This is a genomic window from Bacillus sp. B1-b2 (genome assembly GCF_009183415.1).
Lineage (GTDB): Bacteria > Bacillota > Bacilli > Bacillales > Cytobacillaceae > Niallia.
Window position 1 is genome coordinate 1 of record NZ_WEHU01000026.1, and the last position, 57,228, is coordinate 57,228.

The 57,228-nt window shown below is 35.3% G+C and carries 67 protein-coding genes and 2 pseudogenes; 16 read left to right on the forward strand and 53 right to left on the reverse strand.

From position 1 onward, the window contains the following. Window positions 1–153: 153 nt before the first annotated feature. The 7 genes from F9279_RS19485 to F9279_RS19515 form a co-directional block, all read right to left on the reverse strand. On the reverse strand, window positions 154–399 hold the full coding sequence (locus F9279_RS19485; RefSeq protein WP_026675560.1) for a hypothetical protein: 246 nt from the start codon (window positions 397–399) through the stop codon (window positions 154–156). Next, entirely contained in the window at window positions 392–814 is a 423-nt protein-coding gene (locus tag F9279_RS19490; RefSeq protein WP_031536980.1) for a recombinase family protein, read from the reverse strand. The genes F9279_RS19485 and F9279_RS19490 overlap by 8 nt, the downstream gene beginning before the upstream one ends. 55 nt (window positions 815–869) lie before the next feature. Next, window positions 870–1,256, reverse strand: coding sequence for a hypothetical protein (locus F9279_RS19495; protein ID WP_031536981.1), 387 nt, complete (start codon window positions 1,254–1,256; stop codon window positions 870–872). A 1,066-nt stretch (window positions 1,257–2,322) separates the two neighbouring features. Beyond that, window positions 2,323–3,144, reverse strand: a complete 822-nt coding sequence (locus F9279_RS19500; protein ID WP_026675557.1) for a tyrosine-type recombinase/integrase — start codon at window positions 3,142–3,144, stop codon at window positions 2,323–2,325. A 186-nt stretch (window positions 3,145–3,330) separates the two neighbouring features. Further along, a complete protein-coding gene (locus tag F9279_RS19505) occupies window positions 3,331–3,588 on the reverse strand; it encodes a hypothetical protein (RefSeq protein WP_031536982.1) in 258 nt (85 codons plus the stop codon). 179 nt (window positions 3,589–3,767) lie between these two features. Next, entirely contained in the window at window positions 3,768–6,719 is a 2,952-nt protein-coding gene (locus F9279_RS19510) for a Tn3 family transposase (protein WP_031536983.1), read from the reverse strand. 1 nt (window position 6,720) lies between these two features. Continuing rightward, window positions 6,721–7,290, reverse strand: a complete 570-nt coding sequence (locus tag F9279_RS19515; RefSeq protein ID WP_031536984.1) for a recombinase family protein — start codon at window positions 7,288–7,290, stop codon at window positions 6,721–6,723. 248 nt (window positions 7,291–7,538) lie between these two features. Here F9279_RS19515 and merR1 point away from each other — a divergent pair, with 248 nt between their 5' ends. Genes merR1 through merA form a run of 5 tightly spaced genes read left to right on the forward strand, consistent with a single transcriptional unit; the run spans window position 7,539 to window position 10,531 of the window. Beyond that, window positions 7,539–7,937 carry a mercury resistance transcriptional regulator MerR1 gene (merR1, locus tag F9279_RS19520; RefSeq protein ID WP_031536985.1) on the forward strand — a complete coding sequence of 133 codons (399 nt, stop codon included), beginning with the start codon at window positions 7,539–7,541 and terminating at the stop codon, window positions 7,935–7,937. A 13-nt stretch (window positions 7,938–7,950) separates the two neighbouring features. Next, window positions 7,951–8,220, forward strand: coding sequence for a hypothetical protein (locus tag F9279_RS19525; protein WP_035416349.1), 270 nt, complete (start codon window positions 7,951–7,953; stop codon window positions 8,218–8,220). Next, window positions 8,217–8,519, forward strand: a complete 303-nt coding sequence (gene merT, locus F9279_RS19530) for a mercuric transport protein MerT (RefSeq protein ID WP_031536987.1) — start codon at window positions 8,217–8,219, stop codon at window positions 8,517–8,519. Before F9279_RS19525 ends, merT begins: the two co-directional genes overlap by 4 nt. A 17-nt stretch (window positions 8,520–8,536) precedes the next feature. Then, on the forward strand, window positions 8,537–8,875 hold the full coding sequence (gene merP / locus F9279_RS19535; protein WP_031536988.1) for a mercury resistance system substrate-binding protein MerP: 339 nt from the start codon (window positions 8,537–8,539) through the stop codon (window positions 8,873–8,875). 15 nt (window positions 8,876–8,890) lie between these two features. Beyond that, window positions 8,891–10,531, forward strand: coding sequence for a mercury(II) reductase (gene merA / locus F9279_RS19540; protein ID WP_031536989.1), 1,641 nt, complete (start codon window positions 8,891–8,893; stop codon window positions 10,529–10,531). Between the two features lie 399 nt (window positions 10,532–10,930). On the opposite strand, the gene F9279_RS19545 is transcribed toward merA, so the two are convergent. The 16 genes from F9279_RS19545 to F9279_RS19620 all read right to left on the reverse strand — a co-directional run bounded on the left by F9279_RS19545 (window position 10,931) and on the right by F9279_RS19620 (window position 24,493). Then, on the reverse strand, window positions 10,931–11,413 hold the full coding sequence (locus F9279_RS19545; RefSeq protein ID WP_031536990.1) for a hypothetical protein: 483 nt from the start codon (window positions 11,411–11,413) through the stop codon (window positions 10,931–10,933). Between the two features lie 74 nt (window positions 11,414–11,487). Continuing rightward, on the reverse strand, window positions 11,488–11,889 hold the full coding sequence (locus F9279_RS19550; protein WP_031536991.1) for a hypothetical protein: 402 nt from the start codon (window positions 11,887–11,889) through the stop codon (window positions 11,488–11,490). A gap of 273 nt (window positions 11,890–12,162) precedes the next feature. Next, window positions 12,163–12,375, reverse strand: a complete 213-nt coding sequence (locus F9279_RS19555; protein ID WP_031536992.1) for a hypothetical protein — start codon at window positions 12,373–12,375, stop codon at window positions 12,163–12,165. 395 nt (window positions 12,376–12,770) lie between these two features. Continuing rightward, window positions 12,771–14,351, reverse strand: coding sequence for a phage/plasmid primase, P4 family (locus F9279_RS19560; protein ID WP_048716341.1), 1,581 nt, complete (start codon window positions 14,349–14,351; stop codon window positions 12,771–12,773). Window positions 14,352–14,475: 124 nt separating this feature from the next. Then, window positions 14,476–14,760, reverse strand: a complete 285-nt coding sequence (locus F9279_RS19565) for a hypothetical protein (RefSeq protein WP_026675551.1) — start codon at window positions 14,758–14,760, stop codon at window positions 14,476–14,478. 1,041 nt (window positions 14,761–15,801) lie between these two features. Next, window positions 15,802–16,599: a tyrosine-protein phosphatase gene (locus F9279_RS19570; RefSeq protein ID WP_031536994.1), complete on the reverse strand. Its 798-nt coding sequence runs from the start codon at window positions 16,597–16,599 to the stop codon at window positions 15,802–15,804. 196 nt (window positions 16,600–16,795) lie between these two features. Then, the gene (locus tag F9279_RS19575) at window positions 16,796–17,386 is read right to left on the reverse strand and encodes a GNAT family N-acetyltransferase (protein WP_047944577.1); all 591 of its coding nucleotides are present in this window, start codon (window positions 17,384–17,386) and stop codon (window positions 16,796–16,798) included. Between the two features lie 68 nt (window positions 17,387–17,454). Beyond that, on the reverse strand, window positions 17,455–18,474 hold the full coding sequence (locus F9279_RS19580) for an alpha/beta fold hydrolase (RefSeq protein WP_031536996.1): 1,020 nt from the start codon (window positions 18,472–18,474) through the stop codon (window positions 17,455–17,457). Between the two features lie 308 nt (window positions 18,475–18,782). Further along, entirely contained in the window at window positions 18,783–18,950 is a 168-nt protein-coding gene (locus F9279_RS26335; protein WP_160314233.1) for a type II CAAX prenyl endopeptidase Rce1 family protein, read from the reverse strand. Between the two features lie 132 nt (window positions 18,951–19,082). Further along, window positions 19,083–19,307, reverse strand: a complete 225-nt coding sequence (locus F9279_RS19590; RefSeq protein ID WP_031536997.1) for a hypothetical protein — start codon at window positions 19,305–19,307, stop codon at window positions 19,083–19,085. Then, window positions 19,304–19,876 (reverse strand): hypothetical protein, encoded by a 573-nt coding sequence (locus F9279_RS19595; RefSeq protein WP_031536998.1) that lies wholly within the window; start codon window positions 19,874–19,876, stop codon window positions 19,304–19,306. The genes F9279_RS19590 and F9279_RS19595 overlap by 4 nt, the downstream gene beginning before the upstream one ends. Window positions 19,877–19,912: 36 nt before the next feature. Then, window positions 19,913–20,233: a YrdB family protein gene (locus tag F9279_RS19600; RefSeq protein WP_031536999.1), complete on the reverse strand. Its 321-nt coding sequence runs from the start codon at window positions 20,231–20,233 to the stop codon at window positions 19,913–19,915. Window positions 20,234–20,623: 390 nt separating this feature from the next. After that, window positions 20,624–20,827: a hypothetical protein gene (locus tag F9279_RS19605; protein ID WP_031537000.1), complete on the reverse strand. Its 204-nt coding sequence runs from the start codon at window positions 20,825–20,827 to the stop codon at window positions 20,624–20,626. Window positions 20,828–20,865: 38 nt separating this feature from the next. Further along, window positions 20,866–21,741, reverse strand: a complete 876-nt coding sequence (locus F9279_RS19610) for a GNAT family N-acetyltransferase (RefSeq protein WP_031537001.1) — start codon at window positions 21,739–21,741, stop codon at window positions 20,866–20,868. Window positions 21,742–21,766: 25 nt separating this feature from the next. Next, window positions 21,767–22,294, reverse strand: a complete 528-nt coding sequence (locus F9279_RS19615; protein ID WP_047944578.1) for a DUF2306 domain-containing protein — start codon at window positions 22,292–22,294, stop codon at window positions 21,767–21,769. A 786-nt stretch (window positions 22,295–23,080) separates the two neighbouring features. Beyond that, window positions 23,081–24,493: an MFS transporter gene (locus tag F9279_RS19620; protein WP_109768769.1), complete on the reverse strand. Its 1,413-nt coding sequence runs from the start codon at window positions 24,491–24,493 to the stop codon at window positions 23,081–23,083. Here F9279_RS19620 and F9279_RS19625 point away from each other — a divergent pair. After that, window positions 24,459–26,231 (forward strand): ABC transporter substrate-binding protein, encoded by a 1,773-nt coding sequence (locus F9279_RS19625; RefSeq protein ID WP_226793725.1) that lies wholly within the window; start codon window positions 24,459–24,461, stop codon window positions 26,229–26,231. The genes F9279_RS19620 and F9279_RS19625 overlap by 35 nt on opposite strands. Before the next feature lie 631 nt (window positions 26,232–26,862). Here the strand turns inward: F9279_RS19625 and F9279_RS19630 are convergent. Beyond that, the gene (locus F9279_RS19630) at window positions 26,863–27,555 is read right to left on the reverse strand and encodes a hypothetical protein (RefSeq protein WP_031537005.1); all 693 of its coding nucleotides are present in this window, start codon (window positions 27,553–27,555) and stop codon (window positions 26,863–26,865) included. Window positions 27,556–27,831: 276 nt separating this feature from the next. Here F9279_RS19630 and F9279_RS19635 point away from each other — a divergent pair, with 276 nt between their 5' ends. Together F9279_RS19635 and F9279_RS19640 are read left to right on the forward strand one after the other, a co-directional pair. Continuing rightward, on the forward strand, window positions 27,832–28,095 hold the full coding sequence (locus F9279_RS19635) for a hypothetical protein (protein WP_031537006.1): 264 nt from the start codon (window positions 27,832–27,834) through the stop codon (window positions 28,093–28,095). Next, on the forward strand, window positions 28,055–28,564 hold the full coding sequence (locus tag F9279_RS19640; RefSeq protein ID WP_035416352.1) for a ComEC/Rec2 family competence protein: 510 nt from the start codon (window positions 28,055–28,057) through the stop codon (window positions 28,562–28,564). Before F9279_RS19635 ends, F9279_RS19640 begins: the two co-directional genes overlap by 41 nt. Window positions 28,565–29,046: 482 nt before the next feature. Here the strand turns inward: F9279_RS19640 and F9279_RS19645 are convergent, their stop codons facing one another. The 4 genes and pseudogenes from F9279_RS19645 to F9279_RS19655 all read right to left on the reverse strand — a co-directional run. Further along, window positions 29,047–30,195, reverse strand: coding sequence for a zinc-dependent alcohol dehydrogenase (locus F9279_RS19645; RefSeq protein WP_031537008.1), 1,149 nt, complete (start codon window positions 30,193–30,195; stop codon window positions 29,047–29,049). Between the two features lie 114 nt (window positions 30,196–30,309). After that, window positions 30,310–30,519, reverse strand: a complete 210-nt coding sequence (locus F9279_RS19650; protein ID WP_047944579.1) for a DUF559 domain-containing protein — start codon at window positions 30,517–30,519, stop codon at window positions 30,310–30,312. A 141-nt stretch (window positions 30,520–30,660) separates the two neighbouring features. Beyond that, window positions 30,661–30,813 carry a hypothetical protein gene (locus F9279_RS25295; protein WP_155986740.1) on the reverse strand — a complete coding sequence of 51 codons (153 nt, stop codon included), beginning with the start codon at window positions 30,811–30,813 and terminating at the stop codon, window positions 30,661–30,663. A gap of 310 nt (window positions 30,814–31,123) precedes the next feature. Continuing rightward, window positions 31,124–31,459, reverse strand: a pseudogene (locus F9279_RS19655) (DUF4317 family protein); the annotation flags it as partial. Window positions 31,460–31,803: 344 nt separating this feature from the next. Between F9279_RS19655 and F9279_RS19660 the strand changes: the two are divergent. Genes F9279_RS19660 through F9279_RS19670 form a run of 3 tightly spaced genes read left to right on the forward strand, consistent with a single transcriptional unit; the run spans window position 31,804 to window position 35,507 of the window. Next, entirely contained in the window at window positions 31,804–33,279 is a 1,476-nt protein-coding gene (locus F9279_RS19660; protein ID WP_031537010.1) for a spore germination protein, read from the forward strand. A gap of 4 nt (window positions 33,280–33,283) precedes the next feature. Next, window positions 33,284–34,417, forward strand: coding sequence for a GerAB/ArcD/ProY family transporter (locus tag F9279_RS19665; RefSeq protein WP_081836610.1), 1,134 nt, complete (start codon window positions 33,284–33,286; stop codon window positions 34,415–34,417). A 31-nt stretch (window positions 34,418–34,448) separates the two neighbouring features. Then, window positions 34,449–35,507, forward strand: a complete 1,059-nt coding sequence (locus F9279_RS19670) for a Ger(x)C family spore germination protein (RefSeq protein ID WP_047944582.1) — start codon at window positions 34,449–34,451, stop codon at window positions 35,505–35,507. Between the two features lie 81 nt (window positions 35,508–35,588). Here F9279_RS19670 and F9279_RS19675 read toward each other — a convergent pair whose 3' ends face one another. From F9279_RS19675 to spxA, 5 genes are all read right to left on the reverse strand, one after another. Then, entirely contained in the window at window positions 35,589–35,837 is a 249-nt protein-coding gene (locus F9279_RS19675) for a transposase (protein WP_193224633.1), read from the reverse strand. Window positions 35,838–36,777: 940 nt separating this feature from the next. Next, window positions 36,778–37,113, reverse strand: a complete 336-nt coding sequence (locus tag F9279_RS19685; RefSeq protein ID WP_031537014.1) for an IDEAL domain-containing protein — start codon at window positions 37,111–37,113, stop codon at window positions 36,778–36,780. A 147-nt stretch (window positions 37,114–37,260) separates the two neighbouring features. Further along, window positions 37,261–37,689 carry an RrF2 family transcriptional regulator gene (locus F9279_RS19690; RefSeq protein WP_031537015.1) on the reverse strand — a complete coding sequence of 143 codons (429 nt, stop codon included), beginning with the start codon at window positions 37,687–37,689 and terminating at the stop codon, window positions 37,261–37,263. Between the two features lie 262 nt (window positions 37,690–37,951). Continuing rightward, window positions 37,952–38,086 (reverse strand): BA3454 family stress response protein, encoded by a 135-nt coding sequence (locus tag F9279_RS19695; protein ID WP_031537016.1) that lies wholly within the window; start codon window positions 38,084–38,086, stop codon window positions 37,952–37,954. A gap of 27 nt (window positions 38,087–38,113) precedes the next feature. After that, window positions 38,114–38,509, reverse strand: a complete 396-nt coding sequence (gene spxA / locus F9279_RS19700) for a transcriptional regulator SpxA (protein WP_031537017.1) — start codon at window positions 38,507–38,509, stop codon at window positions 38,114–38,116. Between the two features lie 186 nt (window positions 38,510–38,695). Here spxA and F9279_RS19705 point away from each other — a divergent pair, with 186 nt between their 5' ends. Beyond that, window positions 38,696–38,917 carry a hypothetical protein gene (locus F9279_RS19705; protein ID WP_031537018.1) on the forward strand — a complete coding sequence of 74 codons (222 nt, stop codon included), beginning with the start codon at window positions 38,696–38,698 and terminating at the stop codon, window positions 38,915–38,917. Between the two features lie 94 nt (window positions 38,918–39,011). Here F9279_RS19705 and F9279_RS19710 read toward each other — a convergent pair whose 3' ends face one another. From F9279_RS19710 to F9279_RS25995, 7 genes are all read right to left on the reverse strand, one after another. Beyond that, window positions 39,012–39,911 carry an aldo/keto reductase gene (locus tag F9279_RS19710; protein ID WP_031537019.1) on the reverse strand — a complete coding sequence of 300 codons (900 nt, stop codon included), beginning with the start codon at window positions 39,909–39,911 and terminating at the stop codon, window positions 39,012–39,014. Between the two features lie 150 nt (window positions 39,912–40,061). Beyond that, entirely contained in the window at window positions 40,062–40,778 is a 717-nt protein-coding gene (locus F9279_RS19715) for an SDR family oxidoreductase (RefSeq protein ID WP_031537021.1), read from the reverse strand. A gap of 91 nt (window positions 40,779–40,869) precedes the next feature. Continuing rightward, window positions 40,870–41,382, reverse strand: a complete 513-nt coding sequence (locus F9279_RS19720; protein ID WP_031537022.1) for a type 1 glutamine amidotransferase domain-containing protein — start codon at window positions 41,380–41,382, stop codon at window positions 40,870–40,872. 290 nt (window positions 41,383–41,672) lie between these two features. Beyond that, entirely contained in the window at window positions 41,673–42,695 is a 1,023-nt protein-coding gene (locus F9279_RS19725) for an LLM class flavin-dependent oxidoreductase (protein ID WP_031537023.1), read from the reverse strand. A gap of 34 nt (window positions 42,696–42,729) precedes the next feature. Continuing rightward, on the reverse strand, window positions 42,730–43,695 hold the full coding sequence (locus F9279_RS19730) for a TIGR03571 family LLM class oxidoreductase (RefSeq protein WP_031537024.1): 966 nt from the start codon (window positions 43,693–43,695) through the stop codon (window positions 42,730–42,732). 11 nt (window positions 43,696–43,706) lie between these two features. Next, window positions 43,707–43,958 carry an ArsR/SmtB family transcription factor gene (locus F9279_RS19735; protein ID WP_371472758.1) on the reverse strand — a complete coding sequence of 84 codons (252 nt, stop codon included), beginning with the start codon at window positions 43,956–43,958 and terminating at the stop codon, window positions 43,707–43,709. Between the two features lie 258 nt (window positions 43,959–44,216). Beyond that, on the reverse strand, window positions 44,217–44,342 hold the full coding sequence (locus F9279_RS25995) for a hypothetical protein (protein WP_264298268.1): 126 nt from the start codon (window positions 44,340–44,342) through the stop codon (window positions 44,217–44,219). Between the two features lie 164 nt (window positions 44,343–44,506). Between F9279_RS25995 and F9279_RS25300 the strand changes: the two genes are divergently transcribed. Then, window positions 44,507–44,680 carry a hypothetical protein gene (locus F9279_RS25300; RefSeq protein WP_193224634.1) on the forward strand — a complete coding sequence of 58 codons (174 nt, stop codon included), beginning with the start codon at window positions 44,507–44,509 and terminating at the stop codon, window positions 44,678–44,680. Between the two features lie 40 nt (window positions 44,681–44,720). Here the strand turns inward: F9279_RS25300 and F9279_RS19740 are convergent, their stop codons facing one another. Then, window positions 44,721–45,239, reverse strand: a complete 519-nt coding sequence (locus F9279_RS19740; protein ID WP_031537026.1) for a DJ-1/PfpI family protein — start codon at window positions 45,237–45,239, stop codon at window positions 44,721–44,723. A gap of 148 nt (window positions 45,240–45,387) precedes the next feature. Here F9279_RS19740 and F9279_RS19745 point away from each other — a divergent pair, with 148 nt between their 5' ends. Then, on the forward strand, window positions 45,388–45,777 hold the full coding sequence (locus F9279_RS19745) for a winged helix-turn-helix transcriptional regulator (protein WP_031537027.1): 390 nt from the start codon (window positions 45,388–45,390) through the stop codon (window positions 45,775–45,777). Between the two features lie 524 nt (window positions 45,778–46,301). Here F9279_RS19745 and F9279_RS25305 read toward each other — a convergent pair. The 12 genes and pseudogenes from F9279_RS25305 to ltrA form a co-directional block, all read right to left on the reverse strand. Continuing rightward, window positions 46,302–46,475, reverse strand: a complete 174-nt coding sequence (locus F9279_RS25305; RefSeq protein WP_155986741.1) for a hypothetical protein — start codon at window positions 46,473–46,475, stop codon at window positions 46,302–46,304. A 601-nt stretch (window positions 46,476–47,076) separates the two neighbouring features. Beyond that, window positions 47,077–47,749, reverse strand: a pseudogene (locus F9279_RS25770) (DUF421 domain-containing protein). Window positions 47,750–48,006: 257 nt separating this feature from the next. Further along, window positions 48,007–48,867, reverse strand: coding sequence for a DUF421 domain-containing protein (locus F9279_RS19755; RefSeq protein ID WP_031537030.1), 861 nt, complete (start codon window positions 48,865–48,867; stop codon window positions 48,007–48,009). Between the two features lie 31 nt (window positions 48,868–48,898). After that, window positions 48,899–49,105, reverse strand: coding sequence for a DUF1657 domain-containing protein (locus tag F9279_RS19760; RefSeq protein ID WP_031537031.1), 207 nt, complete (start codon window positions 49,103–49,105; stop codon window positions 48,899–48,901). A 12-nt stretch (window positions 49,106–49,117) separates the two neighbouring features. Further along, complete coding sequence (gene spoVAE, locus F9279_RS19765) at window positions 49,118–49,468, reverse strand: stage V sporulation protein AE (RefSeq protein ID WP_031537032.1); 351 nt, start codon at window positions 49,466–49,468, stop codon at window positions 49,118–49,120. Further along, window positions 49,465–50,484: a stage V sporulation protein AD gene (gene spoVAD / locus F9279_RS19770; RefSeq protein WP_031537033.1), complete on the reverse strand. Its 1,020-nt coding sequence runs from the start codon at window positions 50,482–50,484 to the stop codon at window positions 49,465–49,467. Before spoVAD ends, spoVAE begins: the two co-directional genes overlap by 4 nt. After that, window positions 50,484–50,963, reverse strand: coding sequence for a stage V sporulation protein AC (gene spoVAC, locus F9279_RS19775; protein WP_031537034.1), 480 nt, complete (start codon window positions 50,961–50,963; stop codon window positions 50,484–50,486). Before spoVAC ends, spoVAD begins: the two co-directional genes overlap by 1 nt. A gap of 17 nt (window positions 50,964–50,980) precedes the next feature. Beyond that, the gene (locus F9279_RS19780; protein WP_031537035.1) at window positions 50,981–51,454 is read right to left on the reverse strand and encodes a YhcN/YlaJ family sporulation lipoprotein; all 474 of its coding nucleotides are present in this window, start codon (window positions 51,452–51,454) and stop codon (window positions 50,981–50,983) included. 79 nt (window positions 51,455–51,533) lie between these two features. Next, a complete protein-coding gene (locus F9279_RS19785; protein WP_031537037.1) occupies window positions 51,534–51,740 on the reverse strand; it encodes a DUF1657 domain-containing protein in 207 nt (68 codons plus the stop codon). Between the two features lie 91 nt (window positions 51,741–51,831). After that, window positions 51,832–51,954: a hypothetical protein gene (locus F9279_RS26000; protein WP_264298269.1), complete on the reverse strand. Its 123-nt coding sequence runs from the start codon at window positions 51,952–51,954 to the stop codon at window positions 51,832–51,834. Then, window positions 51,951–52,169, reverse strand: a complete 219-nt coding sequence (locus tag F9279_RS19790; protein WP_035416354.1) for a hypothetical protein — start codon at window positions 52,167–52,169, stop codon at window positions 51,951–51,953. Before F9279_RS19790 ends, F9279_RS26000 begins: the two co-directional genes overlap by 4 nt. A 1,134-nt stretch (window positions 52,170–53,303) precedes the next feature. Further along, window positions 53,304–54,566, reverse strand: coding sequence for a group II intron reverse transcriptase/maturase (ltrA, locus tag F9279_RS19800; RefSeq protein ID WP_031537038.1), 1,263 nt, complete (start codon window positions 54,564–54,566; stop codon window positions 53,304–53,306). 1,083 nt (window positions 54,567–55,649) lie between these two features. Between ltrA and F9279_RS19805 the strand changes: the two genes are divergently transcribed. Both F9279_RS19805 and F9279_RS19810 read left to right on the forward strand, forming a co-directional pair. Then, complete coding sequence (locus F9279_RS19805; protein WP_031537039.1) at window positions 55,650–56,219, forward strand: YitT family protein; 570 nt, start codon at window positions 55,650–55,652, stop codon at window positions 56,217–56,219. A 163-nt stretch (window positions 56,220–56,382) separates the two neighbouring features. Beyond that, window positions 56,383–57,132, forward strand: a complete 750-nt coding sequence (locus F9279_RS19810; RefSeq protein ID WP_081836613.1) for a polysaccharide deacetylase family protein — start codon at window positions 56,383–56,385, stop codon at window positions 57,130–57,132. Window positions 57,133–57,228 lie beyond the last annotated feature (96 nt).

Below are 57,228 nucleotides of genomic sequence, written 5' to 3' on the forward strand. Positions count from 1 at the left end.
TTTCCAGTAAATGGTTTAATATCTTACTGGGTTTCTTAAGTATTGTCTTTTTTAGGTATTGGTTGGCTTACAATTTCCAATTCCTTAGATTTTGGTACTTGACATATTACCGCAGGACTTTTCTTATACTTGTATGTGAAGCCATAGTTCATTCTAATGTGGAAATCGAGGAACATTCTCTAGGAACATTAAATCGACAAATTCTGAGTTAATCCTTAATGAATCCTTACTTAAAGGTTTTAATACTACATACCACATAATGCATTCTGGATTTTCTTTATCATAAATTTCAGCAAGGATATAAACTACCTCACCTTCTTTAAAGCAAACATCAGCACCCGCTATTTGAATCCCGAAACTTGAATTAATTACTCCAACATGAAATTTATCGTTATTCATATAAATAACCTCTTTCTAGTCTAGGTAGTTGAAAATCTCTATCTGCGAAATCTTTAAAAAGGTTTTCAAAATAACTTCTTTCAATATTTATTGATGAAAGTACAATCAACTCAATCCCTTTTTCCTTCAATAATTTTAAGAAATGATAAAGTTCTTCATTGTCTCTACTCAATTCATGCAAATATGAGAGTATGATATAGTCAATTTCTCCACTATCGACGTAATCGATTAGTTTACAACCACCATTACGCGTTACTAATGGAGAATATCCACTTTCTCGATCATCAAGAATCTTTTCGACTAGAATTCCTTTATTGGTGCAATAATTTACAATTGCATTACTTCGTTGCAAACCTCCATCTTCTAATGAAGCAAACCTTACATATCCTACTGCTGTTTTTAACTGTTCCAACATAAAAACTCCTCCTTTTTTAAATCTATATTTTTATTCAAAATCCATCTTGAATCTCTTAGAAAGGTATTCCATCAAATTCGTATGCTTCCTCAGGAATCTCTGGACTATTTACATAAAACATTGAGATTTTTCCAAAGTGAGGAACTTCCAATAAATCATCATATCCATCATCATAATAACTCTCTGAAAGTACTGGTAATAGAACATGGTCAATCCTTCTGTCTTCTGATACTCTTCTTTTAAAATCCTTGAAAGTTGGTCTATATGCAGCGTTGAGTAATTGATATTCAGTTAATTCTTCACTAATATCGTGATACACAGCATGTAACGAGTAGTTCTTATTATTGCAATATTCGTAAAGCGCTTTGTACATATCACTTATAACTTGCCAGTTTGATTCATTTAAATTAACCATAAAGTAACCTACTGCTATTTTTTTCACTAAAATTCCCCCTTTTCATTAAGGAGATTCCGTGGTAATATATAATTACCATAAATAGAATCACCTATATAACACCAAATAATAGTTTTGCTTAGAGTTGCCCACGCCAATGACGCAACAATAAGTAACGGTTAGTAGCAATCATGTTTTACTTTTATTAACCACCTCCTTTAAAGTGCAATTACCTTACTTTTAGGTAGTATAGCACCTTTATCAAAAGACCAAATCGGTATGTCATAAGATATCTGTGACGAATTTATTTGGGCTATCGTCTCCTATTACTGATGGTTACATACTCTTCTATAATATCGAGTCCACCTTCATATATTTCTCCCTCACTTATAATAATGTTTTCTACCGCGCTAGCAACATTATTATATAATTCAACTGTTTTATCTCATTGATCTCCCATATGTTGTAACATCTTAGTTGCCTTAATTGTTATACCTAGAAGCGTTTTTGAATTTTGATCATCAAAATTCATATAAATTGTTGGTTTTCCCATTAAAACTTCCCCCTTTTTAAATCCCTAAATTTTTCTCATATAACAAATCCCCTTGCAAAAAAATTGTTAATAGATAATTTTCTAACTTGATTTTGATTATAAAAGACCCTTGATACGCTTGTAAACCCACTTCTCTATGATTTGAATTGGCGGCAAAATCGTAGATAAATATTTAATTATATTAAAATAATATACAAGTTAGATTAAAAATGCATTATCTGCATAACCCTGCCTTTTTATCTATGAAATGATATTATTGTTCGTTCATAGATAACCTTTCACAAAATTGTCACATTTTGATATTTAATAAAAATGGTCAAACAGCAAAAATTACTGTTTGACCATTTTATGTCCTAGAAAGGGCTAGCAAAAGAAATTTGTCTAAGTTACACCTTGGAGAGGAACACATTCAGGATTTTAAAGGGGAATAATTGTCCTGATATACCTACACTTCTATATGAAATAGCATAACCCTTTATTTATGGCAAAGTATTATAGTAATTTTATTAGCCATTATAATAATTGATCTCAAATATTAATGATTAATAAAACTAGTAAAGGTCACCTAGTCCAAATTTCTTCTACTGCAATCTGTTTGTCCTCAGGAGTAGGAGCAGAATATCTAAGTATCATGTCAGCGCTTGAATGTCCACTTAAAGATTGGATTACGCTGATATCCTGTCCACTTCGAACTAATCCTGTTATAAAAGTATGTCTTAAAGCATGAACATTGAAACCCTGCTTTTCTATTAAATATTGCACTGTTCTAACACTTATTCTTTTACCTCTATTTGATAGAAATAGTGCTTCTTCATTGTCAGACCTTTCTTCAAGATATTTAACTAATGCTCTTCGTGCTTCTTTATTAAGTGGAACTGTTCTCTGTTTGTTTCCTTTTCCTTTAATTACAGTAACCTGACCTTTTCTCTCACTTACTTCGATATCTGATATATCTAAGGCAACCAATTCAGAAAGCCGTAAACCTGTATTTAACAATACTTGTAGAATAGCCATATCTCTTTTATTCTCAGTTCTATCAATTTCTCGTATCAACCTATTCAATTCTAACCTGTCTAGTGCTTTAGGGGCCTCATTTTTATAGTTAGTAGGTTTAACAACCGAAATATCTTCTATTGTATTCACTTGTTGAGACCATTTGCTATACTTCTTAATCGCATTCCAAATTTTATTTACTGTTGCTGGGCTCTTGCGTCTACTCACTAAATAATCAATGTATTGTTGAACGTCGCTTCTCGCGTAATTTGATAAATCTGCTCCAGCCCCTTCCAACCAATCACTAAATTGCTTAATTGAGTGAACATAAGTCTTAATTGTCTGTTCTGATTTTCCTCTCAGTGCTTCTTCTACAAATTGGTTAATCATATTCTCTCCTCCAGATTTTTTGGCATAAATAATTCTATGCAATATTTTTTTACTGTTATTTGCCATAATTCATTTCCTTTTTACTGTTATTTTGTTAACTAATTGCATGGAATACCTATTCTATGCAAATATTCTACGAAATTGCTATAGAAAAAATAATGTCCATATACAAACTGAAGCACAGCTTCAGTTTGTATATGCAAAAAATGAAATAACAAAACTACCAAATATCCACATTGAGCAAAAACCAATTAACATACCAAACGTGATTTCTCCAACCATCTTATTCTTTTGAAGAAGCCATTTGATAATTACACAGCCAATCAATAAAATAATCACAGAAAAGAATGACCAGCGGAAAGCAATTTCTAACCAACTGATAAATTCTCCAAATAGTTCTTTAGCTTCTAAAATATCTTGCTGAAGATCAACCCAATTTTTCATTTGTAAGCACACTCCTTTTTTGAATTATATAGTTCATCTTGTTTGTTTCTTTTCTAAAACCTTCTATAATAAGTTTTACTTGGGGTCCTACCAACAAAACGCGGAAAACATACGCTAAGAGAAATTCCGAGGTAAAAAGGCCGATTTTTCCTACGCTAAGGAATCATCGGCCTTTAATATTATTGAAGAAGAGGGCGTAGGGAATGTAGACTTGTTACTTTTCTTGCATCAAAGTTGTATTCACCAAGAAAATTAATGTGTTCCCATCCTAATGGAGAAATATGTTTAAGTAAGTCTTCTCTCAAATTCCCTTTTTCCTTCAATAGTTTTGTTGCTTCTGTAAGATAAACGGTATTCCATACACTAATGGCATTAATTAGAATGTTTAAAGCACTTGCACGTTGTAGCTGGTCTTGTATTCCTCGTTCCCGCAACTCACCTCGTTTTCCAAAGAATAAGGCTCTCGCTAACCCATTCATCGCTTCTCCTTTATTTAGTCCCCGTTGAATTCGACGGCGTAGTGTTTCGTTAGATATGTAATCCAAAATAAAAATGGTCTTTTCGATTCTCCCCATTTCTCGCAAAGTAGTTGCAAGTTTATTTTGTCTCGCATACGACCCTAATTTCCCCATCATAAGTGAACCGGACACTTTTCCTTCTCGAATAGAATGAGCTACACGTAATACGTCATCGAAATTCTCTTGAATAATTTTTGTATTAATACGACCACGGAGTATATTTTCTAATTTATGGAATTCACTTGGCGTTTGGATCGTGAATAGCTTAGAGTCAGCTAAATCACGTAGCCTTGGTGCAAAACGAAATCCTAGTAAATGACTCAATCCAAATACTGAGTCGGCGTAGCCAGCTGTATCTGTAAAATGCTCTTCAATATTTAAATCTGTCTCATGATGAAGTAATCCATCAATAACGTGGACAGCATCACGAGCATTAGTATTAATGACTTTCGTATAAAAACTTGAAAATTGATCACTGGTAAATCGATAAATGGTTGCCCCTTTTCCAGACCCATAGTGTGGATTGGCATCGGCATGTAACGATGAAACACCAACCTGTACGCGCATTCCATCAGAAGAAGAGGTACTTCCATCTCCCCAATAGGAAGCTAGTTTAAGCTTATGTTGAAAATTTACTAATGTCGCTTGTGCACGACTTATAGCATCATCAAATAAACGCCATTGTGCTGCATTAGCCATTTGATGATAAGTAACTCCTGGTGTCGCTTCTGCCATTTTAGTAAGTCCTATGTTAGTTCCCATCGCCATGAGAGCAGCCATGAGAACAACTTTTTCCTCTCCCTTTGGCGGGCGATTGGTTGAGGCATGTATCAACATTTCGTCAAATCCTGTCCAGTGTGCTACCTCCATTAAAAGATCAGTGAGCTTTATTCTTGGCAACATATTATATAAAGACAGGCTAAAAGCTCTCGCTTCTTCGGGTGTATTCTTCTCCAAACGGTCCAATCGGATCTTAGCCTTTTCGATAGTTACTCCTTCTAAAGAATCAAGATTATTTGAAACCCATGTAAGGCGTTGAGCTAGTGACTTTCTTCTTTCCTCAAGATATTCATCTGCCGATGAACGAACGGCTAGTTTAGTATCCGTAAGACGAGTTGTTGTCCAATCTTCTTTAGGAACAAGATACTCTTCAAAATCTTTATGAAGTCTACTACCGACTACGGATATGTCGCCTGAACGAATATGATTTTTCAACTCTGTTAGTGCAGCCATCTCGTAATAGTGTCGGTTAATTATTCCATCATCACCATAAACATGCTTCTTCCAACGTTTAGGAATAAAATCTACCGGGGCATCATTTGGAATTTTTCTTTTACCAGATTCATTCATTTCATTTAGCGTCTTTAAGGCTTGCAATAGTGGCTCTGTACCTTGTGTAGAACGAAATTCAAAAGACTTAAGAAAAGTAGGAGTATATTTTCTTAGATAAGAAAAACGATTTTCTAACAAATCTAGATAATCGTAATCCATCGGTCGGGCTAATTTTTGAGCTTCTTCGACGGAAGAAACAATTTTATCCCACGGCATAATCTTTTCAATAGCATTAAATGGATCAAGCCCTTCATTTCGTGCTTGGATAAGTGCTGAACCAATATCTGCAAAATGTACGACTTTTTCATTCACTGCTTTTCCATTTTCTTTTTGCATTTCTTCTTGTGTTTTACGTCCTTTTGATTGCAAGATCATCATTTGTCGATCATGAATTTCAATTGCTTGGTCAATTAAATCCTGACTATGAGTCACAAGATATGCCACGAGAATTGCATATTTCTTTTTTTCTTTAAACCTTCGAAATGAGTGTGGTTCATACCTTGCTCCAATACGAGATAATTGAAGTAAACGATTGGGATGGATATGTTCTGAATTTATTTCTAATTTTAAATCTCGAATATATTCTAAGCGCTTTATTACTTTTAAAAAGGCTTCAGGTGAAGAGTGTCCGGGAAGTTCTCTAAGCCATGCTAAGGGGGTTTTTCTATTGTCTACAAATGGATCTATAAGTTTATCTAACTTTTGTTTTTGCCATTTAGATAGAGTACAAGTTAATGATTTAAAAATTCTTTCCTCTGCTCGTTGACGAGTTTCCCAAACAAGTCTTTCTATAGTAGTCATACCAGGGAGAATAATTTTCTGATTCCGTAGTTCTTCTTGTGCTGTACGAAGAAGATACATTGAATTTCCATTTTGAAGGGCATGATTCAACAGAAACTGAGCTACCTTGCGGTAGTTCCCTAGGGAAAAATTTTGATAACCATAAACTTGACGGATTTCTTCCATATGCTCATGTTTAGTTGGCTCTCGTTGGGCATATAAAGAAAATGAATTAGGATTAACATTTATTTGTCCAGCTATGTATTGGATTATGTAATCTGGTATAGGTCCAACATCTGAAAGGGACCATCCTGGGTAGCGTAGAACACATAATTGAACAGCAAAGCCTAAACGATTATGATCTCTTCTGTGTCGTTTAATAATTTCAAGGTCATATTGTGAAAAAGTATAATAAGTTTCTAGTTCACTTTCGCTCATATCAGCTGGAATTCGTACAAATTCCGTTCTTTGATCTTCTGTTAGTAATTCTTTCCCTCTCATGCTACAACTCCTTGCTAGATATCTTTTTCTTTTCTAGATAACGATATAAGGTTGTCGCTCCAATCCCTGTTGCCGTCTTAATTTGAGATAAAGAGTAATCTTTGCTTTCGTACATTTTTATAGCAAGTTCTATTTTCTTTAAATCAACCTTCGGTCTGCCTCCGTTTCTTCCTCTAGCTCTAGCAGCCGTCAATCCATCTTTCGTTCGTTCACTAATAATATCTCGTTCTAATTCTGCTATGCTGGCCAACATTCTAAAAAAGAATCGTCCCATAGCAGTTGTCGTGTCAATCTTGTCTTGTATGGAGACAAAATGAATACCCTTTGATTCAAAATGTTCCATAAGCTCAATTAAATGTTTGGTACTACGACTGATACGGTCTAATTTATAGACAACTACCGTGTCGCCTTTACGCAAAACTTTAAGAAGCTCGTCAAGCTGCGGACGGTTTTTTCTCTTGCCTGACTCCTTTTCTTCAAAAGTCTGGTCCACTCCGTAGTGAGTCAATGCATCGAGTTGTAACGATAATGACTGATCTTGTGTACTGACACGTGCATATCCAAATTTCAACAAGAATTCCCCCTTTTTTAATGTCCTAACTATACCAAAAAGGGGTTTGTAATAGATATATTGGTATTTAGATTTTGGTCATATTTTTGGTTATGCATTTTAAGTAGTTTTTGAGGTTTTAGAGAAGTTCTCTGTTTTTAACCAAAAACGGTCGTTTTCGGCATTGGAATCATTTAATTGAAGGGAGTAATATATATATTGACTATGTACTATGGTACAGGGTTTATACTTTATATGAGGTGAGATAAATGCAATTTCGTATTGGAGAACTGGCTGAAAAGTGCGGCGTTAATAAAGAGACCATTCGATATTATGAACGTTTAGGGTTAATTCCAGAGCCTAATCGTACCGAAAAGGGATACCGAATGTATTCACAACAAACGGTCGATCGATTGAATTTCATAAAGAGGATGCAGGAACTAGGCTTTACGCTAAATGAAATTGATAAGTTGCTAGGAGTCGTTGATCGCGATGAAGCAAAGTGCCGTGATATGTATGATTTCACCGTTCTTAAGATAGAGGACATCCAGCGTAAAATTGAAGATCTCAAAAGAATTGAACAAATGCTGATGGATCTTAAAGAAAGATGTCCCGAAAACAAAGATATTTACGAATGTCCCATTATTGAAACACTGATGAAGAAATAAGAGGTGAAACAGGATGAAAAACACAATAAAAAGTTCAGGTTGGTTTCTTGTCGCACTAATCACATGTCCGTGCCATTTGTTTTTACTGCTTCCGTTGTTTGCGGGAACGGCACTGGGCTCATACTTCACGGAATTTAAAGATGTTATTTTCATCGTGATGGGTCTGTTATTTGTTTTCACCCTTTTCAAAGGATGGAGAAAACTGAACCCAGAAATTAAAAATGAAACAACGAAAGAAACAACAACGCATGATTGTTGCAGTATGAAGAGGTTTAAATCATGAAGGAAAAAGTGTCACAGTTAGCCACTATATTTTCAGCTTTTGGTATGGCTGCATGCTGCTTGGGTCCACTGATTTTTATTCCTCTTGGATTAACTGGATTTGCAGGAGCAATCGCCTTCTACTCATTGAAGTATCGGTTATTGTTCAGCATCGTTACCATCATCCTTCTTGCATACTCCTTTTACATGGTTTACGGGAGAAAAGGCAAAAGGAAGAGTTCTATCATCGGCTTATGGATCACGACGTTTTTCGTTTTCTGCATGTTTCTTTTTTTATTTCTAGTTGAAGGTGGACTATAAAAAATGAGGTGCTTTATATGAGCGTAAAAATAATTAGGATTATGATGCTATTATCCCTTCTGTTAGTGGTTAGTGCGTGTAGCAACGAAAAAGAAGCACAAAATACTATAGATGCTAAGAAGGAAGTAAAAGCTACCATTGAAACAACTAAAACAGGGACATTCACGGTTTTGGGGATGGATTGTTGTCCGCCGTCTGTTGTAGAAAGCGTCCTGGAAGAGATAGATGGCGTTAGCAAAACAGCCATTAAAGTCAGTGGAAGCAAGGGCGAAGTAACGGTTTCCTTTAATGATAAGAAAACGGATTTACAGGCAATTAAGACGGCAGTTTCGGATTTCGGGCTTGGAGTCGAATAAAAGGAGGGAGTTAACATGAAAAAATATCGAGTGAACGTTCAAGGAATGACTTGTACGGGTTGTGAAGAGCATGTAGCTGTTGCTCTTGAAAACATGGGTGCAAGAGGGATTGAAGTAGATTTTCGCCGTGGCGAAGCTGTATTTGAGCTACCAAATGGCTTAGAGGTTGAAACAGCGAAAAAAGCGATTGCTGAAGCGAAATATCAACCAGGCGAAGCAGAAGAAGTACAATCGCAAGAAATGATGCAGTTAGGTGATGAAGGTGATTATGACTACATCATCATCGGTTCTGGTGGGGCTGCCTTTTCATCTGCCATCGAAGCCGTGAAATACGGAGCAAAAGTGGCAATCATTGAACGTGGTACGGTTGGTGGAACATGCGTGAACATCGGCTGTGTTCCTTCAAAGACTTTGCTTCGGGCTGGCGAAATCAATCATCTGGCAAAAAATAATCCATTCATCGGATTGCACACGTCAGCTGGTGACGTTGATTTGGCACCATTGATCAAGCAGAAAAATGAACTGGTGACGGATCTTCGAAACTCAAAATATGTGGATTTGATTGATGACTACGGCTTTGAATTAATCAAAGGCGAAGCGAAATTCGTAGATGAAAAAACCGTTGAAGTCAATAGCATTCAGTTGTCAGCCAAACGATTCTTAATCGCGACAGGTGCTTCACCAGCAGTGCCAAACATTCCTGGACTGGATGAAGTCGATTATTTAACAAGCACAACTCTGCTTGAATTAAAGAAGGTTCCTAAGCGTCTTACGGTCATCGGTTCTGGCTATATCGGGATGGAATTGGGACAACTCTTCCATAATCTAGGCTCAGAAGTCACATTGATGCAAAGAAGCCCGCGTTTGTTAAAGGAATACGATCCTGAGGTTTCAGAAGCAATCACGCAAGCCTTGACAGAACAAGGGGTCAACTTAGTGACGGGAGCATCTTTTGAACGAATCGAACAAGATGGAGACATTAAAAAGGTCCATGTTGAGGTAAATGGCAAGAAGCGAATCATTGAGGCAGATCAATTACTGGTTGCCACAGGAAGAACACCAAACACGGCAACCTTGAATTTACAGGATGCAGGCGTTGAAGTAGGCCCCCGTGGTGAAATCGTAATCGATGAGTATTCAAAAACAACGAATTCACGCATCTATGCAGCAGGAGATGTCACGCTTGGTCCTCAATTTGTATATGTAGCAGCTTATCAAGGTGGAGTTGCGGCAGGAAATGCTATCGGTGGACTGAACAAAAAGCTGAATTTAGAAGTGGTTCCGGGGGTTACATTTACAGCTCCAGCAATTGCAACGGTTGGTTTAACGGAGCAACAGGCGAAAGAGAAAGGATATGAAGTGAAAACATCCGTTTTGCCGTTAGATGCCGTTCCAAGAGCACTGGTTAATCGGGAAACAACAGGTGTGTTTAAACTGGTCGCGGACGCGAAAACGTTAAAAATATTAGGGGCTCATGTGGTTGCAGAAAACGCAGGAGACGTGATTTATGCAGCGACATTAGCTGTCAAATTCGGTTTAACCGTAGAGGATCTTCGCGAAACCCTTGCACCATATTTGACAATGGCAGAAGGACTGAAGCTGGCTGCTCTAACGTTTGACAAAGATGTATCCAAACTATCTTGTTGTGCAGGATAACTATCTTTTAATATCAAGCCGATGATTCCTTAGCGTAGGAAAAATCGGCTTTTTTCATGTCGAAATTTGCTTAGCGTATGTTTTCCGCGTTTTGTTGGTAGGACCCCTACTTTAGTTATTTATTTTTTTCGTCTCGTTCAATTAATTATTTGTTGTTATTTCTTCATTTCCCCCAAAATCGGTCAGTTGATTTTTTTTATCTGCAAAATGATTAAATGTTAAGCGATTTCTTGCACGACCTATTTTTTTCATTTTTTTCCTTATCAATATCGCTCATTTTTACTCTGTAGCATTTTTTTCGGTTGAATTTTTTTTTCACCATTAGCAAAGCAATAAGGGACATATTATAAATAAAAAAGTATGTCTACTTCCAACAATACTGTTAGGAGACATACTTTTTTAAACTTTAAACCACATACGCTTATGACCATTTTCATCAATAAACACTTTATTATATTTCTGTTCTCTTTCTTTTAGCAATTTTTTTATGTCAAGCATTGGCAAACACCAAGTATATACTCCACTAAGACAAACAAAGAATGTCACAATACCATAAGCCAGAATACCTGATAATAAATAAACGATTATGCCAAAGATTAATACAATTATACTAAATATAACAATCGATAATGTATCCCAAAATCTTTCCTTTTTCTCACTAGGATTTTCGGCACTTCCAAAAATAATTACAGAATAAAATATGTGATAAAATATTCCACTGCTTACAAATGCTAATATGAATAAGGAATAATAGAAAACTATATCAATTTTTAATGTGAAATGATTAATAGGATACAACATGACAGAACTAATTCCACCAATTAGCAGCGTCCAGAATATAAGAAATGCCAAATATCTTATTCTCGAATTAATCTCTTTCAATTTTAGGTCACCCCCAATTACTAATTACATACATTATAGCGCGTCTTAAAGATAATATCAGGGCCAACTATAAACTAACCTATCAAAAAATTGAATAAATAATCTCTTTCTTCTTTCGAACACATAAAAACAAAAATATCATTAATAGATCGAATAAAAGTAAACTGATAAAAACCTGTTTTATCGTTTCTAGCAAGTGAAAATGTACAATCTTGTAACAGTAACCTCTTCGCCTCTTTTAAATCATAATTATAGAAACCATTCAAAATGTTTGTATATTCTATATCTGATAGGAGATAAACATTCGGCTCTTCGCCTAGGCTTCTTCGCTCCTCTATAAGTACTCCTTCCAACTCCTCATCCCTATCGTTATATATGTAACCCTTTACTTTCAAACCGTATCTTGCATGAAATAAGTTTAACTCCACTAACTTCTCAACAACTATATTTCTTCTAATTTCTACTTTTTGATTCATCAAAATCCTCCCCTTTCATTTTTAAATTGATTGTTAAAAACTGACCAGACCTTAACGGAATTTTCATATACCTTTCTATTAGACATAACTTATAACAACCCTTGTTTAAAAATAAAAAAACAGCAGGGACTAGTCCCTACTGACATGGATGTAACTTTCGCGCTAACTTGATTAATTTGTATCGAACATCTGGCTCTAGTATATACTCTTCCAAAATCGGACAAAGCAGCAAAATCATTTGGTTAAAATCTTTAAAATCTTGGTTAAAACACATTACATTATACTTTTCAATTTTTGTCTTTCCCTTTTTTTGCCTGCCACTCTGTAATCCTCTTTAAGTACATATATGAAATAGAAGAATGGTTCAGTTTCATCTGGCAATAAAAAGCATTTCTTAAATCTTGCAATGAAGAAATTGTACTGAAAATGGTTAAACGTTATTAGTTCATAATCAGCCTTCTTACGAAGTATATCCTTGTTTTTCAAGAGAATCCCTCCAAGTATCTTTAGTGTAATCTTTCTACTTATACACTTAAACAAACACTTGTTCTTACCTTTATTTTGGAAGGAATCACAAGAAGCATTGAACCACTTTTGGATGTTTTGTTGAACTAGTTTTAAGCCTTGCGATTCTATTAGTATCAATACTTGAGCCGTTTGAACTACTATTTACCTAAATGACCATTTTGAAAAGCATTACAAAACTACAAGAGATTATTTGTATACACCTCACATATACTACTGTTTTAATAATTAAACTGGTTCATTTGGCTCAACCCTTTTCTCGCTTGCAAACACTTGGTTCATTATTGGCTCAAGATTGGTTCAACTTGGGTTCTATTTTTACAAAATTAAAGACGGGTTTAATACCCGTCTGCAATTTAAATTTCATCAAAATCAAGTAGTTTTAAACCCTTCCAAGACTTAGTCCTTCTACTGTTATTCATTTGGCTACGTTTAACCAGATTACCATATATACTTTCAATTTTTTTATTAAACTTTGTTTGACTTCCCGCAATGTGTCCATTTTGTTCACAGAAATTTTGCCATGCTGTAAACAGATTAATACGCGCTGTCTCAGCATCTGGATTAAATTCGCAATGTTCATTCATGAATTTCATTACAGCATTATTCTCTTCTCTGTATCTTTGGACTAGTTCACTAGATTCCCTACTTTCTGTAAACTTAAAATTATTTTCATGTATCAATCTTCTTAGTCCGTCTAGAATCCAAAGCAGGATAGCGTCCTTCTCTTTGTATAATTTTTCCTTCAGGTGAGGGTCTTTTTTTGCAGGTACATGCTTAAAAGGGATAATACTTAACCTGTTGTAAAAAGCATCACTAGTATCTTTACTGTAATTATCCGGTAGACCATTTGTGGAGAAAACAAACTTTGCTTTATTATAAAACTCAAATACTTGTCCATATGGTCTTCGTGCAGATATCCTATCATTCCCGGTAGCCGCTTTTAAATAGCCATTATCTTTAATTCCTTTAGCGGGTAGATCAGCAAATATATTGACAACCTTCCCAAACAATTCTGCTTGTTTGTACTCATTATCAGACAAGTCTTGTAATGGAATGTGTGATTTAGCATTATCGGTTAAGAGATTCTCTAGAGTTGCTGTGATAAAAGTACTTTTCCCTGCATCTCCCGGTCCATCAAATATGAAAATCATCTTTTTGGAATCTGTTAATGGAGTTAAACAATACCCTACCATTTCCTGCAGCAGCATTTGAAGTTCTTTATCCGGTACTGCACTATTAATAAACTTATTGAAGTTTTCTCCATTAGCGTTCGGATCATAGTTTGCTTGTATTTGAATTGTAGAATAGTTATCTATTGAGTGACCTTTAGTAAACTCCCAAGTTTGTAAATCAAATGTTCCATTTAGAAGATTTAACTTAAAGGGATACTTATTTATTTCGTGCGGAAACTTATTAATTCGACTATCTATCTTCCACAATTGAACAACATCATTTATAACCTGGGACTTAGCATATTCAGGTGTTAATAACTCTTTTACTATCCCCTTATCCTCATTCTCATTCGCTGGTCTATACACCCCATTATCAAAAAAATATAACTTTCCCGTTGAATTGATGACAGGAACATTTTTTATGAGGTATTCCGACAAAAAACCTCGATGTATATAACTAAAGCCTTTATCTGATTTCCTTAAAAATGGGCCAACAAGTCGAACTTCATTATCTATGTATTCTACCTTAAATCCTTTCGGTCCAATATATTCATTTCCGTCTTCGTCGTATAAGACACTCTTCCAGATAGGGAGATTTTCTGTGTCTTTTATTGAGACTTGTTTTAAATCCTTTTTTTCATATTCTTCAACTTTTTTATTTAGTTCCTCAGTAGAAACTGTTATTTCTTGATTGTTTTCTCCATCAATATTACTCCAATTTGGTGGTGTAACTTTGTTTTTAAATTCTTTAGATGTAGCCATATTACATCACTCCCCTTTCCTCATTACACAGGGTTTAGGAGTGTATATTGTGTTTTATATGTATGCTTTTTATTGTGTTGTGAAGACCTGTTAGATGGCTTAAAAATACATGCATGTTGGTAGTTTAATCTCTTCTAAGTTCAACTCCTTCAGGAGCCTTAACAATTGTCCAACCTTTAATTAGAAATAAAGGTAATTTATTTGTGGTACCATATCTGCTAACCTTTTCAAATTGATAATAATCCCCCACTTTTTTTCTTAATATGAAATACTCTTGACCATTATATTGATTAGATTTAAAGAAATTAACTAGATACCCTTCCTTATACAAATCAATTTTATTCTTTCCCCATAATTTTTTTGCTTCCACTACTTCTCCGGTTTTAAAATTTGGATAATACTTTGGCAATGCTCTCACCTCCTTTTTACTTTACAACGTTTCTATTAAACAAAGATAGATGCTCACCTGCTAATTCTTCATATAAAAATTTATTTCTTTAATATTTAAATTAACTTTATGGATATATTGATACTAAGGGTATTTTACTGAGGGGGACTATTTGATAGCTATTTTGTACGGAAATAAAGGGAAATTTCGAAGCCTTTTATAATAATTCTGTAGATTCTTGTTTTTCTCAAATACCACACCAACCTGAAGTACTTATGTTAAAACCGAAAGCAAATACAGTCACAGAAAGAGATCATATACATATAGCAAAACTTGTAGATTACTCCCAATTAGAAATTACTAACAATAACCAGATAACTAGAGGCAAAAACATTGAATTTGTTTGGATTATCTGACTTCCATCATGGTTATATGGATGTTGGGGTTATTAGCGACTTTCTGTCTATACTTGAGGAAATTACATAAAAAATTCCAACAAAATTTAGAAATCAATTGTGTAAATGTAAATGTCTGTATCAAAATGTACATTTTTGCTTATATAAGCATGTACACTTTTGACCGTTATACGGCTCTCTATACAAGTGAGTGCATAATTACAACTTGACACGGAGCCTCTGCGGGCATGATTATGCCGCTAAAAAGCCAGCAGTAACAAGGGCTGGCAAGCCAACCAAGGCTATCATACCCGCCACTCCATGTAAAGTTGTAATATACAGGGAAAATCAAAAATGTACATCTTTAAACGAGCGTTTTTGTACATGCTTAATTCAGCATTTGTAGTGTAAAAAAACATAACACCTTTTGTTTATAGAGACAATCTACCCTAAATAACCTTTAAGTACATTTTTTACAGATTTTCACTGCGCAGTATCGTTGTACTGCGCAGTAAGAACAGTTATAAAGACAGATATTACTGAAGCATCTAAAAGTGAATGATGATTTAAGTGAGTTCCCTACTAGGCAAAAAAAAACAGAAGAGTTTGCCGTTTTTTTTACAATCGTTTCAAAATATTTCTTGAATTCATCAGTTATCACTCATTTCTATTCTATACTTTTAAGGACTAGATTCTGCTTCAGTCTATCCAAAATCTCTACCTCTAGTTGGCAAGCCTCCATAAGATAGGTTTCAACGGTTCCATATCGCTCGTTAATATTGGCATATAGTTGCTCGAGCACTTCGGGATGCGCCTTTAATATGAATTCTATACGCTCTGAGGACACTTGGAAAAGTGTCATCCATCTCATAACTTTTATAAATTTATCTAATCGATGTTTGAAGTAATCGTTGGTTAAGAGATATTCTTCCAATACCCTTTGATATGGAACCCCAACTAAGGACTGAATGATTGATGCAATAATCCCTGTTCGATCCTTTCCAGCTGAACAATGGATGAGCACCGGCCAATTTTTATCATCAGAGATTAAGGTAAATACCTTTTTTATTTGTGGAGTTTGATAGAATGCAATACTATGATAATACTCCCTAGTAAAGTTTTTAAAATCGTCTGCTCCTGTCTTTCGAAACAAAAAGCTAAGAAACTTTCGGAAATTAGCATCTTGAGTCTCTATGGGAAGTAGAGGAATGTTCACAGAATTAATCTCTTCTGCAGTCAGTAATAAGGGCATATTCTTGTTGTATTCTTTTTCTGATCGAAGGTCTAAGATTGTTTTAATCTTATATTTCTTCATTCTTTCCAGATCACATGGAGTCATGTTAGATAATTTACCAGAGCGATAGAGTACACCTTGTCTTAAGGTAGATCCTTGCTCTGTTTTTACCCCTCCGATGTCACGAAAATTATATATTTTTTCAAAGTGTATTAATTGGTTGTTACTCATAATTCTCTCCCGCTTATCATTACTTATTTATGGTGTTCTTCAATATAGTTTTTCAGAGTTAACTAATCCATCCTGCCCTTCTAAATTTAAAGAAAAATTTTAATTCAAATACTATATCCTTCCCTATTCTTCAGGTGTAATGTGTCTAACATGTAAATAGAATATCCTTGATTGATGGTATTTAAGTGGACGGTGCTTATATCCGATCATTAGCTCTAATTCTTTTGTACATCTGAAAATCCCACTCGGTTTTTAAAAGAGAATAACAATATTGATCTGCATACTCCCCATTAATCAAGGAGTAGCCACGTAAAACCCCTTCCTGATAAAAACCAAACTTACGTAAAATTTCTTTTGACGGTGTTGCATCTATGTTGGTAAATGCCTCGATGCGATGCAAATTCATTTCATGAAAGCCAAAACCGATGACATGAGTTAATATTTCAGTCATGTATCCTTTTCGCCAATATTGCTTTCCTAAATCATAAGCAACCTCACCCCTAGACCCGCGTTGGACCTCCCAACCATTGAATCCGCACGTTCCTATAAGAGTATTCGTATCTTTTTTAATAATCCCCCACCTAAGTGCTTGATTTAAATCAAATAGTTTGTTCATAAATGAAATTACACCTTCTGCTTCCTCTACACTTGTTAAAGGGCGAATCCCCATATCTTTTGTAACATCTTTATCCGATAGTACCTCTAGGACACCTGGAGCATCAGCTAATGACATTTGTCGAAGTAAAAAACGATCCGTGTTAATAATCGGAAACTCTTTAAATTCCATTCTCTTCTCTCTCCTCCTCACCTTTTGTAGTGGTTTGCTTCTCTAATAAATAGTTAGAACCTTTTAAATTAAAGCAGGTATTGGATTAACCTCTGCTCATTTTCCCTTGCATCATCCAAATGAAAGGCATGGGAAGATTTATCCGACCATAATAACCTTTTTCCTTCTGGAGCATCTAGATTCTCATAGTATCTTTTAATTAGTTCAGGCATAACATGCTTTTCTTTACTTCCATGAATAAACATGACAGGTATTTGTAATGAGGGAACCTCTGTAAAGAAGTCGAAGGTATTAATATCGTTGAGCAATTCTTCCGTATACGAGAGTTTAAAGCCGCGTATAAGGGAATTGTATACGTCGATAAGAGAGTAATCCGGTGACTGCAACATAATTTTAAGTCCCGAAAAAAATGTCGCTGACTTTTTATCACCTGCATCATGGAACATCGAATTGTATTTAAATTGCCATTTACGAATTGCAGCCCACTGTTTAAATCCATCTAAATAAGGTGGCTCCCCAACGGCAAGCAAATCCTTTATCGCTTTTTGATGATTCTTCACCTTCGATATTTCCATCAGCCACTTGTAACTTAACTTGTCATTTTCAACCCAGTTCGTAATTTGTGAGAACCCGGTATATGAATAATATTTTTCTGGATAAGATGCGGCAAGCGACAGTCCAATCACACTCCCCCACGAATGTGCCATGAGGTGGATTTTTTCTTGACTAAACCGGTTCCTTAAATAATCGGTAACCTCACACCCATCTTGAATAAATTGCTTTAAGTTCATCGTATTTTTTTGAATTTGCTTTGCATACGATTTACCTGTACCACGCTGATCCCAGAAAACAACTGTAAAATGCTTGACTAATTCCTTTGTCGTCATTACTAAAGCATAATCACGTCCCCTATTGGAGACACCAGGCACCGGCATGCTTGGGCCTCCATGAATAAAGAGTAAAACAGGTGCACCAGGATTATCCGCTTGTATTAAGATGCTTTGTTTTATCCCCCCTATTGTAATGCTCTCTACACTGCTTATACCTTGTGCTGTAATTACAAAATCCTTGCTATGGAATATTTTCATAAAGCCACCTCATATTTTATTTTCAGCTATGTAAAGAACAATGTTGACTATAATAGTGTTAATTGAAGCGCAAGATAAACGACATCAGCGATGAGTGCTTCTTCACTACTAATCCTTTCGAATAGCATATCTTTTTCAGTAGCTAATGAGAACGCCCAGCGTTATCGGCCGTATCAAGTAGCTGATGAAATGGAAATTAACGTTACCAATAAATGAGCCTAATTTTAATGAAAGAAAAATAAGTTTCACTTGCAGTGGGTAAGCTCAATAGAGGTTGCATCTAGCTAAAACATATGAATGAACAGTCTCTACATCCCCGTAAATTTATTTAAAAACACTGGAACACAAAGGTTTAAAATGTGAGCAACAATCACCCAACGTAAACTTTTTGTCTTATAAAAATATGTACCCCATGCTAAACCCATTAGAAATACGGCAGTCCAGGTGACAGGACTCCGATTTGCAATGGAAAACACTCCCCACGTCAGAAGCCCTCCTCCAGAGGCGGATTAATAAGAAAAGTAAGTATCCAAAGTGAGATGATTAATCCTGAATCTAATGTATGCCATCCAAATATGAATGCAGGCAGGAAGGAGTGACGGAAAAGGCTAAAATAATCCAGCCTTTATGCCCTTTGGCTTTTGCAACCAACTTGTAAAAGTAGTTCTTTTATGACGATAGATTATAAATGCCATCGTACTCCAATAAATAATAGCTAGCGGTACCCATGCCCATTCATTGATTAACCGCACAGCAATGGTTGCTGTCAAAAATCCTAAACCAACAACTAATATTGGAGAAAAAATCATTAAGCTTCGATTTTTATCGTTCACATAGAATTCCTCCTAAAAAGAAAGAGTCCTCCCCATATAAACCCGAGTCCAGTAATAATTGCCCCGGTTGTGGAGATGAGCGGTTCTAAATTTCCTGCTACCGTCCCTAGTGCAAAAACAATCGTTCCAAGAATAAGTAATAGTCCAACTGCAGATGGAAATAGTTTCGCTCTCACCATTGAAATACCAACGAAGATCATCCCCAATACAAAAAGCAGTGGACCAAACGAGTAAATAAAGTGATTTGTACTAACTGCAAATATTTCATCAATCTTAACATTTGAAACGCCAGCCATCTCGACAAACACAATGGCCGTTACGATAATCGTGCCAATTACACCTAAAACCATACCTATTGATCCGAAAATACCATTTTTATCTCTTTGTGATTCATGAAATCCAAAAAACGCAAAAACGATGAGAAGATGAGCAATAAATACAATGGCTTTTCCTATTACTATACCTTCCCCATTTGAAAACAGTAGATTAATAGAGTGAGCTGTAGCAAGAGAGAAACCTGCAATGATAGACATAACTCCACCTAGTTTGATTCGAAACGCATTCTCCATTCACCTATCCCCTTTATTTGTTGATGACTACATGGCTTATTGTTTCCATACATACATTAGGATTTTGTTAACTATGACTAATGCCCCAAAGACAAATGCTAATGTCGGTTTACCTACAGCTAATAGTGCCAAAATCGCACACCCGAAAATAGTTACTTCAAGTAAAATACGATATCCCCCTGTTAAGGGTATTTGTGCTGCTGGGGAACCAAATAGCCCCCATATCATCATGATCAATAAGGGTGCACCAATACCTAGTAGTATTTTAAAAACTATTCCTTTACCAACAACAAAGCCCCAATAGCTAACTGCTACAATAGTACATACTTCCAAAATAAACAGTAATACGAGATTCATAAACAAGTTAATTACACCCCATTAAAAGGAAGGTGTCTAAAAACAAAGGATTTGAACATTTAGACAACCTCCATTAGTATCTGAATTACCAAATTTGTGTTTTTAATAGTAATTTCTTCCTTTATATTCTAATGAACGAGTATTGTCAATCATCAAATTATTATAGACTAAGAGGAATTTTGTTTACCTTCCATTGATGCTCCTAGTCTTCTTCAATACAGTTGTCGTAAGCCACATGATTAGAAAATAGGAATAGTGGGATGCATAACTCTCGATCTTACCTATCACGCTTAGGCCACCAAACTCTTACAAATAAAACCAATTGTTTTAATAGAAAACAAAAACTTCCAATAATATTTAAGTTCTTTATTGAAAAATGATTACAAACTACTAGCTGGTTTTCTTAATAGAAAATTTTATTCTTTTTTTACCTTTTACAAATTGAATAAACCAATATAGAGCCACCCAAGGTAAAATATATTTTGTTGACCATTCCATTATATTTATAATAATTCCTAAAGAATAATAACCTACTAAATATAAAACAATAAAAATTACTACTAACCCTAATGAACCATATAATAAATACTTCATTTTTATATCCCTCTCTTTACTAGTAATATATATAAATACTAAGCTTGTACTGTAATGGGATGCTTGAAATATTCAGGTAAATCTAAATTATTTTTTATTTTTATGAACAGCACATCGTTCTCGGTATCAATTAACTTTTTACTAATTACAATATCCCCGTAATCTGGAGTATAATGAAAAACTACATTTTTCGTATCTTCGTTAGCAATTCTATTTATAACATCAGAAATAGTTACTTCCTTTTGGCTAATTACATCAAAAAGATGGAGAGTTTCCCCATCGTGCATATGAATTGTAAACAAATCTAAATCATCTATGTAATAGATGTCCTGACTAAAGACATTTAGACAATAAAACATAAGCAATTCCTGTGAATTCTCTGAACCAAAAATAAAAGATACTGGTAATCTACCTCTACTATATTGGAAAATTCTATTTAACACTTCAGAATCAGTACCATTCAGTTTAGTCACTCTTCTGACTGGAATTATTCTTGACGGTATATTCATTGTAAACTGATGTTCCGGTACTCGCTTAAAACCAAACTTAGGATAGAAATCTAGCACAGTAGAATTAGCAAATAAGTACATAAAATCATATTGGTTCTCATAATGTTCAAGCACTATTTCCATTAACTTACGAGATAGTCCTAATTTTCGAAAATCAGGATGAGTCATTACCGTACCTATTTGAATCCCACGCTTTTTTTCATTATTAATAATTAACTCTACCTTATTTGCAGAAACGTTTGCTATTATTTTTTCGTTTTGTACGATGGAGAAAGGTGAATATTTTTCTGTCCAAAATCCTTTTTCGTACCAATCTTCAAAACTTATACCAAAGGTATTAGTAGCCAGTTCATTAAAACTGCCCCTTAATTTCTTATTATGCTCAAAGTTTCTTATTAACTCCATCCTATTATCCTCACTATTAGTATTTTCACCTTAAATTAACTGGGGACTGAATGTTGGCTGTCATTCTTCTAGATTTTCTCAACCAAACTTCTACCACTAATAAATTTCCAGTCCAACACAACCAGACGGCAATTACATAACCAAGTGTAAAGTTATCAAATGTACAGCCAATGATTGCTGACCATATACGGAATGTCAATGCAGCAAATGTGACCGCATAGCTTCTTATCATCCATTCTTCATGAAGTTTAAGTTTTTTATTTCGAATATATGAGTAGGCCTTGTATGTTGTATAAATCCATGCTAGGTCTAGAAGAAAGAAGCCTAATTTAGCTAATATTCCTCCAAATGCAAATAAAGTTAGGTAAATCCCTATTAATCCACTAATGAATATACAAATGACATAGATTTTACCTACAACACGATGTGTATTTAAGTATTTATTGCGCAGTTCATTTATAAAAAGGAAAGGCCCTACTATTAATGGTACGGCAGCTGTTAAAATATGTATATACAATGCTGAATTCCAAATAATATTTTTAAATTCATACATTACAAAACCTATTTCAATTAAAATAGCATTAGATTGTTCCGGGTCGAGTACGTAGTAACGAATGATAGCATGAATGCTAAGAAATGATGCAAGAAGTACGAGTAGAGCAAACCATATTTTTTTTGTTAAATGTTTGAAATATAATAATCTCCCCCGTTTCTATAGATAATATTTGCTCCGGTAGCGTTAAATACTACTTTTTTTCCTGAAGTAGTCCCTGTGGTGTGAAATGAAATCATTATTACCTAACATAGACCTTATTTTACTATTTTGTAACACTAATAAAAGTGAAAAATTGTTTTTAATTTTGCACCTTTTTTACAGCTCTATTCCAAGCGTTAATAATGGGGTAAAGTAATCTTTTTATTTCTCACTTTGAACTAGGCCATTTTTTTCTCATAAGAACAGTCCGATCAAAGTCATATTAAGACTTAAACTGCAAATATGATAGTCTTTATGAATAAGAGCCTCTCTTTACTTTCAACACTCATTTCACCCATAGTATATTGAAGGGTATTTTTTTGTAAATCAATGCCGAGATTTGAAAAACCCTAAGTTTTCCGCCTCATATTTAATCAAAGTGAATCAAGCTGCACTAATAATAGTTAATACACTTCTATGATAAATAACACAGTTCTTTTAGTCTATGAAATTTACAAAAAAAATGAAATAATTAGAGGAGAAGAGATTTCCCTACTGCCAAGCCTGTAGTGGACTTACACCACCAAGTTATCGCCCATGCCGGGCACAACAAAAATCCCTTAGCTTTCACTAAGGGAGGACTACTTAATTTGATACTTCTTTTGGTTTAATTGTATCTCTTACTTTTACGAGCAAGGTAGAATTTCTATATAAAGGATAAGTAAGGGCAGTAATCATTAAAACGGAACCTGCGACAATCAAGGTTGCAACAATATTTATTCCCCCTAAATATCCACCAATAAGGGTACCCATTAACAAAAATAGATTAAATATCGAATAGAAAATGGCTGTACCTCTTCCCCTTATTTCCTCAGGAATATGTTGAAGAAAGATCGTACTCGTAGGTACCATCATTAAAGCATTTGTAAGACCAATCACTAAACTCCACAATATTAATGGATATAGGAGCGAATTCGATAGAAAGCTTATTTCCGTGATGAAATATACACATATAATAGAAAAACCTAGTACACCAATCGATACATATAATAAACGATAATGGGCCATTTTATTTAACAGCTTTGACCCTAGGACAGCACCAATCACCGTACCAAATGCGAAGATTCCTTCCATCACACCAAATTCAATTTTTGATACTTCAAACACTTGGAGCATAACGGCCTTATAGTTTGTCATAAACATTCCAAATGCCATCATGACAGGGACTAGAAATAAAATCATAAAGAATAAAATTGGGGTCTTAAGCATCTCCACTATTCCATCAAACAGATTTTTCAGATACGAATTTGAGCTAGGCTGGTTCTTGTTAGAATCTATCTTTAAAATAGATAAGCTAAAGATAAGAACTCCCGAAATAAGATATGTGAATGAATCAATAAAAAATATGTTCTTCGGGGATTGAAAGGCTAATAGAAGCCCAGCGACTACAGGCCCACCTAACTTAATAACAGCTATCGTACTCTGAAATAGTGCAATTCCTTGAGGAATACGATGGTCACCGACAATAGTTGGAATGGAAGACATACGAGCTGGCTCAAAAAAAGCTGTTCCAATTCCTTGTAAAAATACTAGTAATAACAATAATGGGATATTCTCGTAGAAAAATACCATTAAGAATACCATTAAAAATCTATATATATCTGAATATACCATTACCCATCGACTTGAATATTTGTCAATTAAAGGCCCAATAAAGGGTCCAATGATGACCACTGGCAGTAATTGAGCAACAAAAACGAAACTAATCATTAGGGGATTGTCTGTATGGGTTCCGACAAAATAAACAACAGCAGTTAGCGTCATGGCATCACCTAGAAAAGAAACAACTACCGCCAACCAATATCGGATATATATTTTATCTTTAAGTAATTCAAGCATCGGCCTCGCCTCCATATTTCTGAAATTATCTGTTGTATTTACTTTAAACCTGAAATAAAATGATAAAAAGTGAAAACAACAAGTAACATTTGCACCTTTTATGGGAGGGACCAATTTGAGATTAATGGAGTATTTAATTTTGTTAAGAGCTAGACACAAAGCCGTAAAGCCCTACGAAGAAATTAGCATTTCTATTAGTGAAATTGCAGAAACTTTCTGTAGCTCTATTAGAAACACAAACTATTTGCTTAAGAAATTGAGTGAAGAACAAAGAATTACATGGAAGCCTGGGAGAGGAAGAGGAAACCTCTCAACCTTGGTTTACCACTCCTCATTTAGCGAAACAGTGGAGGAGTACATATTCCAGATGTCAGCCGAAAATAGGGTAGGGGATATCGTTGACCTCGCAAACTCCCCTACCCTCTCTGAAGAAAATCAGAAGTTTTTATTTCAGTCTCTTTATGAAAAACTCGGCCCTAGTATTGAACATTCGCATTTTGGAACTAAGAGCATCCTAAGAATAATACTTCCTCAAGAAGTTCATTCACTAGATCCTTTAGAAACCATTTTTTATTCTGAGGCTCATTTGGTAAATCAGATATTTAACACATTGGTTTCATATAATAGTGAATTAAACCAAACTAATCCATGTATAGCTTATGCTTGGAAAAAGAAACACAATGGAAGAAAGTGGACTTTTTATTTAAGAAAAAGTGTTAGATTTCATAATGGGGAAATGGTCACTGCAAAAGAAGTACAATATACAATGAAACGAATTTTAATAGAAGGAAGTCACTCTGCCATATATCCACTATTAAAAGATATCCGGGAGGTAGTCATTGTTGATGATTTTACCATCGCATTTCATTTAGAGAGGGAAAATTTATTTTTCCCAAGAATTTTATCATCCTTTCACTGTTCTATCATTCATCCATCCCACTCACAAAACCACATTCCAATTGGAACAGGTCCGTTTCTAGTAAAGGAATTCAATAAAAATTTTATATGTCTCCAAGCCTTTGAAGAATACTTTCGTGAAAGAGCTCTAATTGACCAACTTGATATATGGATGAATAAAAGAGGGCATGCATACCCAAATCAATTTACTGCCTTGAATGCTACGGAAAAAGACTCAAACCCAGTTATATTAGATTATCAGTTGTTAGGTAGTAGATTTTTGGCCTTTAATCAAAATAAAGAAGGTTATCAGCACAACCTATATTTTAAATTAGCTATTCAAGAAATCATGAATCCAGTTGAAATGATAAAGGGACTTGGAGGAAATAGAAGTTTAGCTGCCACTAGTTTTTTGCCCGATGTAAGTAGACTCTACAAAATAAATAAATCGTCTATTGCTAAAGCAAAGGAGTACTTACTAAGAAGTGGTTATAACGGGGAAACTATTTATCTATATTATTTTAATCTAAATGAAGGATATGAAAGTGCCGAATGGTTACAAAAACAAGGGAGGAAGATTGGTCTGTCCCTTAATCTCCATCCTATTAATTACGATACGGATGAGTCTATTTTAAATGGGGACATCCTCCTATTATCAGTCATACTTGATCAGGATGTTGAATTAAGCTTATTAACCATTTACAAAAGTGAAAACTCTTTTTTTAGAAAATTCCTAGATAAGGATACTCAAAAAAATATAGATTTGGAACTAGAGGTATTTCAAAGGGTGGAAACTTCAGAGGGAAGAATGGTTCACTTACAGAGAATTGAAGATATGTTAAAAGAAAATGTTCTCGTTCATTTCCTTTATCACGCAACGAATAAGTTGAGCTATCAACCATTTCTAAAAGGGCTTGAAATTAACTCCTTAGGCCTACCAGATTATCATCATCTATGGATCGATCCAGAGGATGAGTTGGTGCATGTGAGTAAACTTTAGGCAAAGAATGGGACAATATCGGACTATGTATGGATATTCATTTCAATTTGTCCCTTTTTCTAGGGTGCGTTCCATTATTCTGACGTCAAAAAGATAATTCTTATAAAAGAGGGTATCATTCCTAACGTTTGATACCCTCAAATCTGTAATTCCTATAAATGAAGGTGCCATCTTGCTCTCCTTGCACCATCAAATCTGCTATTCCTTAAAATGAAGGTGCCATCTCGCTCTCCTGACACCATCAAATCTGCTATTTCCTAAAATGAAGGTGCCATCTCTCTTTCCTGATACCATCAAATTCGCAATTCCTTAAAATGAAGGTGCCATCTTGCTCTCCTGACACCACCAAATTCGCAATTCCTAAAAATGACGGTGGCATCTTTCTCTCCTGACACCACCGAATTTGCAATCCCTAAAAATGACGGTGTCACCTCGCTCTCCTGACACCACCAAAACTACAATTCTCAACGCTGTGTTAGTGTTAAATGTTGATTTATTACTATTAAATTAGGATTCCATAAAATGACAGCCTAATTGTTATTGCTTTTATTCAACTAACGCTCCCCGTTTTACTTTAATAAGGCGGAGTTCCTAATTGATGTATAGCATCTAATTGAATCACGTTTTGTAGTTATTCAACCTTAGTTACGATAATTTGAGAAGTCATTAAATTTAGCCTTTCTTTCAGTTCATCCGTAATGGTGAATGTAATAGTTGAACCAGCATTTAGGTTATTAAATTTATAATGCATCCCAGTTATAATGGTTCCATCAGTTCCATAAGTTTCATAAGTTTCATAAGTTTCATAAGTTTCATAAGTTTCATTTGGAGTTTGGCTAAAATCTGAGATATGATCATAATAATCACCACTGATTTTACCATTTAAAAACACATTATTAGGTAAAATCTGATAGGGTGGTTGCATTTGTACAATGGATATTTCAATAATATTATTTTTTGTGTTTACAACTCCATTATCCGAAACTACTATCCCATTAACATTCAATTCATATTCCCATAAATCTCTAGAGAGTTCATTTTCCTGTTCATCTCTAAAATCTATTATTATGTCGTTAAGTAATTGTTTGTAATAATCCGCTTCTTCCTTTGTGTATTTTAAATCTAACTCAATATTTTCTAATGAGTTTTGTAAATCTTCTTTTTCTTTTTGTAGTTCACTAATTTGTGTGTCTTTTTCACTTATTAATCGATTTGTTTCCTCTCGATCAATATTCTTTGCTTCATCACTACTAGCAGGTTGGTTGCAGCTAGTTAGTAGTATGGTTGTAAGTAATACTGTCAGTAACCAAGTGATTTTTTTCATCGTATTCCCCCTTTTATCTTTCAACCTAGTGTTCTTGATATAATTATTGGTGAAAAAGTATCTGAGGGTACCGAACAGACTACTACTACCTTAGTTTCGGTATCAAAACTGACTGAAGACCATCCAAAAAAAGTCGTAGTGAATGCCTTTATCAGAAGAGGTGCAACAATTAGACATCACAAAAATATGCCGACTAGGACAGGTTGGACTGCCATAACTCCCCTTTCCTTTAATCCAAATGTTGAAAAATAACAAATAATAAGGGGGAGAAAGAAATTGAATCTAGAGGTTCTACTTAATACCTATGAAAGGAAGGCAAGATATCTATCTGCATTATTGACGGTCGCACCAATTATCATTTGGTTGTATTTTTGGTTCCCTGAAATCCGGTCACTCGAAGGAACTATTATTAGTCTAATTGTTGGTTTAGGCATATCAATTCCACTTTCTATACTTGCAAGAACTTCAGGAAAAAAAGTACAAGATAAACTATCTATTAATGTGGGGGGCTCTTCCTGCTACTATAATTTTAAGGAATAACGATAAAACATTAAATAAAGAAACAAAAAATCGTTATCACCAAAAATTAAGGTTACTAACAAACGTGGATATCCCAACAAAAGAAAGAGAACTAGAAGACCCCTTAGAGGCAATCCAGAAATTTAATTCTTGTATTGATTACCTAAGACAAAGAACAAGAGACAAGGCTAAATATTCTTTAATTTTTAATGAAAATGTTTCTTATGGACAGGCTAGAAATTTACTTGGTTTAAAAACTTTCGGATTAACAATATGTTCAATATTAATAGCAATACAATTATTTTCAATCTATAAAAACTATGGTGTTGGACTTAATATTTCTGCTGTTCCTATTTTTGAAATTATATCAGTCATTATAACTGTATTGTTTTTATCGTTTTGGATATTCTTTGTTAGTGCAAAACAAGTTTATAATGCTGGAGTAAATTATAGCAAAGCATTACTAGAGTCGTCTGAGCATATTGAATAACTCTGAAGAAATATATAAGAGGGATTGTATCTGATTGTTATTCCCTCTTTTGAAATTAAACTTTGAATTATTTCATTAATTTTATTGCAATTTTTCTAACCACTCTTTATCAAGCACTACTTCCACTCTCTGCTTTACCACTATTTGTGATACGGTTCATCGTAACGTTACGAGGGACAAACATTTAAATGTAATTAAAATTGAAATTTAATATCTATTTAAAGGGGATACCTAATTAAGACTAAGCCATTCTCTTTTGAAGTACCCACGTAGGAAAAAGCAAATGTAAAAACATGCATAAAAGCAGTGGATTTCACACCTGAAATCACACTGCTTTTTAGCATTATTAAAACACCTTTTTTATAACAAATACCTATTTATATGTAACTAAGGTCGATACTGGTATGCCAATTCCTTTTGGACTATCGGGATTATCCTTGAAACCATTAAAGCGTAAAGAATTAAAATAATTATATTTTTCATTATGGTTTTAAAACTACTTTTATACAATCATCTGCATGTTCATAGAAGGTTTTATACATTTCACTTGCTCGGTCTAACGGTACAACATGCGTGATAATTTCAGTAGGGTCAAATTCACCCTTTTGAATCATATCAAACAATATTGGCATATAATGAACAACAGGTGCTTGCCCCATTCTTATACGAATATTTCTTTCCCATAAATTACCTAAAGGAAATTGATTGTAAACAGAACCATATACACCTGTTAATTGTAAATTTCCGAATTTTTTAATAGCTTGCATACCAATTTGTATAGGGCTTGTAGTTCCCCCAACTAAACCCATTTGTTGTTCTTGTGCTTCTTTAGGAGTTTTCTTCCCATCCATTCCCACACAATCAATGACACAATCTGCTCCACCTTTTGTTAATTCACGAATATATTTTCCAGCATCATCAAATGTTGGAAAATCATCAAAGTTAATTACTTCCACATTGTTCATTTTTTTAGCATGATTTAAGCGATAAGGAACATTGTCAACTGCAATCACTCGACTTGCACCTTTCAACCATGCAAACTTTTGTGCCATAAAACCAACAGGTCCACAACCAAGAACGACAACTGTATCACCCTTTTTAACTCCTACATTCTCGACACTCCATAAAGCGGTAGGTAATACATCTGACATAAACAACAATTTTTCATCATCTAATTCTACTGATTCTGGGATAACAAAAGGAATAAAATTACCATATGGTACACGAAGGAGTTCCGCTTGACCACCTTGATACCCACCATATCTTTCAGTGAAACCAAAATAACCCCCAGTGTCTACAGCCTTATTAGGATTAGAATTATCACATTGGCTCTCCATTTCATTTTGACAGTAATGACAATGACCACATGAAATGTTGAATGGAAGAACTACTCTATCACCTTTTTTTACCTTTGTAACTTCCGAACCAACTTCTTCAACAATACCCATCGGCTCATGTCCTAATACATAATCTTTTGTAGCTGGTACTGCCCCTTGATAAATATGAAGGTCAGAACCACAAATTGCACTTGAAGTAATGCGAACAATAATATCATCATTCTTTTGAATTGTTGGGTTTGGTACTTCTTTGACTTGCATATTTTTTACACCTTGAAAAGTAACTGCTTTCATTGTTCTCAACTTCTTTCTTAGAATTTATATTTTGTCTTAGATTATCTTTTCCAGAAATTATTTTTTTATTCATCATTGTTGTCACCATCCTTATTAAAGACAACAACAAGAAGATTAATTATCGTCCTTTATTTGTTTTTTGTGATGTTTTTCATCATATTCAATCACTAATTCTAATTGTGGTATATAGAAATCAACGATGTAATTGTCCACTCTATATTTATCATAAATATAAACAATTCCTTCTAAAGAGTTTTTTAATATTTCTCCAAATCTGCGTTCCATTTGTTTGCGCGAAATTAATAAGATTATTAAACTCCTCAAAATATTGGCCTCTTATAGCGATATTAAAAACAGTATCTAGATTATAATGTAAAACTTTCCTTTTTACTTTTCTAGTTCCTTCTTTATTTTGTACTATATAATACTTAGTATCTTGAAGTAAATCTAATATTCTACTAATATTTATAAATGAATTGTTATATTTTGCATAGTGGTTTGGTAAAGTGTTGCAATTGCCTTCTGTGTCATCCAAACTGTTTCATCTGCTATTTTAACTTCTACTGATGTATCCCTGCCCTCTGGTTGATAGATCAAAGTTTTTATGTTATTTAACATTGCTCTACCTTCCTTTTCTACGTTCTTCTATGTACTATTATACCGTTAACCATCGAATAGTTTAACAAAAACAGAACGTTTATTCCCCTGTTATAACTTATTCTAAGACAAATATAAAACCCCTTCAGACTTGATATAAAATCCTTAGGGGCTGTTAATTTATTTAATTTGTTCTAATACGGTTTTGCTTAATTCAACTTCCACTCTCTGCTTTACCACTATTTGTGATACGGTTCACCGTAACAGGGCTAAATGAGGTTTTTTCCCCTGTCCATTTTAGATAGCTGGCTGAAGGATCACCCAATCTCTCTTACTCCAACAGCTCTTCCGGAAGCAGCTTAAATCCTTCAATCATCGAGTCTTCTTCCACCTTGATCAATAGACAGCGTTTGCCATTTTAATTGACCTGTTTGACATATCTCAAGTCTTGAGGGCTGATTGCAACATTCGCTACTTTTGTGCTGATCTTAATGGACTTGGACGCGTAACTCGGAACGATATGGCTTGCTTTCATTTCATACGTTTTGTCTTCAACCACCTGCTGAAATGCCCTTTCCACTTTTTCCGTATTCATATCTTTTACGCCGCTCGCCTTCAGCACACGTTCAATCTCTTTAGTATCCAAAGTAGGAGTACTCTCTTCTTCCACCACTATTTTCAGTAAATCGTTATCCAACTTAAATTGTTTTCGAATCTCTGCTATATCTTTGTTATTCATCTCTAAATTTTAACTCCCTGGCTAGTAAGATTCGTGTTTTGAACAAAAAAGAGCATCCAAAGCTACAGTTAGCTTTTGACACTTCTTTATTATAACAATCTTTAAGATGAAGAAGGCCTATCTATTATGGATTGCCTTTGTTCCTCTTGGGTCGTTATGCACCTCTACGTGTTTTGTATATTTTAAAATTAAATTGGTAACAATGTGTATGAATATGAAATTTTTAAGTACGACTAGAAATGTTTTTTCTCAATAAGAGGGGTGGGATGTACATGTTTTGGAAAAAAAAACAAATTGAAAGTAAGTTTGTTGCTCAATCAATAGCTGAATCAGAATTATCGATAGAAGCTCTGAAAAAAAGCCTCGTTCAAATGGATGATGCAGAATTTGTGGAAATTGACATTTCCGTTATTCGAAAAATTCATCTTGTTTACATACGAACTCTCATTGACCAAGAAAAATTAAATGAAAGCATTATAAAACCTTTAACTAAATGTTCCAAACCGTCTATTCAAGATTGTATTACGAATTCCTCCATTATTCACATTCCTAATTTTATAGAGGCAAAAAAACAGTTGTTTTCAGGTTCCATTTTGTTATTTGATTCTTCGCAAAACCTTTGGTTAGCTGTGCCATTAAAAAATCCTATTGGACGTGCCATTGAAACTTCCGAAACAGAAACCATTCTGTTCGGAGCAAAGGACAGCTTTAGTGAACAAGTAGAACAAAATATTACGCTTATTCGAAGACGACTCCCCATACATGAACTGAAAGCAGAGAAGTTTACTGTCGGTTCTATGAGTGAGACAAGTGTTGTTTTAATGTACATAGAGGGGCTGACTAATCCAGATTTTGTTTCAACAGTCAAAGAGAAGATTTCTGAAATTAATTTTGATCTCTTCTTTGACTCCTCTCAAGTTGCGGCATTCATGGAGGAACATCAAAACAGTATTTTTCCTCAGTTTCAGCAAACTGACCGGCCTGATGTAGTTGCTTATTCTCTGGGATTAGGAAAGATCACCCTTCTGGTAGACAATACACCATTTGCTCTTGTTGCACCCATTACTTTTTTCCATTTGTTCCAATCACCCGAGGACTATATTAATCGATGGGTAGTTGCCAGTTTTTTGCGCATCATCCGATATGCCAGTTTTGTTCTGTCAATCACATTGATTCCTTTCTATGTGGCATTGACAACTCATCACTATCAAATGATTCCTATGCAAACACTTCTGGTCTTGGTCGAATCAAGGAGCATGCTTCCTTTTACTCCTTTTTGGGAAGCATTTATCATGTTAATTTTTATTGAAATCATAAAAGAAGCAAGTTTAAGAATGCCTACAAAAACTGGTCAAACACTTGGGGTTATTGGTGGTATTGTGATTGGTCAAGCAGCTGTTGAGGCTGGATTCGCTACCAAAGTATTAATTGTCATGGTTGGGATCTCGACGATAGCTTCCTTTCTTATTCCCAACTACCTTATGACAAAAGCAAATTCATTAATTCAATTGATGCTTCTTGTTTTTTCTTCTTTACTTGGGATAATTGGGATTGCACTAGGAAGCATTGCTATTTTGGCTCATCTTAATAGCTTGTCTTCAATCAAGCAACCCTATTTTTCACCAGTTTCCCCTTTTTTCGGTAAGGATTGGATTGACTTATTCATTCGAGGGCCATTAGTCAAAATGTTGGAGCGTCCAGAGCATCTTAAACCTCTAAAACAGAAGAGAGATAAAACTAGGAGATGACTTGATGATGGAAACCCACCAATTATTTAAAAAGAATGAAACCTATAATGGGTTCTATGCCATGTTGTTGGTAAATCGCCTCCAAATGCTATACTTCTTTCTGATTATGCCAAATATCTTGATCAATCCATATATGATTTGGGTGCTTATAGCTGTCGGGATATTATCCCAACTAAACCTTCTTCTTTTATCGAAGTGGCTTTTAACCCGTTTATCTAGCAATGGATATAATGGATTTGTCCAATTGTTTGGGAAAAAATTGGTACGTTTTCTCTCTTTCATCGGGTTGTTCTTTATTCTACTTAAACTTTCCGTCATAACGTTAGGATTCATCGAAATTGTTCAAACATTTATACTTCCATCAACAGATACAAATTTTCTTGTCTTTTTTATTTTGTTGTTATGTTTTTATGTCGCAGGTAGGGGCGTTGAACATACCATTCGTTTTGTGTTGATTTCTTTTTTCTGTACATTTTGGATGTTCACATTTTTCGTTTTTTTCGTCTTCCCTCCAATAGCTCAACTCAGTGATTTGTATCCACTTATTCCAATGGAGTGGAAAGTAGAAAATTGGAAAGCCGTTTTTTTAATTTTGTCTTCCTATTCTGGTCCGGAATTTCTGGTATTTTTGGGACCATGGCTTAAAACAAACAATAAAACCTTTCGCTATTTGTCTTACGGAAACGCTCTCACCGTTGTAGAGTATGTATTCCTATTTATAGCATCCCTATTTTTTTTCGGTTCCAATTATTTAAGTAAAACTCAATATCCAATTATTAATATGTCCCGTTATTTTCAAAACCCAGTGTTTGAACGAATTGATATGATCATGCTTTCCTTTGAATTATTTAACCTAGTTTTTGCAGTTTCTCTATTTCTACTATTGTTTTATGGAGCATCTAGAATAGCTTTTGGTAAATTGAGCAAGCCAACCAGTGGAAAAGGTTTGTTATTCAGTGTATTCCTTATTTTTATCGGAATGATTCTTGTGAATGAATTATTTTGGAAGCCTTGGGAGAAGCAGAATTTTTTACTTAATCTTCAAATTATAGCTGGAAGCATAAGCTATTTTCTTGTTCCACTTGTTATTGTTTTAGCAATGAAAAAAAGGGGAGTTAAAAAAAGTGCGTCTACATAAAAAGATATGTAATAGATTAATACTTCTTTTTATGACTATTTGTTTATCTGGCTGTGCCCCTTTTACCGAAAATAACCTTATTGAAGAAATTTCTCCCGTTACCTTTTTGGCAATTAGTAAGGGGGATACAGGGAAATTAAAAGTCAGTACAATTTTGCCTCCTCTAAGTAAAGAAAAGAAGTTTGTTATGTCGCAAGAAGTCAGCTTATTAAAGGAGGGAGTACAGAAGTACAACCTCAACTTCTACCAGGAAATGAAATCTGGACAAATGCGGATGCTGGTAATTAGTGATGAACTTGGAAGAGACGGCATTATGTCCATTATAAATGTATTATTGACTGATCCGGATATTTCTCCGAGAATCTATTTAGTAATCGTAAAAGGAAATTTTGATGAATACTTGGAAAGTCAATTGGACAAAGATGAAAACTTTGATTACTCGTTTTACCGTATGCTGAAGCATTATGAGGAAAAAAACCAAGGAGAATTAACTGTCGTTAATCTTCATCAATTTAAAAATTTGCTCTATACTCCTTATTCAGATCCTTTTTTGCCTGTATTCAAAATAGAAGAGGATGGGGTCAACTATGAAGGTACAGCCTTGTTTAAAGATGACAAGCTAGTTGAAACTATTTCATCTTTAGATGATCGTATCTTCCAGCTGATAAACAACGATCACTACTTAGTTGTTTTACCGATTCAAAAATTTGAAATTGTACTGGGTCATGTTAGATCTAAAGTAATAGTAGATTTCGATAGCAGCTATTCTACAATGACCTATACCGTGAATATGGACACTAGAATTGAGGAATACCGGGGAGAGAAACAATTATTTGACCCAAAGGAATTAGAAAATATGAAAAAAGATATCGAAACCCATCTTGAAAAACAAACACATGAACTGTTTAAAAAGATGCAAGAATTGAAAGTGGATCCATTACAGATTGGCATACAAACAAAAAGACCATTCTCAAAACCAATGGAAGAAAAAAAATGGATTGAATTGTTTGAGAAGATGGACATTAAAATACAATACAATATTAATATCGATCCTTTGACGGATGCAAATTCAAAAAGGCAAAACTTTTAATTTTTCTTATCGAATAACTCATAACGTATGTGATTTAATGCTTGATAAATATGCTTCGTATGCAAATCTTCCTTGTGCCATTCAGCCACAAACCCACCCACGTTCTTCCGCTGTTAATTCTGCAGGTTTTTGTGCTAAGCAGCGGTCAATAAAACGTGATTTATGGTGTTTCTTTACTTCACCTAAATACCGTCTACATCTTTGTTGGGCATCCGTGAAAAATTGGACGAGATGAAAGCGATCCAACACATGAATGGCAGATGGAAATCCGTTTGGTTCATCGTCGGTTGGCAAAGAAATTGTAAAAAAAGATGGTAACGGTAAAATCAATTTGATAAACTGGTTATACAAGGCGAAAACTCCTATCGTGGTTTGTCTAAGCAACAATTACGATACGTGAGTTTTCGCTTTTCTTCTATACTTAAATGTCACACGTGTTGATTAGCCAAAATCACGTAACACTTTTTTGATACATCATCCGAGCTGACGACAGAATTTCTTCGACGTATATTCGCCATTTTAATGGAAGTGCATGCCAAAGAAACAGGCGTGTAAAACCTGCAAATGACAAGGCTTCTACATCTGATTTTACCTGGATGCGCTTGTGTAAAAACTTTAATTAAACGGCTGACAATCCGTTCAAAAATGCGTTTCACGATGAGATAATTCAGTTCACCTAAACGTTTTGAAAGTGTCGAATAATCCACTGATTTCAAGCCTTGTGCTGGTGCAACATCCGCAGCGTGGTGCATACTTTTCCATTCAAATGTAGCGGCACCCACCAAGTAGTTTAAAAGTGTTGATACATCACATTTACGAGCCGTATCTTCAAACTGAACAGCTAGAATCCCGTCGATTTCTTTTTGTGAAATAAAGTTTTGAAGTAGTGTGAAAATCGTGGTATTCGCAAGCCTAGAGATTCCTCCTTGTAAAGGTTTGTGTGGTAACTTACATTTTACATGGAATCTCTCTTTTTTATTAGTTTTTAGTGATAAAAATTAGTTAATCAACAGACGTGATAACATATATGTATTAATTGCATATGTTATCTATAAACTTTATAAATATTTTACAATAATTCTTGTTGTTATTGTCCTAACCGAATATAACCATGATATTAAAACTATATATACCTTATACATATCTCATATGTACAACGGAAAACCATTACTGGCTCCGTTAGTGATGAATCACGATTTTCACGAAAAATGAATATTTCCAAACACGTTGTAATTTAATTTAAAAAATCTATATATAATTTGTATAAGTTTTAATGTACTCCATCAACAAGCTGATTGATTGAGTTTAACTTGGAAGAAAGCTCAATAAACCATGCTTCATCCCCCGTTGATAATGCCAAGTCTATTAGAAATAGAATTTCTTCCTTGTTTACCACCTTAGAAAGTGGCAGTTTCCTAACATTTTTACTTAAAATCGGAATTGTTTTGCCAAGCGTTTCACGATTGTCACTCGTAGCAACCGTTACTTTAACAACTCCATCCAGAATACTCTGTGATTCAATATAACCAATTATTAATTCCCCATCCTCTGATTTTCCCTTAATCCAATCACCTGTTTTCAAAACGGAATTACCATTCGTCAACATCCTTTTTCACCTTCTTAAGTTATTTTTGTATTTTATGAATGTAATCAAGATAGAACCTTTTTTTAAGCTACAGTCATCGGGGATATATCACCTAGATAAATCTGTAATGTTTTTTATTACAATTTAATAAAAAGAAGTCTACGGCCGTCAGTCACAGCCGCTATTTTGTTCTTGATTTATAAGATCGACAACTTCTTTAATTGTATAGTTCTTTAAATATTCACCCAAATGTTCTTCCGCACCTAAGAAAATTGTAAATAATACACTTTTCATATTTGCTCCCACAATACACTTTTCATTTGAATCAGTACACTTAGGCTGTAAAGCACCTTCAGAGGTTATCATATATATTTCCCAAAGATTAACTTCACTAAGCTCTAGAGTAAAAATAAATCCGCCGCCGGTTCCTTCTTTTGATTTTATAAATCCATGTTTTTTTAACAAGCTCAGCACTTTACGAATGCGTACTGGGTGGACACCAGCACTCTCTGAGATACCATCACTTGTTGACATACGGTCCGGCTGCAACGCAAGATAAGTTAAACTATGAATGGCAAGTGTAAAATCACTATTCATGTCCTGCCTCCTTATAAATCAACACAGCTAATTACCTTTTTGCTTTACATATAGCTTCTGCATCTTTTTTTAAAATCAATCAACATAGTGTAACAATATATATTACAGTTTATCTTGTCAAGTATCTAATTAGAAATGTTGTATTAACTCTTAACCATGAATAAGGAATTCCAAGCATCCTGTAAATCTTTACGAATCACCTTCACTTCCTTAAAGGTGCGTAAACATATTTGTTTGTTTAGAAATTTTTGTATAATTAAGTTTAATAACCCCATTGTTTTTTAACTTGTTCTTCTGCTAACTGTTTAATTTTTTCCCATGCCATTTCTTTATTTACAATGACATTGGTTTGATAATTTTTATCTTTATAATTAACTGTAACGAATACTTCAATCATCACTTTCTTCCTCCTTCCGAAATAATATTAATTGGCCACTTTTTGCCATTCGACGTTCGAAAATGTGCGAAGTCTACGAGGCAAAAAACTGCGGATTTCTTCCTCGTTATATCCAACCTGTAATCTTTTTTCGTCTTGGATAATTGGCCGGCGCAACATTTGAGGGTAGTTGATTATTAATTTATAAAATTCATTAAGTGGAAGAGATTCAATACTTACATTTAATTCCTGAAATGTTTTTGATTTAGTTGAAACAATGTCATTAGTCCCATCTTCAGTCAATCGAAGAATTGATTTAATCTCATCGACTGTAAGGGGATTGGATAATATGTTTCTTTCAATATACTCAATTTGATGTTCTTCAAACCAAGCTTTTGCTTTTCGGCAAGAAGTACAACTTGGTGTCGTATACAAATTAACCATACTTATACACACTCCTTCATATTATTCAGCTCATCTACTGGCTATACTGTAATTTTAATTATTACAGTTTGTAAAGTCAACTGTAAATTTATGGATTAAAATCAGAACGCATTAGAGTTTGTAATTTTTAAAATTACTGTACTTAAACTAGCCTCTTGAATGAAATGTTGGATAATAATGAAATAGATGGAAAAGACCCTCGTTGTTTTGTTCATTCTTGTTCTATTATCAGGGTATGGTGCTGACCGAATTATCGATAAAATTCAAATCATTGATACACTACCTTATGATAAGAAAGGAGACAAAATCGAAGGAATGGTGATCTATCCTCTCTTCACGGAAAAAGGGAAAACCGTATTAAAAGATTTCAAAACTTTTTCCAATACGTTTGAGGAAATCCTTCCATGATTGGATACAAAAGTCGCTTGGCCGGTTGAAATAGGAAAAAAAGGAGTCGCTGAAGCTTTAATAAGTCTCGATCGATCCTTTGTTCCCATTCATTTTATATAATATCCAAAGGTATTTTTCTTGTTGGTTTTGGAAATACCTCGTCAAGTCTGTTCAGATCTTCTATGGTCAATTGAATAGTAGCAGCTTGAGCATTGGCTAAAACATGTTCTTCCTTAACAGCTTTTGGGATAGCAATTACGTTGTTCGAACGAATGGTCCATGCAAGAGCAATTTGTAATGGCTGCACATTGTATCTTTCTGCAATCTCAATGATGGTTGGATCGCTTAGTAATTGTCTTCTTAAGCTCCCTCCCTGGGCCAGGGGACTATAGGCCATAATTGGCATGTTATGTTCATGATGCCATGGTAGGAGATCATAATCAATTCCTCTAGAACCTAGATGATATAACACTTGATTTGTCACACAATTTTTTCCGTTAGCGGTATCCCACAACTCTAACATATCATCCGTATCAAAATTAGAAACTCCCCATCTTACAATTTTACCATCCTTGCGCAGTCTCTCCATTCCTTCAATCGTTTCTGCCAATGGAACACGACCTCTCCAGTGTAAAAGATACAAATCAAGATGATCTGTTCCTAGTCGTTTTAGACTATTTTCACATGCACTTTCAATCAAATCTAACCCGGAATGATGAGGATATACTTTCGATACTAAAAAAACTTTATCTCTACGCCCCTTGATTGCCTCACCAACTAAACGTTCGGAATCGCCATTTCCGTACATTTCAGCCGTATCGATTAGCTTCATGCCTAGTTCAATTCCAAGTTGCAAAGCTTTGATTTCTTTGTTTCTCGATTCAGGATTTTCACCCATGTACCATGTTCCTTGACCAATGCTTGGAAGAAAGGTTCCATCAGGTAAAGTTACTACACGTTTTTCAAGTGAATGCTTAATTCTCAATATTTTTTCATTGTCAGGTAAACTCATTTTCATCATGCCTTTCATATCTCACCTTGTTTTTCTTGAACTGCAATTCTTCAATCATTACCGTTTATTGGAAAATCGGATCATTATTAAAAAATTAAATGTGGCTATACATGTTGTAGTATAGCCACAAAAATAACATTATAATCTCACTTATACCAAGTGAGCCCCGCCATCAATAAGAACAGTCGTCCCAGTAGTAAAACCATTTTTAGCAAGGTATACATAGGTTTCAGCTATGTCTTCCGGCTTTGCAATCCGTCCAACAGGGAGCTGTTGTGCAATGCCGTTGAACAGTGCTTGCCTCTGATCATCTGACATTCCAGCATAGATTGGAGTATCTACAATTCCAGGTGAAACCACGTTTACCCTAATAGGCGCTAGGTCTATAGAAAGTCCTCGAACCAATCCTTCAATGGCTGAATTGATTGCCGCTAACGTAGTAGCGCCTTGAGGAGGACGAACTCCATATACACCAGAGGTTAAGGTGATTGAGCTCTCATTGCTTAAATATGGAAGTGCAAAACGGACAGTGATATATTGCCCCCAGAATTTACTATCAAACGCCTCTTTTGCACTTGCCACAGGCAGTTCGCTAAAGTGCCCCATTGCGCCTTCACCTGCTGTTACCACAAGGTGGTCAAATTTTCCAACCTTACTGAAAAATTCTGCTACTTTTTCTTCGCTTCGAAAATCGATTTCAATTGCTTCTACATTGCCACCAAGAACTTGTTTTGCTTCATTTAATTTGGAAACAGAACGGCTGGCAATGATCACTTGAGCTGATTGATCGAGAAACGCTTTGGCAGTTGCTAAACCAATACCAGAAGTACCCCCTAAAACAACTACTCGTTTACCATTTAATGACATAGTAAAACCCCTTTCTTATTAAAACCTTTTTTTATTGAAATTCATTGTGAAATATTAATTTCTAAAACGATACTATTGAGTACTTACGCTATTATTCAGCTAATAATTTTAAGGATTCACGATTAAAGGCAGGAATGTCATCCGGAAAACGGCTTGTTACAATATTATTGCTTACCACAACTTCTTCATCTTTGTAGTTAGCACCTGCATTTTTGAGATCGTTCCTTATTGATTTGAAACCTGTTATGTCGACGCCTTTTAATAGGTCTGTATCAATTAATACTTGTGGGCCATGGCAAATGGCAAAAACAGGTTTACCTTCTTGTATAAATGCTTTTGCGAATTCACCAAAACGGTCGTCTTCACGTAATAAATCGGGAGAGAAGCCGCCAGGGATGAATAAAGCATCAAAGTCTTGAGGATTAACTTCCCCAATTCCTTTATCAATTTTTACTGCTTCACCTTTTTTACCAGTAATATCTTTTCCAGCCTGTATGTCGATTGTGATCACTTGATGACCAGCATCTTTAAATGCTCGTGCTGGTTCTGTGAATTCTACATCTTCAAATAAGTCTGTTATTAGTGTAGCGATTTTTTTGCTCATTATGATAAGCCCCCTTATAATTGTAAAGCATCGTTGGTATTATTCTCATTTAACACAATAAATACAAATAATCTACTGTTTTTAGTATATGTTACTGCTAGATATATGATGGTATAAAAACATTTAGTATCGCTCTGTCACGTGTTTAAGGATGGTGATGCCCTTTGGAAGAATTCGTGATGTCAAATCCTGCTTGTGACACATAGAAATACTTGATCCAAACCACATCTAAAAACGGTTCCCTTTTATCAAGTAAAACATCAATACTTTCCTTGCTGATGTCCTCCTTATTACCTTTCACTTTTTGTAATTTCTGACAGAAGCTCGTATGAATGCAGGCGAGCTTTGTGGTCGTAAACTTGTGCAATGACCATTATTTCATCTGCCTGGCTCTCCTCCAAAAATGTATATAGCTTGTCCTTTACCGTCTGCTGGCTGCCAACAATCGATGAGCCTAATTGCTGCTCGAGAGACTTTAATTGGTAGCTGCTGGCCAATTCGGAAATGTCATCTACCGGTGGTTGAAGCTGTGTAAGGTTGCCACTCATCAGATTCAAAAATTGCTGCTGCAGGGTTGTGAAAAGGCGCTTTGCCTCTTTATCCGTTTCTGCTGTAATGATATTCAATGCCACCATCGCATACGGCTTATCGAGAACATTCGAAGGCTTAAACGCCTTGCGATAGATCTGTAGAGCACCCAGAGTGTTAAGTGGCGAGAAATGGGCGGCAAACGCGAATGGCAAACCCAGTTCTCCGGCCAGCTGCGCACTGAAGCCGCTTGAACCCAGCAGCCAGATTGGAATATTCAAACCTTCACCCGGAATCGCTTTTATAGGGTTCCCTTGGGCCAGGGATGGATCAAAGTAACCGCGGAGTTCCGCTAATTGCTCAGGAAAGTCATCTCCGGTACTTCTCAAGTCGCGTCTCAATGCACGAGCGGTCAACTGATCTGTACCAGGTGCACGCCCCAGACCAAGGTCAATTCGCCCAGGATATAAGGATTCAAGAGTGCCAAACTGTTCAGCGATGACGAGCGGAGCGTGATTCGGCAGCATGATTCCTCCTGAACCAACCCGGATTTTTGATGTACCGGCTGCCACATGGGACATCACCACAGAAGTGGCGGAACTGGCGATAAACGGCATATTGTGATGTTCAGCGAGCCAAAAACGTTTGTAGTCAAGTTTTTCAGCATGCTGTGCGAGTTCCAATGTATTGCGGAAAGAGTCAGCAGGAGTACTTCCGGCTGTTATCGGTGAAAGATCAAGCACCGAGAAAGGAATTTCGTTTAGTTTATTTGCATGTTTAGACATAAGTTCATCTTCTTCCCTTATCTAATTTTTAAAACTAATCTAATACTGGAATTTCATGAGTCGAAAAGTAAGGCAACACAAACTCTCCAAGCTCCTGGATGACTTCCTCTGGAGGGCGCTTTGAAAAATACAATACAAATGCCAGGTGATTGACACCAATGGATTGAAATTGATATAGAATTTCTAATAACTGTTTGCGCCCTACACGAAATCCTAACGGAATCGGAACAGGAGACAAATCGGGATTTTCCGATAAATCGATAAATAAAGTCTGAGTGAAAGGTTTAAACACTCCTGGGGCGTAAATTTCCGACAACTCGCGATACTCGTTAATCAATTGAGTTTGTTGCGGGATAATCCTCGGGTACTGGATCCAGCCGTCCCCGTTCTGGGCGATCCATTCAATCGATTGATTGCTGAATCCTGTCACCATGGTCGGAATCGAAGAAAAAGGTTTGGGGATCATTCTCATATCCGTTCCATCGATGATGCCTAAATCGCTGTTGATAGTGGGATTGTGCTCCTTTAATAGCCGTTCAAGGAATGCATAATTCTTTTTAAACAGCCCTCCGCTTTCGAGCTTGGATATTCCCAAAGCTGTGAAATCTTTATCCCGGTCTCCTGAAGCCACTCCCATGATCAGCCGTTCGGGAAACAACCGGTCAATAGATGATGCTTCCTTTGCCACTCGGACAGGGTGGCGCAGCGGGAGGACCACACTCGCCGTCCCAAGTGCAATTTCCTTGGTATGGGCCGCAAGATAGGTCAAATAAATCCATACATCATACAATTGACCGTTATCATCAATATTCAAATTCTGAATCGTAACGTCCCGAAGCCACAATGCCGCGAAACCATGGTCTTCAATTTTGCGGGCAAGCGACAACTGATTTTCCATAATCGGATATTTGGACATCCTTGCCGTCGGAATCGTGAAACCAAGCGTCATTTTATCCTTTTGGTACAACCTGTTATATGCTCGATGCTGTAATAAACTCACTTCAATTCTCCTTAAATTTTTGTACCAATGTATTTTTCTAACTTTTTAATCGTTTCCTCATTACGGCGATAATACGTCCATTGTCCGATTCGCTTCATTTCAACCAGTCCGCTTTGCAGCAGAATCGATAAATACTGTGAAGTAGTGGATTGCGAAATCCCGGCCTTGCTTCGGATATCCCCTACGCAAACCCCACCTTCAAATCCTTCATCAGCAATAATATGGGCTTGCGGTGAAAAATGACTGTCGGGATCTTTTAACATTTGAAGAATGCTCACCCTCGTCTGGTTCGACAATGCTTTAAAAATTTCAACGGCTTGTTCATCATTTAAGCGTTCCAATTTCTGCTTCAATGTCATTTGCCTCTTTCTATATCGATTATCACTATCCCAATGGACGCTGGATAGATGATCTGAAAGCATCACGCCAAATCGGTAATTCGCGATATTAATATATTAGCCATTTGGTCTGTCCAAATCAAAAGATTTGTTTCGAAGGAGATACGGCGAAATGCTCCCTTCTTAATAAAGACCACTAAAAAAACTCTCTTCCCTTGATACCGCTTGTACCTTTTTGAGTTCTGATAATAGTTGCCCCTGCAGGCCTTCTTTTGGTTTTAATACAGCATTAATTACAATATGTTCCATTTTAATCCTCCTTAATAATGAGTAGTTTGTCTTTCTTTTATAAAGTTTTAAGGTGGCAGTGGGGTTTATGTCCCTCCCAGCATCGTGTAAAAAATATACCCTTTTAAATCTCTTATCAGCTTCAATTATGTAAGCTTTTACTGTTTACTCTTAACTTTTTTAGTATGACGAAAAAGTTGAGGTTTGATTTTCGATTGAATTTGATTGATATTCAACTAAAAGACGACCTAGTAAAACTATATAAATATCGTAACACGGTTCATATTGAATCAGAGTTAATATTTGGTGTATTTTTCTTACATTTGGATAGCCAAAAGCCTACGGAATTAATTCCGTAGGCTTTTGATTATATGAAAATTCAGCGAAGAGACTGTAGAATTAGCTTAATGCTTTTACTAAAGCTTCTCCAAATTCTTTAGCGCCATCTGGACCATCACCAGTGATAATATCATCATGAGCAACAACATGTTTTTCAACATATGTTACTTTATTCGCTTTTAATTGGTCTTTTTGTATATCTACTGGATAGCAAGTTGCTTCTCTTCCAGTAAGTAAACCCGTTTTAGCTACAGTAACCGCACCTGCACAAATCCCTGTTACAAGAACTTTATTAGTATACGCTTGTTTCAAGTAGTCTTGTAATTCTTTATTTTCCCATAAATGATCGTTCGTACCAGATCCACCAATAACAGATACAACATCATAGTCAGTCGCAGAAACGTCTGAGAAAATGACCTCAGCAATTGCTTTACCTTCATAATCCCCTATGATTTCACCTGTTTTTGTACTTGCAATTGTCACTTCAATTCCGTTGCTTTCCAATTCCGCTTTTGGTTGAAATAATTCGTCTTCATTGAAACGTTCTGGTGGTATAATTAAAAGTGCTTTTTTACTCATTAGTAGTTCCTCCTCATTAATAAAAATAATTCGCCGGTAAGACGACTATTTCATTCTACTGCTGGGTTTCTTCACTGTGAAGACTGCACTTTTTTGTAAGGAGGTTACCAACAGGTTACAATTGATACAAATAAGGAGGTAAGAATTTATGCCAGATACATTTAGAGATGAAGTTAAAGAAAAGATCATAAATGGTGATTATAATTGTGAAAAAGAACTTACCTTATCAATTATAAGTGGTAAATGGAAAATCGTTATTTTATGGCATTTAGGGGTAGAAGGACCACATCGATTCAGTGATCTCCAAAGGCTTTTTCCAAAAATATCTCATAAAATATTAACGAATCAATTAAGAGAACTGATGGAAGATGGAATAGTTCATCGCGAGGTTTATCCAGAAGTTCCACCGAAAGTGGAATATTCCATGACTGAATTGGGGATGACTTTACTTCCTATCGTTGAAATGATGTATGAATGGGGAAAAAATCGGATAGCAGAAATCATAAAAGAAATGGATATTTCGGAATTAAACAATTAAGCATAAGCTTACATTTACAATGTTGCTTTACAAAATCTATTAGAAAAGAAGCACCTTCACTTAACTGTAAGGAAGGTGCTTTTTATGCTTAATTGCGGAGTATTTGGATCATTTATGCTGTGGATTGGTTCAACTGAACAGGGATTGTGTTTTCTTTTATTTAAAATAAATTATACATAAAAGAATATATCAAAAGGCTTCCATTCCGCTAATGATGAATCAAGGGTCTTATTAAAAATTAACGAACTCATTTCCAAAACTGCATAATCCAAAAGGCTGGCTAAAAGAAATTTTTGTTTTTTAGGCAGCCTTTTTGCTTTACTAGCGTGTCAACATCCTTTCAAAGTGCTAGTCAATTTAAAAACTTGATTAGATAAATTAACTGTTTTTCAATGTTTAGAATCTTATATGCCCTCAAAAACCTCTTTTACTTATGATACGGTTCACCGAGGTTGATATTAAACTTATCTCTATAGTCATAATGAACGAAACGGCTCCCATCGCTTAACGTAGATTGCACTTGGTCATAATGGTACTATATGGGCCAACTCATGAATAGACGTTGCTAATGCTTGTGTTTCTGTGTTACGACTATTCATAACAATCTCTTTACCTTTACCATCTTTACCTTGAACAAAGGCACCTTTAGATGCTCCTAATTCTGTTACACCTAATTCCGATTGTCGCATATCTCTCATATCGATATTTAATTCTTTAGAAACAGCTTCTATCCCTTTCCTTAAATGCTCGACATTTCTGCCTTCTTCAATTTGGAAATTAAACTGTTTATTAGGGAATATTTTTGGTAAATCTTCTAATGGTGCATTCGTTTGGGATATATCGAATACATGCCCAACTTTAAAATTAGCAATTTTTCTTGTTGAGATCTGCCCCTCTTCGATAGGGATAATAAAGATGAGTAATAGGGATAACTAGTAAAAAGCCGATTCTCCTTTTATGTCAAGGAAAAATCGGCTTTTTAATTAATTATTTCGGATCAATTTGTTGGTGAATTGATTTTTATTAGATTAATGGAAAACTCTATTATAGCATTAGCCTTTTAGGCATTTGACTGTTTTTTCGGGAAAGAAAATTAATTATTAAACAACAACCACACTCAAAGTTTCACTCTTTATATCCCCATAGTATGGAAAAAGTTATAATGATGCATTTGGTTTCTCATCTTTCTTCAAAAATACTTAGAACTTGATAGTTTGATAAGGTACTGTACTAAGAAAACCATATTTACCTAAAACCGTTTATCTAGGATTAATATAGGGAGGGGAAATCGTTTTAAGATTAGTCGCTAATATCAAATGTGTTAATGTTTAGTGAATGGTCGGTATCTCTAACAGAAGCGTAAAATATATCTTTAATTTGATGATATCCCTTTGCCTTTAGTTCTTGCTTAAGCCACTCTTCATTCTTGTTGATTAATTTTAAATTACGCTTCTGAACTTTCCCTTCAATTACAACAGCTATTGGGAATCCATGGTATTCTACTTTCATATGTAAATCCTTTGGAGTAACAGGAACTAATTCTTTCCTTGGTAAAATGCTGATTTCACCTGTTGCTTCCAAAATCGCATATTCAATATCTTGAATATCTGGATATCTTGCTGTTCTTAAACCTGACAACAGCTCAGATAAAGGATATCTATTTTTCCTTAAATTTTTATATACAATTTTTCCATGTTTAACTAAAATAGTCGGTTTTCCTATAATAAAAGGGTTTAACCAATTTAATAAACTTAATTTTGATATAACTAAGTGACGCCCGTTATAACAATGATTCCAATAATCCCCTCTGTTACTCCATTTACTTTAATGGACCCCAATGCTAAATAAGATAAAAATAGAATCGCTCCAAATTCGTGAGGGGTAAGTTGTGCTAGGGCTGATTCCCTAAAATTTTTATGGATACAATAAAAACAATATATATATAAATTAATTTAACTAAAAAAATAGACACTTCTAACACCTCTTAGGAAAAATCACCTTAGTCTGAAGTCAGACTAAGGATGTTCATCTCTTTGACAATACTGCAAAAATTAACAGAGAAAGTTAACCAGTAATGTTTTAATATTTTAAGCACCCTCTAATCAATTTAAAAAAAGATATTTTTCCAAAGATTTTATTTTCAAGATTCGACTTAATGTTATTATGCAAAAAATGGTACTACTTTTTTGTTATGTGTCTTAAGATCATCCAATATAGCGAAATAAACCATTATCCTTTTAAAATAGGCATCACTTTATCAATAGCTTCTTGTAGTTTTTCACTATTTTTACTATACATTTGCTTAGCTTCTTTTGATTCGGTTCCAAGAGCAAACAACTCTAAGTCTGCTTGGCATTTTTTCATGGTCGAAAGAATTGAAGGTCTTTCTTGAGGAGATGCGACTTGTAATTGATCGTCAAACAGGTCAACTGTTAACTCTCCATAGGAATTAACTTGTCCAAGAAAAACATTTTCTACCGTTACACCAAGTTTTTCTAATTCAGTGTGTAACCAAGCACGGCTTCGTCCAATAGTCGCAAGTGGTTCATCCATGATCACACCATCCATAATGACAGTCTGAGGCTCTTTAATTGAAGCAACCGTCAAGTTTAGATCCTTTGCTGTTAATGGTTGGTTTTCTTTCTTTAACATGACGGATAAATCCCCTGTTGCCTCTAATACAGCGAATTCTACATCAGACACCTGATAAACATCCTTCTTACGAAGTAATTCTAATAATTCATCTGTCGTGTATCTTTCCTTTTTTAAATTATCTTCCATGATTTTCCCATCTTTTATAAAGACAGTTCCTGTTCCTTCTACAAAATCACGGAACTTTTTACTTTTTAAGGAAAGCAAACCAGATAAAAAGGGTATTGCTGCAAAAATGACAATTCCAATGATTCCATGAAAAATGTTCCGTTCCAGTCCCATAGCAACTTCAGCACCTATACTTCCAATGGAAATACCAGTTGCATATTCAAAGAAAGATAATTCAGAGATTTGCTTTTTCCCTAACCATTTTGTAATAAAAAATAAAACAACAACAAAGAATATTGACCTTACGGCAATATCTAACCATTCAGGCACCACTTAACACCCCCTATAAAAATTATATCTCTTAAAAACCTTTGTACTGAAATTCCTCTTGTTCTAATTCTCCAACTCGTTTTTTTAAATCCGTGACTACTTCATGTACAACCATCATGGTTTCATGTAATGAACGTTTCGAATCATCATCTAGAGTCTGTAATGCTAAACTTGAAAGACTTGCTTCTACTCCTTTTAAACTGACAAAACATTGTTTGACATCTGATCCTACTGTCATCCTAGATTCTCCTTATCCTTTTGGTTTAAAAATTAAAGCCCCTATCATGCCGAAAATAATGGCTGCTGAAATTCCTGAACTGGTCACTTCAAACATTCCTGTGAGCACACCAACTAACCCATGTTGTTCTGCCTCTTGCATGGCCCCATGTACAAGGGAATTCCCAAAGCTTGTAATAGGTACGGTAGCTCCTGCACCAGCAAAGTCAATCAAGGGTTCATATAATCCAAACCCATCTAAAATGGCCCCCACTACTACAAGGGTACTTAACGTATGTCCCGGAGTTAGTTTAAACACATCAAACATAATTTGCCCAATGACACAAATCAAACCACCTACGGTAAAAGCCCAAAAGTAGGTCATAATGATTGTTCACCTCCGTATTCAATCGATACCGCATGAGCGATACAAGGAATCGTATCATTTTGCTGGAAAGAAAGAGGTGATAATAAAGCACCAGTGGCCACTACTAACATTCTTTTAAATTCGCCTTTTTTCATGCGATTTAATAAATGACCATAGACTACTGTTGCTGAACACCCCGCCCCACTTGCCCCTGCGAGGACTGGTTGTCCTTTCCGATAAATCATAAGTCCACAATCTTGGAATTGTCCTTCACTAATGGAAGTTCCATGCTTTTTAAATAAATCAAGGGAAACTTCACGCCCTATCTTTCCAAGATCCCCAGTGACGATTAAATCATAATAAGAGGGATCAATCTTTCTTTCCGTTAAATGCGCTTCAATCGTATCAACAGCAGCTGGTGCCATAGCCCCCCCCATATTAAATGGATCGGTCAGTCCCATATCAATCACACGGCCTATCGTAGCAGAAGTGACACTCGGTCCATCCCCAGAATCACTTAAAAGGGCCGCACCAGCACCAGTAACCGTCCATTGTGCAGTAGGTGGTTTTTGTCCTCCATATTCTGTCGGATAACGAAACTGTTTTTCAACAGCTGTGTTATGACTCGAAGCCCCTGTTAATATATATTTAGCCCCCTTTGTATTAATAATATAAGCACCTAGAGCCAATCCTTCCATAGAGGTAGAACAAGCACCAAATAAACCAAAATAAGGAGCTCCAATGGTTCGACTAGCGAAACTTGTGGGAGTAATCTGATTGATCAAGTCCCCTGCGAGAAGAAACTGAACCTGTTCCTTTTGTATTTCTCCTTTTTCCATTGCCTTTTGACAAGCTTCTTCAAAAAAAACTTTATGTGCTTTTTCATAGGAATCCTGTCCGAGCCATAAATCGGCATGAAGAAGATCAAAATCTTCCGATATAGCTCCATCTGCTTCAAATGGTCCACCTACTGTTCCAGTGGAAATAATCACAGGCTTTTGTTCGAAAACCCATGTACGATGACCTGCAAGCATTATAAACCACCCCATCTGATTAAAATTGTTTTAATTAAGGCAATGATAAAAGCAGAAAACACACCAAATAAAATGACAGAACCGGCTAGTTTAAACATATTGCCGCCTACGCCCAGTACAAATCCTTCGGTTCGATGTTCAATGGCAGGTGATATGACCGCATTACCAAAACCAGTTACGGGTACAGCTGTCCCTGCTCCCCCAAATTGGGCCATTCGATCATATACTCCAAAACCGGTAAGAAGCATCGTAATAAAAATCAAAGTACCTACCGTCGGATTTCCGACCGTTTGCTCTGTAAAATCAAAATAATAGATGTAAAAGTCTTGAATAAGCTGACCAATAAGACAGATGAGACCACCTGTTAGAAAGGCTTTTATACAATTTGTTACAACCGGTCTTTTTATTTCACGTTGTTTTTGTAATTCCTGGTACTCCTGTTGGACAGGAGTTAATTGTTTCTTTTGATTATTTGACATAGCTCGATCCTTCCTCTTTACGTCTGTTCCTTTAGAATACTTTCAAGTTTTTGCAAATCTTTTTTCAAGCTTTTCTTATTCATATTGTTTTTTTGCAGTCTTTGTTCTATTTTTTCGAGTTCCCAGAACATTTTTTTATCCGTCGAAACGACGACTTTATGATTCGGATACATTTTTTCTAAGTCTGACTTTACTGTCTTCTCGATACTTTTTAATCGAAAACGATTGAAATTTTCTACCTTTATTGCTACAAAAAGCTCTTTATCTGTATTCACAGCCTTTACATCTGAAATTTCTTCTTTGGTAATAATCTTTTCTTTAGCCCTATTGGCAACAGATTGACCGATGGGTTTACTCGTATGTACTTGTGAAATACCTAAATGATTGTTATCCTCATCTAACTGATTTTGGTTATCGTTACATCCTGTTCCAAACCCGATCACGGCTAAAATGGAAAGAAAAATTTTTATTTTGGTTATTTTGTCTTTCATGAAACCATCTCCGTTTTTCCCATTATTTAAAGGAATTAAAAAAGGTTGGTTGGGAGGCCAACCTTTTTTATCTTACTCATTATTGTTGTTTGTATTGAGGTTCTTCTTGTTCAATTTGTTGAACGCGTGGTTCAAGGCTGTTAATAACAGATTGGGTTTGTTTAGCAGCATCTTGGTAAAGTTGCTTTGCCTGTTGATTATCTGTACCAAGAGCAAATGTTTCGAAACTTGCTTGTGCACTTTTTAATCCTGCTAGAGCTGTCTTAACATCATTTATTACTGTCATGATGAATCCTCCTTGAATTTTTTGACCTTTTTAGATTACCCGAATCAGAATTTTCTTATGTGGTGAATTTTTTGGGAATATAGTTATAAAATTACTTTTGGTGAATAGCACCATTTTTTCTGTAGTAACCTCGTTTCCAAATCCCCATCAGTTCTTCTATTTGGCGACGATTATAGGTTTGCGATGTATAATCTTTTTGGGTAATATGTCTCATCTCAAATTTTTTCCACCGTTCCCTTTACTGAACTTAATTAAACACAATAAATATAGAAAACCGCCTGCAACTTCATTTGATGCTTGTTTTAATGCTTCTGAAGCAAGAGTAGTATTAGCAGCAGATTGTTCAATCGCTGAAGTTATCATATCTTTTACTATAGAAGAGGCTGCCTCTGCTTGTTTTAATTTATTAGTATCAATTTGATTAGCCATGCTACTTCCTCCTGTTTGTGGTTTAGTACAAAGATAGAATGCCTCGAATAAAATGTTTTATCCTCAATTCTAAATAGCAATTATTCCTTTGGATAGACAATTATTGAGATTCCTTTCGTTTTAAAATTAAGCCAAAATATTACTAAAATAAATCTTCTGTAGCTTTGAAATAAAGTTGCAATACTAATAAAAAAGACGCGATATTTTTAAGAAAGTCGCGACGTTTATAAAAAAGATGCGATGTTCTAGCCCTTAACAAAGCACCAATTACAGATTTAAGCCTGATTTAAAATCCCTTTTCATGAATTCAGAACCGCAATATTATTACGATCCATCTCGGCAAAATAATCAGGTTGAAAATTTAGACCAAAGGATTTGGGGTATAAGGCCATTTTCTTTAGACCATTTTTTAGGCCTTTTCCCTTTAGACCATTTTTTGGATCTCCCTTCTTTTGGAGACCATATTGGTGGAGAAGCCCATTTCTAGGCGGTTTATTAGGTGGTTTGTTGGCTGGTACGTTATTGAGCCCATTTTGGTATGGTTATCCTTATTTTTATTATCCGTATTATCCGTATATCTTTTTTTTAGCATCATGACTCTGTATAAATTAAAATCATCACTAATACAACATGTATTATAAACAGGTATTTTGAAGTATAAAATTGAGAATAGGAGTTTGGAGTCCAGATTGGAGCTGACACCACTTCACGGGGTAGCGTCAGGATTTTCACAATTTACAACGTTGAGAATACAATCGTTGTTATATCAAGGGGTATGAGGTTTATATCAATATGGTCTAATCTATTGGGACTTAACCGATTTTACGTAAAATAAAGCTTACTAGTGTCTCGTAAGACTTGTCTCAAAAGTCTTATCGTTGTTAAATCCTTCGTTTTTAACAATGAAAACAGCTTAACGTTGTAAATCCGCATTTTCGGGACGCTACCCCTTCACGAGCTTAGAGCTAATGGTTTAGTTACCGGTTATAAAAACGGTTAGTTCATAAAACGAACAACAGTTTGGTTTATCTCTCCATTAAAGAGATTATTATACTTAATAATCGAGTAGGAGGGAGTGATTAACTCCCGACCTCTCATACCACCGTACGTACGGTTCCGTATACGGCGGTTCAATTAAGATGAATAACGCAAAGTTTCGTAACGAACTTGTAGACTTTTCAGCCCTTGGCTTTCCCAATAGGAATTGCCGAGGGTTCTGTGTAATATGGGGCTTTTAGAAATGCGCCAGTACCCTTTTCGGGTGTTTCCCCACTCGTATGCTTTTCCAGAAGGAACTTTCAACCGAGTAAGATTTCTGACTCTTGTTTGAGGTTTCTTCCAATTCTTCCATAGACACATTCTTAATCTTCTTTTAATCCAGCTATCTAGTGATTTGAATGTGGAACTTGTATCTGCTAATCCAAAATAACCACACCACCCCATTAGATATTGGTTTAACATCTTGATTCTGTATTCCATGGAGTATGGCATCTTTCTTGAGGTAATCTCTCGTATTTTCTTCTTCATTCGAACTAGACTTGTTTTCGCAAGACGAACCTTTGGTTCTTTGTGATTCGTGAAACTAAAACCTAAGAACTTCCGGTTCCAAGGACGGTCTACCGCTGATTTCTTTTCGTTTACTTTTAAACGAAGTTTTCCCTCAATAAATCTTTGTACACTCGCCATTACTCTTAGACCCGCACGTTCTGTTTTCACATAAATATTGCAATCATCTGCGTATCGAACGAATTTATGTCCACGTTCCTCCAACTCTTTATCGAGTTCATCTAGAACTATGTTTGAAAGTAAGGGACTTAAAGGTCCACCTTGTGGTGTTCCTTCTTCTATACTTGAAATCACTCCATTTATCATGACACCAGCTTGGAGATATTTACGAATAAGTTTTAATAAAGATTTATCTGAAATTCGTTTCGCTAATGTTGCCATTAGTCGGTCATGATTGACCTTATCGAAGAATTTCTCTAAATCCATATCAATCACCCATCGATAACCTTCCTTTAAATAACCCTTTGCTTTCCGAACAGCGTCATGGGCACTCCGATTTGGACGGAATCCATAACTGTGGTCCGAAAATATTTTGTCATATTCCTTTGATAAAATCTGCGAGATAGCTTGTTGAATCAAACGATCTGTCACGGTTGGGATACCTAGTAAACGCACACCACCATCTGGTTTCGGGATTTCGACTCGACGTACTGGTTGTGGTTCATAGGTTCCATTCAAAATCTGCGATTTAATGGTTTCCCAATTTTCGAGGATGTGCTGTCGTAAGGTTTGTACGGGCATCATGTCTACTCCATGGCTTCCTTTATTCGCTTCCACTCGCTTTAGCGCTTGTATCATATTTTGCCGTTCAAGAATTTGATTCAACATCACCATTTCGTTCCTTTCCGTGATTAGCTTATCTTATTATGCCCATCTGAACTCCACCCTCCGCAAATACCCTCGTGGGATTCACCACTACTTTCTAAGCGTGAGGTTTCTCTGTTTTCTGTGCTATTTCATTCTAGATGGAAAGCCAAGGGCTAATCTCTCTTAATTGTTCAGTCCTTCCGACTGGTTCTAGACCCAATCGTACTATGACCTCTGCTGACTTCTGATGATTCAGCTACTTGTCACCAAGTAGGTTATGAAGGGTACTTCACGTTTCCATCAGACCTCCCCGGGTAAGCACATGCACTTTTACACCATCTATCCGCCTCATTTACTAGGTATGACCTTCGACAGAAAGGACTTTGTTTTGTGTTGCAAACTCATCCAGTCGTAACTAGCCTTGTATGAGATTCGTGTTCCTCGGACCGGTGTTTTGCCTCCAGCTTCCTTCAGATTCCGCGTCACCACGGACACCCTAGCTCTTGGCTAACCTCTACTTCTGTCTTCGGGGTTCGGGACTCGCACCCTATAGTTCATGTGCATGCCGGGCGCACAACAAGGAAATGGGACCTCATTGAGAAGTCCCATTTTGTTTGGGAAAAATGCTCCTGTATAGGTAATCTTCACAGATAGACGTTAGTAATTTATTTTTAGAATAGAATATGTGTCTTTGTGATAAGAGTGCAATTCTCATTAATTTAAATAATTTAACTTGCCTATAAAGGAAATAAACATAAATGATTTTAGTTTTGCACGAATTATTTCGTCAGCTCAAGGAAACTTACCTTATTACACAATAAATAAAAAAACGGAGTGAACTAAAAAGGGATTTAGATATATGGGATCAAGGGAGTAATAGTAACTTTACTGAAGTTTAAATTATTTTTTACTTATGGGATTTCGGAGCATTAAAGTACCTAAAGAATTACTTTCTTTAGATACTTTAATGCCTTTTAAGAAAGGGGGAAAGTGGAGGCGATTATCCCCTAATAAATGAAGTATTCCCTAATATATTTAATTTTTCCTCTGCATTCTTATTCTTAACCTTAAAACCCCGACATATTATTAGATTAAAAATGAGACAAGGTGATTGTTATTTTTAAGAAATTAATAGCTACTCTTATTGGAAGTCTGTTATTAGGAGTTGGTGTGAATGGGTTTCTAGTTCCTCATCATTTAATAGATGGTGGAATCCTTGGGATCGCACTATTACTTCATTATTTTTTTAAATTTCCAACTGGTATTATAATGGTGGGGTTAAGTATCCCTATTTGTATATTTTCCTCAATAAATAAAAAAGAGTATTTTTTTAGTAGTTTGCAAGGCTTATTGGTTTCGTCCTTATTTATTGATTTACTTGTTCCTCTTCGTTCTCAATTTTTTATTCCCCAACTTGCAAGCGCACTAATTGGAGGTGCAATAATTGGAGTTGGTGTTGGTCTAATGCTGCGATATAAGACAAGCACTGGAGGAACTGACTTACTAGCTGAAATTATTTCTGAAACTTTTTCGTTAAATATTGCACTTGTAATCATACTGATAGATGGAATTATTGTGTTGGCATGTCTGGCTTTATTAAAATTAGATACCTTCATTTATTCATGTATAGCTATTACCTCTGTGGGTTTAATAACATCCTTAATTAAAGGAAAATAATTTTTTATTGAGAGTCCCAACAACAAACGTGGAAACATACGCTAAGCAATATCGACATGAAGAAAGCCGATTTTTCCTACGGTGTAGTTAATGGGATGGGAATAATAAGCCTATAAGATTAGTGTTATGATTGTTTTTTTTTAATTACATAAGTCTATTGTTGATGGGTATTTTAAAATTATTAGTTTATATTGCGGAGGAGTTTTATGAGGAAAAAAATTCGCTAATACTAATAGTGTTTTTAAGTACTTTCATTTTAACAATTACGGATCTTATTGGACCATTTAATACTATTGGCTCTGGTACAGCAGCCTTAAAGGAGAAAAATGATGAACTTTACAAAGAAATTAAAGTGTATAGAGAGGAACATAAAATTGAACCGATTGATGCAAAAGTCGATAGAGTGTGGAAGGCAATTCCTGGATACAATGGATTGGATGTAGATATTGAATCTAGTTATAAAAAAATGAAATCAGATGGTAATTTTCACAAAAACAAAGTTGTTTATAAGGAAAAACCTCCAAATGTCCATTTAGAAAATCTAGCACCCATCCCGATTTATAAAGGAAATCCAGAAAAGCCTATGGTGGCGTTATTAATAAATGTTGCTTGGGGTAATGAGTACATTCCAACGATCCTTACCACACTAAAGGAATCCAAGGTGAAGGCGACATTTTTTTTCGATGGTAGCTGGGTTAAAAAGAATCCTGACCTAGCTAAGATGATCTATCGGGAAGGCCATGAAATTGGAAATCATGCTTATAGTCATCTAGATCTTAAGAAGCGATCTAAAAGTGATACCATACAAGAGTTAGAAAAGACGAATGCTCTCATTGAAGAAACCATTGGCATAAAACCGAAGTGGTTCGCACCTCCCAGCGGTTTGACAAACCCTCTGAGGATCTTCCAGTAAGAAGATCCTTTTTTGCTGCTTACTCAATTAATGTACCTTTTTGTTAAGTTAGTATTTTACAATCTTTCTTAGGTAAATACGGTTACTAAAAAGTTT

What these genes read in the sequence shown, in the direction of transcription:
- F9279_RS19485 (WP_026675560.1), bottom strand. Translation starts at nt 399, where the DNA reads ATGAATAACGATAAATTTCATGTTGGAGTAATTAATTCAAGTTTCGGG.
- F9279_RS19490 (WP_031536980.1), bottom strand. Translation starts at nt 814, where the DNA reads ATGTTGGAACAGTTAAAAACAGCAGTAGGATATGTAAGGTTTGCTTCA.
- F9279_RS19500 (WP_026675557.1), bottom strand. Translation starts at nt 3,144, where the DNA reads ATGATTAACCAATTTGTAGAAGAAGCACTGAGAGGAAAATCAGAACAG.
- F9279_RS19505 (WP_031536982.1), bottom strand. Translation starts at nt 3,588, where the DNA reads ATGAAAAATTGGGTTGATCTTCAGCAAGATATTTTAGAAGCTAAAGAA.
- F9279_RS19510 (WP_031536983.1), bottom strand. Translation starts at nt 6,719, where the DNA reads ATGAGAGGGAAAGAATTACTAACAGAAGATCAAAGAACGGAATTTGTA.
- merR1 (WP_031536985.1), top strand. Translation starts at nt 7,539, where the DNA reads ATGCAATTTCGTATTGGAGAACTGGCTGAAAAGTGCGGCGTTAATAAA.
- F9279_RS19525 (WP_035416349.1), top strand. Translation starts at nt 7,951, where the DNA reads ATGAAAAACACAATAAAAAGTTCAGGTTGGTTTCTTGTCGCACTAATC.
- merT (WP_031536987.1), top strand. Translation starts at nt 8,217, where the DNA reads ATGAAGGAAAAAGTGTCACAGTTAGCCACTATATTTTCAGCTTTTGGT.
- merP (WP_031536988.1), top strand. Translation starts at nt 8,537, where the DNA reads ATGAGCGTAAAAATAATTAGGATTATGATGCTATTATCCCTTCTGTTA.
- merA (WP_031536989.1), top strand. Translation starts at nt 8,891, where the DNA reads ATGAAAAAATATCGAGTGAACGTTCAAGGAATGACTTGTACGGGTTGT.
- F9279_RS19550 (WP_031536991.1), bottom strand. Translation starts at nt 11,889, where the DNA reads ATGAATCAAAAAGTAGAAATTAGAAGAAATATAGTTGTTGAGAAGTTA.
- F9279_RS19560 (WP_048716341.1), bottom strand. Translation starts at nt 14,351, where the DNA reads ATGGCTACATCTAAAGAATTTAAAAACAAAGTTACACCACCAAATTGG.
- F9279_RS19570 (WP_031536994.1), bottom strand. Translation starts at nt 16,599, where the DNA reads ATGAGTAACAACCAATTAATACACTTTGAAAAAATATATAATTTTCGT.
- F9279_RS19575 (WP_047944577.1), bottom strand. Translation starts at nt 17,386, where the DNA reads ATGGAATTTAAAGAGTTTCCGATTATTAACACGGATCGTTTTTTACTT.
- F9279_RS19580 (WP_031536996.1), bottom strand. Translation starts at nt 18,474, where the DNA reads ATGAAAATATTCCATAGCAAGGATTTTGTAATTACAGCACAAGGTATA.
- F9279_RS19595 (WP_031536998.1), bottom strand. Translation starts at nt 19,876, where the DNA reads ATGGAGAATGCGTTTCGAATCAAACTAGGTGGAGTTATGTCTATCATT.
- F9279_RS19600 (WP_031536999.1), bottom strand. Translation starts at nt 20,233, where the DNA reads ATGAATCTCGTATTACTGTTTATTTTGGAAGTATGTACTATTGTAGCA.
- F9279_RS19605 (WP_031537000.1), bottom strand. Translation starts at nt 20,827, where the DNA reads ATGAAGTATTTATTATATGGTTCATTAGGGTTAGTAGTAATTTTTATT.
- F9279_RS19610 (WP_031537001.1), bottom strand. Translation starts at nt 21,741, where the DNA reads ATGGAGTTAATAAGAAACTTTGAGCATAATAAGAAATTAAGGGGCAGT.
- F9279_RS19615 (WP_047944578.1), bottom strand. Translation starts at nt 22,294, where the DNA reads ATGTATGAATTTAAAAATATTATTTGGAATTCAGCATTGTATATACAT.
- F9279_RS19625 (WP_226793725.1), top strand. Translation starts at nt 24,459, where the DNA reads ATGGAGTATTTAATTTTGTTAAGAGCTAGACACAAAGCCGTAAAGCCC.
- F9279_RS19630 (WP_031537005.1), bottom strand. Translation starts at nt 27,555, where the DNA reads ATGAAAAAAATCACTTGGTTACTGACAGTATTACTTACAACCATACTA.
- F9279_RS19640 (WP_035416352.1), top strand. Translation starts at nt 28,055, where the DNA reads ATGTGGGGGGCTCTTCCTGCTACTATAATTTTAAGGAATAACGATAAA.
- F9279_RS19645 (WP_031537008.1), bottom strand. Translation starts at nt 30,195, where the DNA reads ATGAAAGCAGTTACTTTTCAAGGTGTAAAAAATATGCAAGTCAAAGAA.
- F9279_RS25295 (WP_155986740.1), bottom strand. Translation starts at nt 30,813, where the DNA reads ATGTTAAATAACATAAAAACTTTGATCTATCAACCAGAGGGCAGGGAT.
- F9279_RS19660 (WP_031537010.1), top strand. Translation starts at nt 31,804, where the DNA reads ATGTTTTGGAAAAAAAAACAAATTGAAAGTAAGTTTGTTGCTCAATCA.
- F9279_RS19665 (WP_081836610.1), top strand. Translation starts at nt 33,284, where the DNA reads ATGATGGAAACCCACCAATTATTTAAAAAGAATGAAACCTATAATGGG.
- F9279_RS19670 (WP_047944582.1), top strand. Translation starts at nt 34,449, where the DNA reads ATGACTATTTGTTTATCTGGCTGTGCCCCTTTTACCGAAAATAACCTT.
- F9279_RS19685 (WP_031537014.1), bottom strand. Translation starts at nt 37,113, where the DNA reads ATGTTGACGAATGGTAATTCCGTTTTGAAAACAGGTGATTGGATTAAG.
- F9279_RS19690 (WP_031537015.1), bottom strand. Translation starts at nt 37,689, where the DNA reads ATGAATAGTGATTTTACACTTGCCATTCATAGTTTAACTTATCTTGCG.
- F9279_RS19695 (WP_031537016.1), bottom strand. Translation starts at nt 38,086, where the DNA reads ATGATTGAAGTATTCGTTACAGTTAATTATAAAGATAAAAATTATCAA.
- spxA (WP_031537017.1), bottom strand. Translation starts at nt 38,509, where the DNA reads ATGGTTAATTTGTATACGACACCAAGTTGTACTTCTTGCCGAAAAGCA.
- F9279_RS19705 (WP_031537018.1), top strand. Translation starts at nt 38,696, where the DNA reads ATGGAAAAGACCCTCGTTGTTTTGTTCATTCTTGTTCTATTATCAGGG.
- F9279_RS19710 (WP_031537019.1), bottom strand. Translation starts at nt 39,911, where the DNA reads ATGAGTTTACCTGACAATGAAAAAATATTGAGAATTAAGCATTCACTT.
- F9279_RS19715 (WP_031537021.1), bottom strand. Translation starts at nt 40,778, where the DNA reads ATGTCATTAAATGGTAAACGAGTAGTTGTTTTAGGGGGTACTTCTGGT.
- F9279_RS19720 (WP_031537022.1), bottom strand. Translation starts at nt 41,382, where the DNA reads ATGAGCAAAAAAATCGCTACACTAATAACAGACTTATTTGAAGATGTA.
- F9279_RS19725 (WP_031537023.1), bottom strand. Translation starts at nt 42,695, where the DNA reads ATGTCTAAACATGCAAATAAACTAAACGAAATTCCTTTCTCGGTGCTT.
- F9279_RS19735 (WP_371472758.1), bottom strand. Translation starts at nt 43,958, where the DNA reads ATGTTAAAAGATCCCGACAGTCATTTTTCACCGCAAGCCCATATTATT.
- F9279_RS25995 (WP_264298268.1), bottom strand. Translation starts at nt 44,342, where the DNA reads ATGGAACATATTGTAATTAATGCTGTATTAAAACCAAAAGAAGGCCTG.
- F9279_RS25300 (WP_193224634.1), top strand. Translation starts at nt 44,507, where the DNA reads ATGACGAAAAAGTTGAGGTTTGATTTTCGATTGAATTTGATTGATATT.
- F9279_RS19740 (WP_031537026.1), bottom strand. Translation starts at nt 45,239, where the DNA reads ATGAGTAAAAAAGCACTTTTAATTATACCACCAGAACGTTTCAATGAA.
- F9279_RS19745 (WP_031537027.1), top strand. Translation starts at nt 45,388, where the DNA reads ATGCCAGATACATTTAGAGATGAAGTTAAAGAAAAGATCATAAATGGT.
- F9279_RS25305 (WP_155986741.1), bottom strand. Translation starts at nt 46,475, where the DNA reads ATGAGAGATATGCGACAATCGGAATTAGGTGTAACAGAATTAGGAGCA.
- F9279_RS19760 (WP_031537031.1), bottom strand. Translation starts at nt 49,105, where the DNA reads ATGACAGTAGGATCAGATGTCAAACAATGTTTTGTCAGTTTAAAAGGA.
- spoVAE (WP_031537032.1), bottom strand. Translation starts at nt 49,468, where the DNA reads ATGACCTACTTTTGGGCTTTTACCGTAGGTGGTTTGATTTGTGTCATT.
- spoVAD (WP_031537033.1), bottom strand. Translation starts at nt 50,484, where the DNA reads ATGCTTGCAGGTCATCGTACATGGGTTTTCGAACAAAAGCCTGTGATT.
- spoVAC (WP_031537034.1), bottom strand. Translation starts at nt 50,963, where the DNA reads ATGTCAAATAATCAAAAGAAACAATTAACTCCTGTCCAACAGGAGTAC.
- F9279_RS19780 (WP_031537035.1), bottom strand. Translation starts at nt 51,454, where the DNA reads ATGAAAGACAAAATAACCAAAATAAAAATTTTTCTTTCCATTTTAGCC.
- F9279_RS19785 (WP_031537037.1), bottom strand. Translation starts at nt 51,740, where the DNA reads ATGACAGTAATAAATGATGTTAAGACAGCTCTAGCAGGATTAAAAAGT.
- F9279_RS26000 (WP_264298269.1), bottom strand. Translation starts at nt 51,954, where the DNA reads ATGAGACATATTACCCAAAAAGATTATACATCGCAAACCTATAATCGT.
- F9279_RS19790 (WP_035416354.1), bottom strand. Translation starts at nt 52,169, where the DNA reads ATGGCTAATCAAATTGATACTAATAAATTAAAACAAGCAGAGGCAGCC.
- F9279_RS19810 (WP_081836613.1), top strand. Translation starts at nt 56,383, where the DNA reads ATGGGTATTTTAAAATTATTAGTTTATATTGCGGAGGAGTTTTATGAG.